The organism is Sediminibacterium sp. FW305-C-269 (assembly GCF_058231045.1).
The window spans coordinates 115343-173013 of record NZ_JBIQXQ010000005.1 but is presented as its reverse complement, the minus strand read 5'-3'; the positions used below and the strand labels follow the sequence as shown (position 1 = coordinate 173013).

Below are 57671 nucleotides of genomic sequence, written 5' to 3'. Positions count from 1 at the left end.
TACCCGTTTCACCGGCTGTAAAACCGGATACACCTGTTTCCCCCGCCGGTATGCTGGTAAGATATCTCCGATTTCACAGATTGGGGTATAATGACGCAGATATTTACAGCTATCAGTGAGATCATACCACACTCTGTGAAATCAGAGATACGAGCCTGCGTTTGCCCCCGGGGGCTTACCTTTGCAGGACCAAAGAAAAGTTCTGCAAAATCATCTAAATCTAAGATAATGGACTACCGTATCGAAAAAGACACCATGGGCGAAGTACAGGTACCCGCCGATGTATATTGGGGCGCACAGACCCAGCGCAGTATTGAGAACTTCAAGATCGCACAGGACATCAACAAGATGCCGAAAGAGATCATCAAAGCTTTTGCTTACCTGAAAAAAGCAGCGGCCCTCACCAACCTGGACGCCGGTGTTCTGCCCAAGGAAAAAGCCGACCTGATCGCACAGGTATGTGATGAGATCCTGGCAGGCAAACTGGATGCACAGTTTCCCCTGGTGGTTTGGCAGACCGGTAGCGGCACCCAAAGCAACATGAACGTGAATGAAGTGGTGGCTTACCGCGGTCACGTGATCAAAGGGGGCGCTTTGACCGATAAGGACAAATTCCTGCATCCGAATGACGACGTGAACAAATCACAGTCATCCAACGACACCTTTCCCACCGCCATGCACATTGCCGCCTATAAGATACTGGTGGAGACCACCATTCCGGGCATCAAGAAATTACGAGATACGCTGGCACAGAAAAGCAAAGAGTTCATGCATGTGGTAAAGATCGGGCGTACGCACTTCATGGATGCCACACCGCTTACCCTGGGACAGGAGATCAGCGGTTATGTGTCGCAGCTGGACCATGGTTTGAAAGCCATCAACAACACCCTGGCACACCTGAGCGAACTGGCCTTGGGTGGTACGGCCGTAGGTACCGGTATCAACACACCGAAAGGATATGATGTGAACGTGGCCAAACATATTGCCAACCTCACCGGACTGCCTTTTGTGACTGCTGAAAATAAATTTGAGGCGCTGGCCGCCCACGATGCCATTGTAGAAGCACACGGTGCACTGAAAACTGTTGCTGTAAGCCTGATGAAGATCGCCAACGATATCCGCATGCTGTCTTCCGGACCGCGCAGTGGTATCGGCGAACTGTTCATTCCGGATAACGAACCGGGTTCTTCCATCATGCCGGGTAAAGTGAACCCGACCCAGTGTGAGGCACTGACCATGATCGCTGCACAGGTAATGGGCAACGATGTGGCCATCAATATCGGTGGCGCTACCGGTCATTTTGAACTGAACGTTTTCAAACCGGTGATGATCCACAACTTCCTGCACAGCGCCCGCCTGATCGGTGAGGGCTGTGTAAGCTTCAACGATAAATGCGCCGTAGGCCTGGCCCCTATTGAAGCCAATATCAAAAAACACGTAGACAACAGCCTGATGCTGGTTACCGCACTGAATACCAAGATCGGTTACTATAAAGCAGCAGAGATAGCGCAGACCGCACACAAGGAAGGTACTACGCTGAAAGAAATGGCTGTTAAACTTGGTTACCTGACCGCCGAAGAATTTGACCAGTGGGTGGTGCCGGGCAATATGGTAGGAGAGCTGAAGTAATTAATAATTAGGAATTAGTAATTAATCATTCTCAATTACTAATTGATCCAATACAGGGGCTGCTGTTCTGGTAGAACAGCAGCCCTTATGATTTGCATCAGTTTGACCCGATTAAGGATGATCAGTGAACTTTTTTACCGCCGAGATAGGTTGCCTGCACTTTTACGTTCAGGATCTCTGTTTCCGGCACTTTCATGAGGTCTTTATCCAGCAGGATGAAGTCCGCTTTTTTACCCGCTTCCAGACTTCCCACTTCTTTCTCGAGGAAACTGGCTTTGGCTGCCCAGATGGTCATACCCCGGATCGTTTCTTCGCGGCTCAATGCATTCTCTTTCTGGAAACCCTCAGCTGGGAAACCTTTGGCATCTTTCCTTGCCACCGCTGCCAGGAAGGTCTTGAAAGGAGAAATATCTTCTACCGGGAAATCGGTACCCAGGGGGATCCATCCATTCTGTTGTAACAGTTGCTTGAAAGCATAGCCACCTTTCAGCCGCTCCTTACCCAGGCGTTCTTCTGCCCAGTACATATCGCTGGTAGCATGGGTGGGCTGAACCGAAGGAACAATACTGGCCGCACCAAACAAAGCGAAGTCGGAAGGATGGATGATCTGTGCATGTTCCACGCGCCACCGTTTATCGTTCTTACCCTGCAGGTATTTGTTATAGATCTGCAGGATCGCCCGGTTAGCACTGTCGCCGATGGCATGCGTACACATCTGGAATGGTGTGCCAGACAATACTTTTGCCAATGAGTCGTAATGCGATGGGTTGCGCAACAGGAAACCTGTCCAGCCTACTTTATCCGTATACGGCTGCAACAGGCAGGCGCCCCTGCTACCCAGTGCACCATCCATATACACTTTGAATCCATTCACAAAGAGGCGATCTGTTTTATAAGGACCTGTTTTGACATATTTGCTGATATTCTCATCGTTATCACTCAGCATCACGAACAAGCGCATATCCAGTTTGCCTTCTTTCTGCAATGCATCAATGGCATCCACATCCTGGTAACTGAGGCCGCAATCTGTGATGGTGGTCAAGCCCTGTTCAAAACAATTCTTCTGCGCAGCCTGTAACCATTGCAGGTAGATCTCTTTGGTAGGCTCCGGTATCTGTGCATACACTTTGTTGTCGGCATTATCGATCAGCACACCGGTAAGTTTGCCATCTTTGATCTCAATGGAACCTCCTACGATGGTCTGTCCGGCCTGGATACCTGCCAGTTCCAGTGCTTTCTGGTTGGCAATGGATGCATGTCCATCCACCCGCGTGATGATGACAGGTTTATCGGGGAATAAAGTATTCAGCACTTGATTGGTTGGATAGGTCTTGCCCGGCCAGCGGTTCTGGTCCCAGCCCCGCCCCTGTATCCAGGGCAGATCGGGATGCTGATCGGCAAAAGCCTTGATCCTGGCAACCGTCTCTTCCCAGGTGTTGGTACCAAAGAGGTCGGCCTGGAACAGGGAGCGGCCGTAGCCTACAAAATGTGCATGCGCATCAATAAAACCCGGGTATACAGCTTTACCCTGGGCATCGATATTTTCCGTAGCACTGTACTTTGACAGGATCTCATCATTCTTCCCCACAGCCAGGATCTTACCGTCTTTCACGGCCATGGCTTCTGCAACGGTATAAGAAGAATCCACCGTATAAATGACAGCATGATGAATGATGGTATCCACTTTCCGGTCAGAACAACCGAAGATGAGCGCCAGCAAAGCGATCGAAAGAATTTTCCGCATAATGATCTTTTGAGTAAGATAAAGATATGGGAATATAGAATATTGAATATTGAGCAAGGAATGATGAAGGGAAGGGGAACAGATGAACAGACGAACAGATGAACAAGGAATGATGAATAATGAGTTAATCTTTGACCTTTGCGGAAACTCCGCGATCTCTGCGGCGCTGCGGTGAATGAATGTTGAATATCGAACAAGGAATGATGAATATCGAAGTAAGCCTCCGATCAAGGTTCATCATTCCTTGTTCGATATTCAATATTCACACGGCGGTTTATTTCAGGAGTTCACAGGGTTTCAGGCCCGTGTGTTTTTTGAAGGCTGCAGAGAAATGTGAGATGGAGGAATACCCGAGAAGAGCAGACACGTCTGTCACGCTCAGTCCTTTTTCGTACAGGAGGTATTTGGCGTGCTCCATCCGCTGCTGTTGGTAGAAATCAAATATGGTGGTACCAAAAACTTCCTTGAAACCTTTTTTGAGGTAACATTCGTTCATGGCCACTTTACGGCTCAGTTCCTTGATGGTAATGGGATCACCGATATGTTGCAGCAATATTTCCCTGGCCTGGTAAATACGGTCGCGACCGCTTTCATCTGCCAGGAACTTACAGCTAAATCCTTCTTCTTTTTCATCCACCAGGCACTCCAGGCTGTACAGTAACAGTTCGTGGATCTTGGCGTTGACAAAAATATTTTCCAATGCGCCGGAATAACTATGGTTCAGCAAACCATCCAGCACATTTCTTTTTTTATTGCAGAGCGGGAACACTTTGGTGAATGCATGCGGATGTTTGAATGCCAGCACTTCATCTTTCCGGTTACTCATCTTCACGTTATGCACGAACTGGTGCAGGAAAGTGGAAGTGAAATGGAAAGTGAATACGTCTACGGTCTGGTGTTTGCCGTTGCAGTTCTCGGTTGGCAACTGGTTGCACTGACCACAGCTTCTTTCTTCGCAATAGCGGTTACCCGTGGTGCAATAACGAAGCTCCAGGTAATTTTCGGAAGGCCTTTTGGCATTGTAATGGTATACCAGCATGCCGGTATCATCTGCCACCCAGGAATGCTGGGCGTAGTAGCGACGGATATGGTACTGGATCGAACCCGGGATATTCTGCTCTTTCTCGTACAGCAGATCCATGCTCGGCTCAATACCACCACGCTGCGAAACCTTCAATATGTCCATTACCTGTTGCATGCAGCCGCAAATTTAATGTATAAACATCTATTCTGCAAGAAGGGCCTTTGGCAGCCTGTCACAGAAGCGTCATTTTATCCTCCACAAACGCGTCCAAAATGGGGAAAAATAGGCTTGTTTGGGCCTGAAAAGCCCCTATATTTTCATTAGATTTGCCAACCCTTGAAAAATTGTTAAAACTCAGGATTGACAAGCATTTATGACCCAGGAACAACAGAATAACAATGAGGCCCAGAACAGGAATTACGGGGCCGACAGCATACAGGTATTGGAAGGTTTGGAAGCGGTGCGGAAAAGGCCCGCTATGTATATCGGCGATATCGGTATAAAAGGGCTTCATCACCTGGTATATGAGGTAGTGGACAACTCGATCGACGAAGCCCTGGCCGGTTATTGTAAAAATATCATCGTAACCATTCACGAAGACAATTCCATCAGCGTTCAGGATGACGGGCGGGGTATCCCCACCGGTATCAACACCAAGGAGAAAAAAAGCGCGCTGGAAATTGTCATGACCGTACTGCATGCCGGCGGTAAATTTGACAAGGACACTTACAAGGTATCCGGTGGTCTGCACGGTGTGGGTGTCAGCTGTGTGAACGCACTCAGCACCCGACTGCATGTTACCGTTAACCGTGAAGGCAAAATATTTGAACAGGAATACAAGATAGGCGTACCTCAGTACGATGTACGCGAAATAGGCACCAGCAACACTACCGGTACCCTGGTACATTTCTGGCCCGACAGCAGCATTTTTCAGGAGACCGTTTACCGGAAAGAGATCCTGGAAGGCCGTTTGCGCGAACTCTCTTACCTGAACAAACGCATCAGCATCACACTCACCGACCTGCGTGAGAAAGATGCGGACGGCAACGTGTATAACCGGAATTTCTACAGCGAAGGCGGTATTGTTGAGTTTGTGGAAATGCTTGACCAGAATGGCAACCGCAACCCGTTGATCCCTTCACCGCTGTATGTGGATGGTCACGATGAGGCTTCCAATATTGCAGTGGAAGTGGCACTTACCTATAACGACGATTTCAAAGAGCATATCTTCTCATACGTCAACAACATCAATACCATTGAGGGCGGTACCCATGTTACCGGTTTCCGCCAGGCTTTGACCCGTGTATTCAAGACCTACGGCGACAGGGAAGGCCTTTTTGAAAAAGCCAAAGTGACCATTGAAGGGGATGATTTCAGGGAAGGGTTAAGCGCCATCATCTCTGTAAAAGTTCCCGAGCCCCAGTTTGAGGGACAGACCAAGACCAAACTGGGTAACAGCGAGGTAAGCGGTATTGTACAGACCACCGTGGCCCGTGCGCTGGAAGCCTACCTGGAAGAGAACCCCAAAGAAGCCAAGAATGTGATCTCCAAGATCATCCTGGCGGCACAGGCCAGGGTGGCAGCCAAAAAAGCCCGCGACATGGTGCAGCGCAAAACCGTATTAAGCGGTGGTGGCCTGCCCGGAAAACTGGCCGATTGCAGTGAGAGGGACCCGCAGAAATGTGAGCTCTACCTGGTGGAGGGAGACTCGGCCGGCGGTACTGCCAAACAGGGCCGCGACAGAAGTTACCAAGCCATCCTGCCCTTACGTGGTAAGATCCTGAACGTAGAGAAAGCCATGGAGCACAAGATCTACGAGAACGAGGAGATCCGTAACATGTACACCGCACTGGGTGTGACCGTAGGAACCCCGGAAGACCCCAAAGCATTGAATACGACCAAATTGCGTTACCACAAACTCATCATCATGACCGATGCCGACGTGGATGGTTCGCATATCGCCACCCTGATCCTGACTTTTGTGTTCCGTTATATGAAGGAAATGGTGGAGCAGGGCTATGTGTACATTGCCCAACCGCCATTGTACCTGGTGAAGAAGGGAAAAGAACAGGAATATGCCTACAATGAAGAGCAACGCAAAATGTGGGTGGAAAAACTGGGCGGCGGAAAAGACGACAGTGTGACCATTCAGCGATACAAGGGCTTGGGTGAGATGAACGCCGACCAGCTCTGGGAGACCACCATGGACCCAGCCCGCCGTACCCTGAAACAGGTGACCATTGAAAGTGCCGCCGAAGCCGACAGGATCTTCAGCATGCTAATGGGCGATGATGTGGCCCCACGCCGCGAATTCATTGAAAGTCATGCGAAATATGCTAAAATCGACGTATAAACGGGTTCCTGACCCCTTATACCCTGATCATAGAAAAAGCCGGTGTCAGACACCGGCTTTTTTACGTCCATACCACCCTAAGTTCCTACTAGACAGCCCTTCCCGCCAGAAATTTCACTTTCCTGAAAAAATTTGGTAGATTGTGGCCTATAACCCATTGTTTATCTACTAACTTTTAAATTCTAACAACATGGACACATCAAAAATGATCAAAGCATATTGCCTGAAAACCAAAGAAAAAAACGTTCCTATGCAGGATGCGGTGATCACCAGAACGGCTAAAGGCGGTTACATGGCCGGTGGTCACGACGGAAAAGGAAATAAAATGGCCGCTATCCTGAGCGAAGCCAAAGCTTTACAGGCCATCGCCGACGGCGTTGCCAAAAAAGGTTTCTAAGCCATATCAACAAGAGATTCGGATCCGGTTCCTCACAGGACCGGATTTTTTATGCCTTCTCCGTCTTACCCACCACTTCGCTGTGCATATGGGTAAGGAACCGGTGCATGGACTCCATATCCTTCATGCCATCCACGATCAGCATGAACATGCGGCCGGTCTGTTTCAGGCGGGCTTTGTTGGTTCCGGTTTGCAGGTAGGCCAGTATCTTACGGAACAGGTCCGATTCGAAATACGGTGAGTCGGGGCGGTTGATGAAATAACAACGCAGTGTCTCGTCTTTCAAAGCCATTTTCTCAAATCCCAGCTGTACGGCCATCCAGCGGCAGCGGACCGTGGTGAACAGGTCTTCCACCTGTGGCGGCACCGGACCAAAACGATCCAGCATCTCCTGGTGAAAAGCCAGCAGTTCCGCTTCTTTCTCACAGCTATCCAAACGGGTGTAGAGCGACAGGCGTTCTGTGATACTCTCCACATAGTCATCCGGTATCAGGATCTCCAGGTCGGTGTCGATGGTGCAATCACTCACAAAATCATCCTGTTTACTGATCTCTTCCTTGAACAGGTCTTTGAACGAGGTCCGTTTCAATTCACGGATGGCTTCTTCCAGTATCTTCTGGTACATTTCAAAACCGATCTCGGCCATAAAACCGGTCTGCTCTCCCCCCAACAGGTTGCCGGCACCACGGATATCCAGATCGCGCATGGCTATCTGGAAGCCGCTGCCCAGGTCACTGAACTGCTCCAGCGTTTGCAAACGTTTTCTCGAATCGGTGGGCATCATACTCATGGGCGGGCCCAGCAGGTAACAGAATGCTTTTTTATTGCTTCTTCCCACCCTTCCGCGCAACTGGTGCAGATCGCTCAGACCGAAGTGATGGGCATTATTGACGATGATGGTATTCACATTCGGGATATCCACGCCACTCTCCACAATATTGGTACATACCAGCACATCGTATTTCTTATCGATGAAGTCAAGTATCCTCTCTTCCAGTTCATGCCCTTCCAGCTGACCATGGGCGAAGCCAATACTGAGGTCAGGACAAAGCCCCTGTATCAATGCACACATTTCCGAAAGTCCCTGTACACGGTTATGGATAAAGAACACCTGTCCACCCCTTTCTGTTTCATAGTAGATGGCATCGCGGATGAAGTCGTCATTGAACACATGCACTTCCGTCTGTATGGGTTGCCGGTTAGGTGGCGGTGTATTAATGATGCTGAGGTCGCGGGCCCCCATCAGGCTGAACTGCAGGGTGCGGGGGATCGGTGTGGCCGTGAGTGTTAAACAGTCCACATTTGTTTTCAGCGTTTTCAGTTTCTCCTTGTGACCTACCCCGAATTTCTGCTCCTCATCAATCACCATCAATCCGAGGTTCTTGAACTTGACATCCTTGCCCAGTAGGCCATGCGTACCAATGATGATATCAATCTTGCCTTCCTCCAGTTTCTTGAGGGTCTCTTTTTTCTCTTTGGATGATTTGAAACGGTTGAGATAATCCACCGTTACCGGGAAATCCTTCAAACGCTCCTGGAAGGTTTTGAAATGCTGGAAAGCCAGGATGGTGGTAGGCACCAGCACGGCAGCCTGTTTACCATCCACACAGGTCTTGAACGCAGCCCGAACGGCCACTTCTGTTTTACCGAAACCCACATCGCCGCAAACCAGTCGGTCCATCGGGCTCTCGCTCTCCATGTCTTTCTTCACATCTGCAGTGGCTTTGCTCTGGTCGGGCGTGTCCTCATAAATGAAAGAAGCTTCCAGCTCGGTCTGCATATAATTATCCGGCGTATGCGCAAATCCCTGCTGGGCCTTTCTTTGTGCGTATAGTTTGATCAGGTCAAAAGCAATCTCTTTGACCTTGGTCTTGGTTTTCTCTTTCAGTTTGTTCCACACATCGGAACCCAGTTTATTGATCTTGGGAACCGTTCCCTCCTTACCTGTATATTTCGAGATCTTGTGCAGCGAGTTGATGTTCACATACAGGATATCACTGTCTTTGTAAATAATCCGGACCGCTTCCTGCACTTTGCCGTTGGCTTCGATTTTCTGCAGTCCGCTGTAGGTGCCCACACCATGGTCGATATGCGTTACGTAATCGCCCGGCTGCAGGTCCCGCAATGTTTTGAGGGTGATGGCTTTGTTCTTGTTATAGGCCTGTTTTACCTTGTACTTATGATAACGCTGAAAGATCTGGTGGTCGGTATAGCAGACCAGTTTCAGCTCCTCATCAATGAATCCTTCGTGTATGCCCGAGGCTACCGGCACGAACTGGATCTCGGTATTCAGATCCGCAAAAATGCTGTGCAGTCTTTCCAACTGACGTGCCTGTTCGGCAAAGATATATACACCGAAACCCGCGGCTTCATGGGCTTTCAGGTCCCTAATCAGCAGGTCGAACTGGCGGTTGAAAGAGGGCTGTACACGGGTGCGGAAACCTATTTCCGTTTGGGCCATGTGGGGCTTGTAACCAAACTCCACAATATGTCTTGACCCCAGCTGCTGTTCAATCACACTGCTGCCCACAAAATCTTCGGCTTTTACTTCCTTCAGTATCTTGGTATCATCCTCTTCCTCAGCGGTCTGCATGCGGTAACCATCGGTAAGCAACTGTACAAAACCCTGCAGGTCTTCTTCCTGTGTATCGATCTTTTCCCTGATCACATCCCAATCTTTCAGCCATACCACCGTGTTCTCCGGCAGGAATTCCAGCAGCGACACTTTCTCCCCGCTCTCGAACTGTGTTTCCACGTTAGGGATGATATTCACCTGCAACAGTTTCCTTTCACTCAACTGCGTTTCGGGATCGAAGATGCGGATACTATCTACCTCGTTTCCGAACAGTTCCACGCGATAGGGCTTTTCATTACCGAACGAATAAATATCCAGGATACCGCCGCGCAGGGCAAACTGGCCGGGTTCGTATACAAAATCGGTACGCTCAAAACCATACATCACGAACAGGTCCATCAGGCTTTCAGGATTGATGGTATCATTGGCTTTGATACTGATGATATTGCTGCTGAGTGTAGAGGGTAACACCACTTTTTCGAACAAGGCTTCGGGGTAGGTGACCATGATCTTGCGGTTACCGCCGGCGGATAATTTGGTCAGCGCCTCTGTGCGCAACATCACATGCGAGCTGTTGAGTATCCTGAAATTCTTCCGGTTCTTGAAGGAAGAAGGGAAATAGAACAGGTCCAGTGCATGGGTCAGGTTTTCCAGCGTATTGTGGAAATAGGCCGCTTCTTCGGCATCATTCAATACCACCAGGTGGTTCAGTTGCTGGCAGGAAGGGTGCATGAACACCGCACTCACCACAAATTCCGAACTGCTGCCTTGTAAGTTCTGCAGGAAGATTTTTTGGGGTTGGGCAAAAGAAAGCTTGTCCGCCAGTTGAAAAAGGTGGGGTGATTGTTGGTACAGATCCAGCAGCACATTCAAATTCATATCCGCTTGCTCAATTCCTTCACGAAAAGAATGCAAAGATAATGGGTAGTTCCGAGAATCGGGTTATCGGCGCTGGTTCCAGGCAATCCAGGCAAAGCAATGGTTACCGGCACTAGAAACTCGCCCGGTTGCTTACCGAGAGATTAGCCTGGGTAAGTTTTCCTTCTTCCACCGTGAAGAGGGCGATATTGTTGTTATTGTCGAAGAGATTGGCATAAAAATGGTTTCCCTGCTTCACAAAAAGGGAATAACTGCCCACGGGCAGGGAAACGGTAAAATGGCCGGTACTGTCGGTTTCCACCGAAGCAACCAACCGGGTAGCAATAGCCGTATATACCGGTTCGGTACCTGTTCTGGTTACCTGGCTGATATGGGTGGGTTCATAGATGAAAACAGTGGTCAGTATGGGTTTGGGAAGATCCGGTTCTGCATCTTTCATGGGCATCCGGTTACCGGTGAGTTCGGTAATCCTGCCGGTAATACCCTGGGTGATCGCCGATGAAGAGACCTTTTTAGCCGACGAGCAACCGAGAATGGCCAAACAACCAGCGAAAACTAAAAAAAGAATGTGTTTCATACCTCACTTTGAATGATGAAAGTATCTAATTTAGTGGATATTACGCCTATTTTTCTGAGTTATCGGCGGATGGAAAACATGAAGGTTATGATGAAAAAAATTATATGGTCTATTTGGGGAATCTGCGGATTGGCATGGGTTGCTTCTGCACAGACCGTTACCAATACCCGCATCCTGAAACAGGCCGCTGTTGGTTATAAGCTGGCTTTTAATGCCAATTATGCCAAAGCCATCACACTGGCCAAAAGAAATGGCTGGGACCTGACCATCACTTCCTCCAACGGAAGAAAAGGTGTACTGGTGGGTGTGGATGATTTTGGTTTTCCCAAGTATTACATAACCAACAACAATACCATTGCTGCAGCAACCACACGCACCAATCAATTGTGGCCAGGCGGTTCAACGGGACTGAATCTTTCGGGCAGTTCCGATTACCTCAAGAACAGGATCGGGGTATGGGATGGAGGATCGGTATTGGGCTCGCATGTAGAACTGACCGGCCGGGTAACACAAAAAGACAACCCCTCTTCTCTCAGTGACCATGCTACCCACGTAACCGGCACCATGATTGCTTCGGGCGTGAATACCAGCGCCAAGGGTATGTCTTATGGTGCCAAGGGCATTGTGGCCTATGATTTTACCAGCGACCTTCCTGAGATGGCGAATGAATCCAGTAATCTGCTGCTGTCCAATCATTCCTATTCCATTATTGCGGGATGGAATTACAACAGCTCACAAAGCCGCTGGGAATTCAACGGACGTCCTGACGAAAACGAAGACTATAAGTTTGGATATTACAGCGACGATTCTCAGGCACTGGATTCCATTGCCTATAACGCGCCTTATTACCTGATCGTAAAATCGGCAGGCAATAACCGCGACGAGAATGGGCCTGCAGTGGGTGAGCCTTATTACCGACGCAATTCCAGCGGAACCATGGTTGCTTCCGGGAACCGTCCTGCGGGTATCAGCAGTAACGATGGTTATGATATCATTTCCTGGGACTGTGGCGCCAAGAATATCCTGACCATTGGTGCGGTGAATGGAATCCCTTCGGGATATAGCCGTCCGGGAGATGCGGTGATGAGTGGTTTCAGTTCCTGGGGCCCCACGGATGATGGCCGTATCAAACCGGATATTGTTGCTGATGGTGTGAACCTGTTATCCTCGACCGCTACTTCCACTACCAGTTATGCCAGTTTCAGCGGAACCTCCATGGCAGCGCCGAATGCAACCGGTTCCCTGTTCCTGCTGCAGGAATATTATTCCAAACTCAAAAACAGTAATGGCGCTTTTCTGCGCTCTGCCACACTGAAAGGATTGGCTATTCACACAGCAGATGAAACGGGTAATGCGCCCGGGCCTGACTACCAGTATGGCTGGGGTTTACTGAATATGCAGAAAGCTGCGGCAGCCATGAATGCCGCCATCAGCTCGAACAATGCTGCCAGCAGCAATCACCTGATCTATGAAAATGTATTGGCGCAGGGAAGCAGTTTTTCCACAACGGTAGTAGCTTCCGGTAACGGGCCACTGCGGGCAACCATCTGCTGGACAGATGTAAAAGGCTCCGTAGATAAAGTAAATGTGCTGAACAATCGCGCCAAGAACCTGGTGAACGATCTTGACATACGCATTACCAAGGGAGCACGCACCTATATGCCGTGGACGCTGGATGTGAACAATCCTGCTTCTGTAGCTGTGCCCGGCGACAATATCACAGACAATGTGGAAAGGATTGATATCGACAGTACGGTGCCGGGCCAGACGTATACCATAACCGTTTCGCACAAAGGCACACTGGCCAGAACATCGCAGGCCTACTCCTTACTGGTGAGCGGTGTGGGAGGAACTGCTTATTGCACATCAACATCGGGTGGCGGCGGAGCGAGGATCGACAGTGTATCTTTGAAAAATATGCAGGTAGCAAACACTGCTGGTTCAAAAACCTATACGGACAATACCAGTTATGTAGCCAATATTGAACCCTCGGAAACCATCCCGGTAAGAGTTCGGGTGAGTACCGCCGATGCAACCACCGCGAATCGTATCGTAAAAATATTCATTGACTACAATAACAACGGCATATTTGAACCTTCGGAAACAGTGGCTACCAGCGGAGTACTGAGTGCTACGGCGCAAACCTTTACGGCCAATATCACCACCCCCAGTACCTTAACCATTGGCAATATCTGCCTCATGCGGGTGATTGTGCAGGAAACCAGCCTGGCCAGTGATGTAACATCCTGCGGACTTTATGGAAAGGGGGAAACACAGGACTACCGGGTACGGGTGATCACACCTTCCAATGATGTATCCATCAGCGAGATTGTTTCACCATCCGGCAATGATTGCGCAAACGGTTCGCAATACCTTACGGTACGGATCCGGAACAATGGTGCCACTAACCCGCAAAGTAATATTCCGGTCACAGCAACCGTATCAACCACATTGGGTACAATTGCCAATCTTTCTTTCACCTATCCCGGACCGATTGCACCTCTGACAACAGAAACCTATACGTTCCAGTCGCCCATTGTTACTGCACCCGCTACCGCCTATACCATTGTGGCAGCCACCAATATGGCCACGGACCAATACCCGGCCAACAATTCACTTACGGCAACCATCACCACTGCCGTGAAGCCGGCTGCAGTATCTGCGTCCGCCGGTATTTGCGGCAATACGGTGAACCTGAAAGTAAATGGGCCTGATAATTCCAATTATTTATGGTACACCACTGCTACCGGGAATGCTCCTTTTGCTTCGGGGCCAACTGCCAGTACCAATACTATTCCCGGTGATAAGACCTTTTATGTAGCCAAAGAAGCCAGAACCACCATCGGACCTGTCAATAAAACAGAGCTATCCGCTACAGGTGGATATAACAGTTTCAGAGGCAATTATGTAAAATTCAATAATTCGGTTCCCTTAACCATTGAATCGGCACGTATGTATATTGGCTACCCGGGTAAGATCAAGTTTATCCTGGCCAACCTTCTCTCGGAAACCAGCACTTCTTTCAGCTATCAGCCACTGGCTAACACTACCCTGGATGTATATGCTACCACCCCTACGCCTGCATCGGGACAAGTTAATCTGAACACCGCTGCGGATACAGGTGCTGTGTTCTTCTTAAACCTGCCCGTAACTTCTACAGGTGACCATATTATCATTATACAGTGCCTCGACAAGAACGGTAATGTAGATACCTTGACCAATCTGGGTGCCACTATTTTCCGTAACAATGGTATCACCAGCAGCAGCACTTACCCAATCTCCATTCCCAATATCATGTCAATCACAGGTAACAGTGCGGGAACCACTCAGAACCAGTACTATTATTTCTTCTATAATATGCGGATCAGTACGGGCTGCGTGAGCGACAGGGTACCTGTGATTGCTGCAGCGTCGCCCACACCTGTTATCAGCCAGCAGGCCGATTCTCTGGTGAGCAGTATCAGCTCGGGCAACCAGTGGTACCTGAATGATACCGCCATCAATGGGGCAAACGGGGCCAGTTACAAGCTTACCAAGCCCGGGAAATACAAAACCGTCGTTTCCGATGCTTTCGGCTGCCAGCAGGCTTCCAATGAGATCACAGTGACGGTTACGGCAAGCATTGATGTCATTGCCCGTGAGATCAAACTGAGCACATCTCCCAATCCGAACAACGGCCTGTTCAATCTCTCTTTCGAAGTAAGCGGTAAAGCCGACCTTTCGATAGAATTGCTGAGTGCTTCCGGACAAAGGGTATACAACAGCATTTATCCCGGCTTCTCCGGTAAGTTTTCGAAACAGATCCGGATAGCCCAGGTGAGTTCAGAATTTTACATTTTACGGATTCAGCACAGCAAGAAAACCTATCTCCAGAAGATACTGGTACAACGATAAAAAAGACACTATTTCAGGCAAAAGGCCACGATAACGTTATCGTGGCCTTTTTGCTTGGGAAGCTGGTTATCATTACCTTTATACAACGGTATTGCTTGCTAGCCAAACAGTTCCGAAGACTGGATCTATTTGATGAACATCTAAAAATTATTACACATGGCAGAACCCTGGCGCACCGGCAAGGTGATTAAAATTGAAAACGCAGTTCCATCTGGTTTAACACGCCGTTTCTGGATACAAGTTCCCGAAGTAGAAAGTTTCGACTACCAGGCTGGACAGTTTGTAACGCTTGACCTCCCCATTCATGAGCAAAAGAATAAAAGATGGAGAAGTTATTCCATTGCTTCCGCACCCGATGGCAGTAATGTATTTGAACTCGTGATCGTTCTTCTCGAAGGCGGTCTGGGTACCACCTATCTCTTCAACGAAGTGAAAGTAGGTACTGAGTTCCCCCTTCGCGGGCCGCAAGGTAAATTCACTTTGCCGCAACCAATCGAAGAGGACATCTATCTGATCTGCACAGGTACCGGCATCGCACCTTTCCGTGCCATGGTACATGCCGTACACCAGCAGAAATTACCTCACCAGAACCTGCACCTGATCTTCGGATGCCGTAAACTCACTGATGGCTTGTATGTGGACGAACTCAAACAACTGGAAAAAGACGAACCCGGATTTTTCTTCCATCCCTGTTATTCGAGGGAAGAAAGCGTTCCGGAAGGTGCACACAAAGGTTATGTGCATCCCGTGTATGAAGAGCTGACCGGCAAAGGCTCCAAACCTGCCAAGTTCTTTTTATGCGGATGGAAAAACATGATCGACGAAGCCAAACAACGCATCGTGGATCTGGGCTATGATAAAAAAGCCATCCACCTGGAATTATACGGATAGTAACTATCCTTTCGATACATCAACCTCCTGCAGCATCAGCTTTCAGGAGGTTTTTTTTTGCGACACAGTGATATAATAATCGAAGATAGGCTCCCGCTTATTCAGAAGACTTTTGAGAATATGCATCTTTCTTTCCGTGAGAAAGCTTTCATATTCCCGGATATCCAGCTGAACGGGATGCAGCATATCTCCGGGAAGCAGTTGAAAGAGCTTTTTTAAGAAACCATAACGGTGTGCATCCGTAGAAATAACCAGATACCCATCCGGCTTCAGCGCTTTTACCAGCTTATCATAACACAGAGGGAGATTCCTGACATGATTGATGGCATTTATGCAAAAGATCACATCATATTTTTCCGTTTCATTCAGATCTTCCATTGGCAGTGCCTGGAACCTGGTCCATGGAACGCTTTGCGGCTGAAAATGAGGTAACTGTTCATATTTATCCAGTAAGCTGTCCATACCATCCACCTGGTTGCCTTCCAGCGCCAGAAAGACACCTGCAGGTCCGCAACCAGCATCCAATATCTGCTGATTGCCCGGCAAAGGCAGCAATGGAGATATTTTCACCAGCAGATCCTGCCAATAACGTTTCTTCCAGTCCAGGTAAGCAACCGTGTCTTTATTCCGCAGATAGCGCTGCCACCAGATTAACTCAAGCTTCTGCGCAAGTTTCCATTTCCAGCCCATAGGTGTTTTTTATAATGAGACCAATGAGGATCACATCATTTGCTCCAATACCAGATCTTTCACTTTACTCATCAACACCCTCTCCTGCACCATGCTGTCGCGATAACGGATCGTTACTGTCTGATCCTCCTTAGTCTGATGGTCGATAGTTACACAAAACGGCGTACCGATGGCATCCTGTCTTCTGTATCGTTTACCGATCGCGTCTTTTTCCTCGTAAAAACATTTGAAATAAGGCTTGCATTCATCCATCAGTTCACGGGCCAGTTCTGGCAGGCCGTCTTTTTTGGTCAGCGGAAGCACTGCCAGTTTCACGGGTGCAATCTTAGCAGGAATATGCATGACCACGCGACTATCCGTTGAACCATCTTCTTTGGCAATGGTTTCTTCTTCATACGCATTGGCCATGATCAGCAGGAACATCCTGTCAAGTCCGATAGACGTTTCCACCACATACGGAACATAGTTCTGGTTGATCTCTGTATCGAAGTACTGCATCTTCTTTTTGCTGTACAACTGGTGTTGTGTGAGGTCAAAATCACTTCTTGAGTGAATGCCTTCCACCTCTTTGAACCCGAATGGAAATTCAAACTCGATATCACAGGCTTCTTTGGCATAATGTGCCAGTTTCACGTGGTCGTGATAACGGTATTTGTCTTTTGAGATACCCAGGCTCAAATGCCACTGTAACCTCGCTTCCTTCCAGTACTGGTACCATTCGCCTTCCGTACCGGGGCGTACAAAGAACTGCATCTCCATCTGCTCAAACTCGCGCATGCGGAAAATGAACTGGCGGGCCACGATCTCGTTACGGAAAGCCTTACCGGTTTGTGCAATACCGAATGGGATTTTCATCCGGGCAGTTTTCTGCACATTCAGGAAGTTCACAAAAATACCCTGTGCTGTTTCGGGACGCAGGTAAATGGTATCGGCATCTTCTGCCACGGAACCCAACTGGGTAGAGAACATGAGGTTGAACTGGCGGATATCCGTCCAGTTGGCAGTACCGCTTACCGAACAAACAATCTTCTGGTCAATGATCAGTTCTTTCAATCCGGCAAAATCTTCCGCAGCCAGTAATGCATCCATTGATGTCAGCAGCGTGTCTGCGGCCTGGCTTTCCCCTTTCTCTCTTAGCTGGTCCGCTTTGGCTTCCAGCAGATGGTCTACCCGGTATCTTTTTTTGCTGTCTTTGTTGTCGATCATCGGATCGCTGAAATTATCAACGTGTCCGCTGGCTTTCCAGGTGGTGGGATGCATAAAAATGGCAGCATCAATACCTACGATATTCTCATGCATCTGGGTCATGCTTTTCCACCAGTAATCGCGGATATTCTTTTTCAATTCACTGCCGTAAGGACCATAATCATACACGGCACTTAAGCCATCGTAAATCTCACTACTCGGAAACACAAAGCCATATTCTTTGGCATGCGAAATGATCGCCTGGAACTGATTGTCTTGCTGTATACTCATAACCCCGCAAAAATATGCTTTTACGCCTGTCGGCAAAAGCCGCAGGGAACGGTTTTTCGGGTTTGACCGGTAAAAAACAGCTCATTCATCCAAAACATAGTGAGTAAACCAATAAAAAAATTAGTTTTAGCGGTACTTAAACCATTACTATGCTCAGAAAACTATGCTCTTTTCTGTTGATCCTGTTTGCCCTGCCACAACTGGCGGCAGCCCAACAACACACAGAATATCCCGACGATTACCTCAGTCCCGCCTTTCATGCCGGCCGAAGGGCGGCCGTAAGGGAACTGATGCCCCCAAAAACGGTAGCCGTATTTTTTGCAGCACAAACCCGTAACCGCTCCAACGATGTGGATTTCATCTACGCCCAGAACAAGAACTTTTATTATCTCACCGGTTTAACAGAACCTAACGCCATGTTGTTGCTGTTCAAGGAACCAACAACCATCAACGGCGAAACCGGTACTGAATTCATTTTTGTACAGCCCCGCAATGCCGCCCGTGAAATGTGGACAGGTAAGATACTGGGAGTAGATGGCGTAAAAAAGAAACACCAGCTGGAGCATGTATTTACCCATGAGCAGTTCAACTACAACACGATCGATTTTGGCAAGATTGATTCGGTGATGACCAACCTATACAACGAGAAGATCCTTTCCAAATATTATAGTGGCCGTGGCGGTATGGATCCTTTATCAAGGATGGCGCAGCTGGTAGACAGTGCCATTACCACCTACCACAAACCCAATGCAGCACTGACCCTTGGTAACATACTGCGGAATCTGCGTGCCATCAAACAACCGGAAGAGATCACCCTGATCGAAAAAGCGGTGGCGATGAGCACTGAAGGGCACAATGGTGTCATCCGTTCCATCAAACCCGGCATGACGGAATACCAGGCACAAGCCATCATGGAATACTATTTTAAGAAAAACGGATCAGAGTACCCTGGTTATCCAAGCATCAATGGCTCGGCCGAGAACAGTTGCGTACTGCATTACGAAACCAACCAGCGCCTGATGAAAGACGGCGACCTGCTGCTGAGCGACTGTGCCGCAGAATACCATGGATACAGTGCCGATGTGACCCGGACCATCCCAGTGAACGGAAAATTCTCACCCGAGCAGAAGATCATTTATGAACTGGTACTGAAAGCACAGGATTCCGCCTTTGTACAGTGCAAGGCAGGCAATAACTCCCGGGAGCCGCACAATGCAGCCCTGCGGGTGATCACGCGTGGTTTGCTGGAACTGGGCATCATCAAAACGGAAGCGGAAGCAAGTACCTATTTCCCGCATGGTACTTCACACGGACTGGGGCTGGATGTACATGACCCCAATCCCGGCATCTTACAGGCCGGAGCCGTATTTACGGTGGAACCAGGCATCTACATTGCCCCCGGAAGCAAATGCGACCAGCAATGGTGGAATATCGGTGTACGTATCGAGGATGATATCCTGATCACGGAAGATGGCGGTTACAAGAACCTTTCTGCCGGAAGCCCCAGAACGGTAGCAGAGATCGAAAAAATGGCCAAACAGAAAAGTATTTTCAAATAATTACATCAACACCTTAGCAGAACAGCCGCATACCATGTATGCGGCTGTTCTGTTTTATCCTGCTATCATTTACTTCTATGTTTTTTATCAGCAGGCACCGGGTGATCCTGTACCTGGAGTGATGCTTTATTTTCCAGTTCGATCTCCTGTATCCATACGGCATAGTCAGTGGGATAGATATTCCTTCCCTTCCGCATGGCATATACCCTTGTAAAAGAAGCACCCAGATACAGGATGATAGCAGAATAATATACCCATAACAATATGATCACTACTGCACCCGCGGCTCCATAGGTGGTACTGATATGCGTTTTGGTAAGATAAAAACCGATAGCAGATCTGCCGATCATAAACAAAAATGCAGTAGCAAAAGAGCCCACCACCACATCGTGCCATTCGATACGCGCATCGGGCAACACTTTAAAAATGGTAGCGAACAGGATACTTACCGTTAAAAAAGTAACTACCAGGTTGGCAGTATGCACCAGGAAAAGGGCCGTATCGGGAAATGCCTGCAGCAACTGCTCACCCAGCAGGTCTATCACCGAGTTCACCACCAATGATACCAGCAGGATAAAACCCAGCACCACGATCATGGAAAAACTCAACACCCGGTTCAGGATCAGTTTCAACCACCCCTTCTTGGGTTTGGCCTTTAAGCGCCAGATGAAATTGATGGAATCCTGGATCTCGGTGAACACACCGGTTGCAGCCAGTATCAGGGCACAGACCCCGACAACAGAGGCCCAGCTCACATCTCTCGAAACGGTGATGTTCCGGATGATCTGTTGGATCTGATGGGCCGCATCTGCTCCCACTAACCCCTGGATATTTTCGAACAATTTTCCTTCAATGGCCGCTCTGCCATAAAAGATATCGCACAAACTTATGACCAGGATCAATACCGGGGCGATGGCAAATACCGTATAATATGCCAGGGCAGCACTCATCTGCAGCGCCTTATGGTGCGAGAAATCGTTTATTGATTCTTTGCAGACGGAATAGATGCTTACCATATGCCGTTTCATAAGTTCCCTATTTAACAGATACCTGTAACCTATTGTAATTTGTCATTCTGTTTATGCCTTTCGGCATCACGTATATTCTTCTTCTCAAAATTCTTCTGCAGTGCCTCGGTAAGGTTCACGCCCGTTTGATTGGCCAGGCAGATCAGTACCCATAACACATCAGCCATCTCATCGGCAATTTCTTTTCCCTTATCTGATTCTTTGAACGACTGCTCCCCATAGGTACGCACCATGAGCCTGCTCAGTTCACCCACTTCCTCCATCAGTATCCCGAGGTTGGTGAGTTCGTTGAAATAACGTACACCGACCGTCTTGATCCAGTTATCTACCTGTTGCTGTGCCTGATCGATTGTCATATATGCTGTGTTATAAGATTTAAAATTCGCTGCCCTAAGGTTTACCGATGCCACCATGAACGGTTTTCAGCCGCATGACCATGGCTATGGATTCTGCCCGTTGTTTCAGTTTTTCACTGGTATCTCCCGCAAACAGTTCATCTACCGTTTGTTTAAAGAGCGTTACCCACCGCTGAAAATGTTCATCTCGGAAAGCCGACAACTGGTGCAGGTGCTGGTGTGTCTGCATGACATTCCCCTGGTAACCGCCTTTGTCAAACAGTACCGACTCCCAGAAATTCACGATCACGGGAATATGTTTTTCCAGGTTCACTTTCACCACTTCGGTAAAATAGTGACCGATCAGGTCATCTGCAAAAGCTGTACGGTAGAATTGTTCCATCAACTTTTCAAGATCCGGGCGGGTAGTGATATCAGGCATGGTTCCATTTAATGAGTGAATGAGTGGATGAGTGATTGAGTGAATGGTGAAAAGATCTCTCATCCGAATTGGTTCATAATTCTTTTATTCTTTATTCTTCGAGTCGATCAGGATGGTTACCGGGCCGTCGTTGAGCAGGCGCACTTTCATGTCCGCACCAAAAACACCTGTCTGGATCTTTTTACCGAGATCGGTCTCCAACTGCCGGATCATCTTCTCGTACATCGGTATGGCAATATCCGGTTTTGATGCCTTGATATAAGAAGGCCGGTTCCCTTTTTTGGTGTTGGCATGCAGGGTGAACTGGCTTACCAGCAGGATCTCTCCATCCACGTCTTTGATACCGAGGTTCATCACCCCTTCCGCATCATCAAAAATGCGGAGGTTCACGATCTTGTTACTGAGCCAGACAATGTCTTCGTCTGTATCCGCGTCCTCAATGCCGATCAACACCAATAGACCTTTCTGTATGGCACCTGTTACCGAACCTTCTACGGTAACCGAAGCCTCACTGACCCTTTGTATTACAATTCTCATGATCCTTTAACAGTTTTTATCCGAACTTTAGTACAATGAAGGTAGACATTACGCCGGAGATATGGTTCCAAACCGCCCGCAGCGGTGGCAAAGGAGGACAAAACGTGAACAAGGTGGAGACCATGGTGGAGGGTCGTTGGCATATCGCATCATCCCGGCTGGTGACCGAGGAGCAGAAACAACGGATACGCGAAAAACTGGCCAATAAGATCACTGACGAAGACCAGCTACTGGTAAAGTCACAAACAGAAAGATCGCAACTCGGTAATAAAGGGGAAGTGACCAGGAAAATGAACCAGCTGGTCAATTCAGCACTGGTCAAACAGAAAGTTCGCAGGCCTACCAAACCCACCCGGGCCGCCCAGGAAAAAAGGATCGAGACCAAGAAAAAGAACCGGACCATCAAAGAACTGCGCAGGAAGATCAACAAACACGATTATTTATGAAGTACCCGTTTTATATGATTGTTTTGCTGGCACTCTGTCTCACCGGTTTACACTTAAGGGGGCCAGAACCCGCTACTGCACCTGCCGGGAAATTACGACTGGTCATTCACCACCAGGTTGGCAAAAATCCACTGGAGCTGGGTGCTCTTTGCCAGAACAGCCTGGGCGATAGTATTACGGTCGAAAGGTTCAAGTACTATGTCTCCCATTTCACCCTTACTGACAGCAAAGGCAAACAATGGAAACCGGATCCGCAATATTTTCTCATAGACGAAGAAATACCGGATTCTAAAATCATCACTATCCAGATACCTGATATCGACATCCGCCAGATCGGGTTTTTACTGGGTGTGGATAGTGCCAGAAATGTTTCGGGCATACAGACTGGCGCCCTCGACCCATTGAAAGGTATGTTCTGGACATGGAACAGCGGTTATATCATGGCCAAACTGGAAGGCACCGCAGAACGTTCCCCTTCACCAGGGCACCGTTTTACGTACCATATCGGAGGTTTTCGTTTTGGGATGAATACGACAAGAGCGATCACACTGCCAATTCCGCCAGCCAACCAGCCGCTCCGGGAGATTCATATCACTGCCGATATCAACAAGTGGTTTACCGGCTCCTCGCAGATAAACATAGCAGAGACACCCGTATGTCATTCACCGGGCAGTTTAGCGATGAGATTTGCCGATAATTATCAAAACATGTTTTCCATTCACTCCGTGCGCTGATATGAGGATTGTCAAAAATACCTGGGTTTTGCTGCTGATCCTGCTGACCGGTGCAGGATGGGTTGCGACAGACAACGCGTATTTCAGACCCAGACCCATTGCCTTCAAAGTACCCAAAGGCTGGCCCCAGCCGGTCTATGATTTTTCTAAGAACCCGCTAACCGAAGAAGGTTTTGCCCTGGGTAAAAAACTTTTTTACGACGGCAGGCTCAGTAAAGATGGTAATTTCTCCTGCGGCACCTGTCACCAGCAGTTTGGCGCATTCAACACATACGACCATAGTCTCAGTCATGGCTACAACAACGCATTAACCACCCGTAATGCACCTGGACTGTTCAACCTGGCCTGGCAAAAAGATTTTATGTGGGATGGTGGCATCAACCATCTTGACCTGCAACCGCTGGCACCGATTACTGCTGAGAATGAAATGGCCGAAACACTGGAGAATGTCATTGCCAAACTGAAAGCGGACAAGGAATACCGGAAAATGTTCAAAGCCGCATTTGGCGACGAGACCATCAGCACCCAGCGGCTGGGAAAAGCCCTGAGCCAGTTCCTGCTGCAGTTGGTGAGCAGTAACAGCAAATACGATAAGGTGAAACGCGGTGAAGCCAGTTTCATACTGCCGGAGCAGCTGGGATACCAGATCTTCTTGCAGAAATGTGCCAGTTGCCATACAGAGCCCCTGTTCACGGATTATTCTTACCGCAACATTGGCCTGAAGATGGATGATGTATTGAAAGACCCGGGCAGGATGCGCATTACCACAAAACCTGAAGACTCGCTCAAATTCAAAGTGCCCAGTCTGCGGAATGTAGCTATGACCTTTCCCTATGGACACGATGGCCGTTTTTTCTCGCTGATGAACGTGTTTGAACATTACCGGAAAAATATGGTAGTGAGTGCGACCACCGACTCCCTGTTCCGTAACAAACTGGCCCTGTCGAATTACGAGATCGGTCAACTGACTGCATTTTTATATACACTGACCGATTCCAGCTTTCTGAAAGACCCACGTTTTGCAGCACCTGGAGCCGATAATAATACAAAACCGCCTGCAGATATTCACCGGTAAGCGCACATTTGTTACTTTAGCAATGAGTGGATGAGTGAATGGGTGGATGGTTACAATCAATAAACCAATAGAATTTGAGCGGGATAAAGAAACTGGCAGGACAAACGATGTGGTATGGACTCAGCTCTATAGCAGCCAGGTTCATGGGATACCTGTTAACGCCCTTACTTACCTATTCGCCCCATGTGAGAACGGCCGATTTCGGGAGACAAAGTTTATTGTATTCTGCCATACCGGTATTAAGTGTGCTATTCACGTATGGTTTTGAAACGGCCTATTTCCGTTTTTCGGCAAAAAAGGAGTACCAACAAACGATCTACAGCACCAGTTTCTTATCTATCCTGTTTTCTACCATCATCTTTTCTGGCTTACTCTGGCTCAACCGTGGCCTGCTGGGAAATATCAGCGGTTTTACCGACATACCGGAAATAGCCACACTCACTATCGCAATCATTGCACTTGATACACTGAGCGTGATCCCCTTTGCCAAATTGCGGCAGGAAGAAAGACCTGTCAAATATGCATTTGTAAGGGTGATCGGGATCTTTGTAAACCTGCTGCTGGTCTGGTTTCTGGTTAATTATTGCCCAGCAGAATTACAGGCAAACCCGGATAGCTGGGTCGGTACATTTTTCGATTTCAACCAGAACCCTATTGTATACGTAGTTATCGCCAATGTGGTGCAAAGCCTGTTGACCTTGTTATTACTCAGCAGAGAGTTATCCTTTGTCCGATTCAGTTTCGATACACGTCTATGGAAAGAAATGATGGTTTATTCCCTTCCCCTGGTGATCGTTGGCCTGGGAGGTATTATCAACGAAACTTTTGACAGACTGATGCTGAAAGCCTGGTTACCCGGCACTGTGGAATTCAGGAATGAACAGGTAGGTATTTATAATGCCTGTTATAAATTATCCTTACTGATTACGCTGTTTGTCCAGGCATTCCGGATGGGTGCAGAGCCTTTCTTTTTCAAACAGGCAGAAGGACAAAATCCGCAGAAGACTTATGCCAGGGTAATGAAATTCTTTGTAATTGTGGTCACCACCATGTTCCTGGCCGTAAGCCTGTTCCTGCCGGTCTGGTCAAGACTGATTGGCCCTGAATACCGTGTGGGCCTGGCGGTGGTTCCGATATTGTTGCTGGCCAATATCTTTCTGGGTATTTATTACAACCTCAGTATCTGGTTCAAATTAAGCAACCGCACCATTGCAGGCACTTACATCACATTGATCGGAACGGCCATTACCATTGGCGTCAACTACACACTCATTCCCCATATCGGTTATATGGCAGGCGCCTGGGCCACTTTTTTGTGTTATGGAACCATGATGGTGATCAGTTACCGATGGGGGCAGAAAGCCTACCCGGTTCCCTATGCAACCAAAAAACTGATCGCATACGGAACCATTGTTGTATTGTTATTCCTGGCCCATAAAGCTGTAACGCATTGGTTCCCGCATGTCTATTTCAGTCTGGGACTGGGATTTGTATTATTATCCACCTGGTGCTGGTTCATCCTGCTGATCGAGAAAAAGGAATTCCAAAAATTTCCGGTGATCGGAAAATATATCAGGTAAGATGTTCCAGGAACTCAGGAAATATATAGAACGGTTCACTCCCATCTCGCCAGCTGACTGGGAAATGCTGGAACCGCATCTCTTACAACGCATGATCCCCAAAAACGAGCTGTTTACCAAAGAAGGCAAGGTTTGCGGGGAAATCGGTTTTGTGACTGATGGCAGCATGCGCCATTACTATACAAAAGACGGAGAAGAAAAGACTACTTATTTTTATTTTGAGAACAGTTTCGTTACCGATTATATCAGCTGTATAACCGGTAAACCGGGGGCGTTAAGTATTGAAGCATTATCAGATACTACGCTGATTGTTTTTCCCTATTCTGTACTGAAGGAATGTTATCAACAAAGCCATTCCTGGGAAAGATTCGGAAGATTGATAGCTGAATACCTGGCTGCCGGTCTGGAGGAAAGAATGACCGGTTTACTAATGTTTGGTGCAGAAGAACGTTACCGGCAATTGCTGAACAGCAACAAACGAAAGATCCTCGAACGCATTCCTCAACACCTGATAGCCAATTACCTGGGCATAACACCTGTGAGTCTGAGCCGCATCCGTAATCGGGTCGCAAAAAAACAATAGCGTTGTTTTCTTATCATTTGTTAACGACATCTTCTATAGGTCTGGCGATTTTTGCAATCAGAACCAGACACTATGAAAAAGACATTACAATCAGAAGAACTTGCCCAGATGCTGATAGCCCTGGTCGCTTTATCACAACAGCCCATCTCCTTCAGTTGGTGGATCTGGCCTTTGCTGTTTCTGTCTCCTGATATCAGCATGTTGGGGTATCTCATCTCTCCCCGAACAGGAGCTATCTGTTACAACCTGTTTCATCACAAGGCCATAGCGTTGGCAGTACTGTTATCAGGTTATCTGATGCATACCGATATACTCCTTTTAATAGGCATCCTTCTTTATGCCCATAGCAGTTTTGACCGCGCCATGGGGTATGGATTGAAATATCCGGATAATTTTCATAATACCCATCTTGGCAAAATCGGCAAAGCTACCTAAGATCTCCTAATTTTGTACCTACACATTATTTATGGCAGAAGACCTTACCATCATACAAGGAAGCAAGGAAGAGCAATACCAGGCACTGATACCACAGATCAAAGCACTGATTGAAAGTGAAACTGACATGGTAGCCAACCTGGCCAATATCGCCGGCGCACTGAAAGAACAGTTTGGCTGGTTCTGGGTAGGTTTTTACCTGGTAAAAGGAGAACAACTGGTACTTGGGCCATTTCAGGGACCTGTGGCCTGTACCCGGATCAACAAAGGACGCGGCGTATGCGGCACCAGCTGGGCCAAAGCAGAGACACTGATCGTTCCGGATGTAGAAAAATTTCCGGGGCATATCGCCTGCAGCAGCCTGTCAAGATCAGAGATCGTAGTTCCCCTGATCAATAACGGAACCGTTTGGGGTGTACTGGATGTAGACAGCGAACGGCTGGACCGGTTTGACGAAACCGACAAAACCCACCTGGAAACGATCGTTTCATTCATCAGCAATTGAACAAGGGAACAGAGGAACAGACGAACAAGGAATCATGAATGATGAAGTAATGATGAATATCAAAGAACTCCTCCGATCATACATAATTCATCATTCCTTGTTAATCTGTTCATTATTCATCATTCCTTGTTAATCTGTTCATTATTCATCATTCCCAAGCTTAACAACCCATTAATTATTTTTCCCTTATCTTTGCCTCATTCATATACTCTCTCTACAGACTGATCACTCTTCCGTGACAAAGTTTCATCAAGTCAATTACGGGCAGGTTATATAGCATCTGAGCTATTTCAGGTGTTCATTTATGTAAAATATCTATTGTGTTATTCGAACAATTGAATCTTATCGAGCCCATATTACGTGCGCTCAAGACTGAAGGTTACACTTCCCCCACACCCATCCAGGAGCAATCTATTCCCATGATCTTACAGGGAAGGGATCTTTTGGGTTGTGCCCAGACCGGAACCGGTAAAACAGCCGCTTTCGCCATTCCCATGCTGCAGATCCTGCACGAGCGGAAAATGGCCGGCAGCAACAACAAAGGCATCAAAGCCCTGATTTTAACGCCCACACGCGAACTGGCCATCCAGATCGATGAAAGTTTTGCCGCCTATGGCAAACACCTCAACCTGAAACACCTGGTGATCTTCGGTGGCGTGTCACAACAACCCCAGACCAATGCTTTACGCAATGGCGTTGACATCCTGATCGCTACGCCCGGCCGTTTGCTGGACCTGGTGGAACAACGTTTCATCAACCTGGCGCAACTGGAACTGTTTGTGCTGGACGAGGCAGACCGCATGCTGGACATGGGTTTCATCCACGATGTAAAAAAGATCATCACCAAGATACCAGCCAAACGACAAACGCTTTTCTTCTCGGCTACCATGCCAACAGAGATCGCAAAGCTGTCGAGCACCATCCTGAACAATCCGGCCAAAGTAGAAGTAACGCCTGTTTCTTCCACCGCCGAAACCATTCAGCAGTCGGTCTATTTTGTACAGAAAGAAAATAAGAAACACCTGCTGGTGCACCTGCTGAAAGATGCGGCCATCAGGAGCGTGCTGGTATTCACCCGCACCAAACACGGTGCCGATAAAGTGGTCAAAGACCTTAGCCGCAACGGCATCAGCGCCGAAGCCATCCATGGTAACAAATCGCAGAATGCCAGGCAACGGGCACTGGGTAATTTTAAATCGGGACAAACCCGTGTACTGGTAGCTACCGATATTGCCGCAAGGGGTATTGATGTAGACAACCTCTCTCACGTGATCAATTTCGAATTACCGAATGTACCCGAAACCTATGTACACCGTATCGGCCGTACCGGCCGTGCAGGTGCCAGTGGCATCGCTTTTTCTTTCTGCGATATGGAAGAGAAAGAGTTCCTGCGTGATATCCAGAAACTGATCGCCAATACGGTTCCTGTGGTAACCGAACACCCGTATGCCATGAGCGATACCTCCCTGGCTTCCTACCCTTCACAGCCAAAACATCCTGCACAAAACCAGCGCCAGCAGCACAACAGGCGTTCGTTCCGTGGCGGTGATCCGAGAAGGTATCAGGGGCAGCAGACCGCCAACCGCGGTAAATAATAGAAGTTTATCAAATAGTCCTGCCAGATTGCGATCGTGATCTGCGCAGGACCATTTTCATTTCGGTTATCCCTCATTTTATGGGAGAAATACTATTGTTGTACGTTGCTATCTGCTCAAAAAAAACTAATTTCAACTGTAAATTCGGGACATGAAAAAAGTGCTTATCAGCGGCCTTGTAGCGGGTATTGTTCTTTCTATCCTATCTTATGGCGGGTTGTTTGTAGCCGTCACCATACCATTCATGAGCCGCTTTTTTGTTGAGTACCTTAGTAATGTTTTTATCTCCGACAGGTCAAGGGATTTTTTCTTTTATTCCCATGCTTTACTCATCAGTTTTGCCCTTTCCTGGTTCTGGGAACGTTCCAAAAAAGTATTTCACGGTCATTTTGTGCTTCGTGGACTTGAATTTGGCCTGGCTTATACCATCGCCGGACTGTTACCCATTTTGTGGATGACCTACAGCCAGATAGATGTATCTGAGACCATGGTATTGTCCTGGCTTGGTTTTGGTTGTTTCCAGTCTTGTGTGGCGGGAATTATTTTCGCGAAGATGAATCCTTAACCCAGGGGCTTCAGTTTCAGTTTAAACTCTACACTCAGCTCATCTTTGGCTTTGATGATGCCCCCCAGTTTGCTGGGCGGAACCAGGTTAAAGTCCGAGAAGTTCACCACCCTGTCACCTTTCAGGTGCAATAGCTGCGTATTGTCCTGCGAGAACAGGTAAGAGATCTCAAATCTTTTGGTAACCCCCGCCAGGCTGATATCTACGATCCCCGTGATCTTGGAAGGATTCTTGAAATCGGGAAAACTATTGATGGAAATGAAACGGATGGATAAATGCGGGTAGGCCTTGTATTTAAGTGTTTTACGAAGGTCATTCGTCATCATTTTATTATGACAATCGAATGAAAGGATATCCAGCATCAGCCGGCCCTGCATGGGTAATAACTGCCCCTTGGGGGCTTTGGGTGCACAGGTAATGGTATCAGGCAGGGAATAATTGGTTATCTCGCACTGGAAAGTATTGATATTGGTACTGCCATTTACCGACAAGCTGCTGCCCGGCATTACCACCCAGGTAGCATTGCTGTTCTCCGGGTTGTTAAATCCGGGTAATACGATCAACAGTATCAGGTAGAACCAGTTCTTTCTCATTATGCCCGTGCCGCTTTAAAAAGCTGAAAAACAATAGCCGAATGAAATTAATTCATCCGGCTATTATACACTATAAAAAAACCCAATAATTTAGAATCCTACGATCGCTTCGATCACATATCCGTTGAATTTACCACTTGAGCGATAATCACTGGTTGGGAAATCAACATATTTCTGGTTAACGATCTCAGCTTTCATCAGCACATTTTTGGTCAGGAACCAACCGGCAGCAAAAGAAGTTCTGTTCACTTTCACATCTGCAGTTTGACCGGCCAGTCTGGCTGTTACGGTGTTGTATTTGGCACCTACAAACAGGTTCTCATCTTTACCAAAGCGGTATACACCTTCGATCACGAACTGATTGGCTTTTCTGTCTTCAACTTCTGTTTTGGTACGGCCTTTTGCAGTTTCCAAAGTACCGAACAGTTCCAGTCCATAGGCTTTAAAGAATACGTTGAACATAGTTGCAGCGATCTTTTTGCTGAAGCCTGGGTTAAATCTTCCAGAGAAAGCAACGGCAGTGTATGCTGGTAAAGAACCTGGCACACCTTTTTCCATCACCTGCTGGTAGTTAGAACCGGTACGGTCGCCACCATACAGTGTCAGACCACTACCTGCCTGGCTGGAGTTGGTGTAATGGCTCAAAGAGAAACGGAGTCTTACATTTTTATCCAGTTTGGTATCATAGCTACCTTTGAAGTACAGTGAAGGATTCCTGTTAACATTAGCATCCTGAGTAGTAGCTGCCACTGAATCGATATGTCCTTTGATCATACCATTGGTGATACCCACCATACCAGTGAAACCGCCTTTCTGAACATATACCTCACCACCGATCTCAGTTGCAAACTGGTCCATGATATGGTTATCCATGAATGGGTTATACAGTGTCTGACCACCATCTGATCTGCGGAAGTGCTGATCACCGTAGTTCACTTCAAAGTGACCAACTTTCAGGGTTACCACTTTCATGATATCATCCCATGTTTTGCCTTTGAAAGGAAGCTTATCGAACTGGATATAACCACCTTTTACCCAGTACTCGTTGTGGTGACGAGAAGACAGGTAACTGGTCACATTCAGTTTGATACCATCAGCCAGCTGTGCATCCATGAATAAGTTGGCCTGAGCGGTCATAAAACCTGGAGCAATGGGATACAGGCGGTTAGCACCAGTACCGGTATTGTTCAGGGCAGATGGGTTTTCGTGTTTCAGGTTCTGATACTGTTGTGTAAAACCTGCACCCCATCTGATCGTTAATCCGGTAAAAGGAACGGTGTCGCTTTTTAAGGTTTCAAACTGGTTGATACCGGTTTTATCATAAGGGCGGAAGTTAGAAATTTTAGGTTGTTGCGCGTACAGGGCTACAGGCAGAACCCCGATCAAGACGAAACCAAGCATTGATTTAAACCTGTTGATTTGCATTTTCATAAAAAATAGTTTGGGTTTACAAACAATAGTGTTACTGTTTTAGTTATTGAGTTATTGGTTATTTACTGAGTGTGAAATCAAATTTCAAAGTCACATCATTTCCGGTTTTGATGGTACCCATCATAAAGCTGGGCGGAACCATTCCAAAATCCTTCATGCTGATCTTTTTAGATCCGGTTACGGTAACAGTTTTGTCGGGATGTACCTTGCAGGTAGCAATCACTTCTGCATCCAGGGTAGCGCCGGCAATCGTGAGCTTACCGTTTGTTTTTACCACGTAATCTGTACCACTACCAGAAACGGTAGAAGTAGCAGCTGTGTAAGTGATATTGGGGCTCTTATCGGTTTTCAGAGCTTTGTAGGCATTTTTATCCATGGCACCTTTACCACTTTTCAGTTCAAGTGCATTGGTAGAGAAAGACAGTCCGTTCAGGGCGGTTAAAGCACCTGCTGCATTTAAGGTAATGGTGGCTTCGCAGTTACCCTGGGCAGATTTCATATCCCAATCATGTAAAGTAGAAGTTCCGCTTACTACCAGGCTGGCAGCATTTTTATTACTGTATTTAACCTGTGCAAAAGCGCCTATAAACAACAGAAGAGATACGCCGAGGGCAAGGACTTTTTTTGGTGTGGTTGGTAGTACGAGATTCATAAAAATAGATTTAAGGTTCATTAAGTGTGGTTGCTATTATTCTTTTTGATTTGACGGTACAAACTTAGTCCGGCATTTATCCGCTGAATATGACATACATCAAACGGTAATATGATTTATATCATACTTTAACATGACATCCCTCTTTTTTTGTTAATAATTTCTTCATAATACATTGATAAACATTTTATTACACCGTATTTATTTTGCACAAATACTTCAAATAGCATTGTAATCCCATTGTCATTTCTTTAAGATCACTTATTATAACGACAAAGATTTTAATTAAGTATATAAAAATTAAATATACTTCCGTTAATTTTCGGGGCTCCGGACAAAAGAATATGATTCAGCTCATAACTATTGAATCAGTTTCTGTCCGTTTTACCCGGGTGGGAAGCCTTCTGGTCCTTATTTCTCTTAATTTAGTAGGTATGACAGTTCCCAAAATCATCCTTGCCGGCTGCCTTTGTATCAGCAGCATCGTTTTTAGCCAGAAAAAAAATATTCCGGCAGCAGTCAGCAAGCCCTATTTCCCTTCTGCACAGCATTGGGAAAACAAATCACCCGCCGAACTTGGCGTAAACAGTGAAAAGATCCAGGAAGCTATTACGATTGCCAAGGCTGCCGAAAGCCGGAATCCGAGAAACATGGAACGCAGCCATTACCAGAGTTTCGGCAAAGAACCTTTTGGAGAAGCCATTGGCCCTTTTGCAGAACGAGGTGAGCCTACGGGCCTGATCATCTACAAAGGTTACCTGATGGCCAGTTGGGGCGAACCCCAGCGATGCGATATGACGCATAGTGTCACCAAAAGTTTCTTATCGACCGTTGTAGGACTTGCTGTTGACCAGGGATTGATCAGAAGCGTACACGATACTGTTGCAGCCTATGTGCCACCGATAGAATTGTTCACGCCCGGTCAGGTAAACCGGCCTGCTGAATCGTATGGTCAGCCGCAGTTACTGCGTACCTTCGATACGGAACACAACAGGACCATCACCTGGGACCACCTGCTGCGGCAGACCAGTGATTGGGAAGGCACCCTTTGGGGCAAACCCGATTGGGCCGACAGGCCTGATCCCGATCCCGCCAAATGGTACAACCGGAAAAGGAATGTACCCGGTACCGTTTATGAATACAATGATGTACGGGTGAATGCAATGGCCCTGGCAGCCACCAGTGTATGGCGCAAACCATTGCCACAAGTGTTACAGCAATATATCATGGACCCCATCGGCGCTTCCCATACCTGGCGCTGGACGGGTTACCGCAATGCCTGGATCGTACTTAACGGACAACCCGTGCAATCGGTAAGTGGTGGCGGCCATTGGGGGGGTGGCATGTTCATCAACGCATATGATATGGCACGCTTTGGTCTGCTCACCTTACACAAAGGCAACTGGAACGGCAAACAGCTCCTGAGCGAGCAATGGGTAAAACAGGCACTCACTCCTACCCCGGCCAGAACTGATTACGGGTATATGAACTGGTTCCTGAATACCGACAAGAAACTATTACCTGATGCACCAACAAGCGCATTCATGCATATCGGTAACGGCAATAACCTCGTATACGTAGACCCCGAACATGAGCTGGTAGTGGTGGTACGCTGGATAGCCGATAACAAAGCCATGAACAGTACCATCCAAAAGATCCTGGAAGCATTGGCAACGAATTAAATAAGCTTTTGAGCCGGCAGAAAAACAAATGGACAGTGTATAGCTGTCCATTTGTTTTAAGCGAAGGGTCTAAAAAAGCCGGAGTTTTCATAAATCCACCTATTTTTGCGCCCCTGACGGGTAAGTTACCCGGTTGTTGCGGATGTGGCGAAACTGGCAGACGCACTAGACTTAGGATCTAGCGGGGTGACCCATGTAGGTTCGATTCCTATCATCCGCACACATTGTTCCATCTGCAAAAAGCTCACTATGTGAGCTTTTTGTTTTTCCTGATCTGGAACACACGCGAGAGGTTAAATCCGAAACGGACTTCCCCTTTGGACCAGCTGTTGGTGGTTTCTGTAATAAAAGCGCGTTCATTCATTCCGGCAGCATTCGATACATGCAACTGAAATACATGCCCGCCGGTTTCAATATCCACGCCCACAGAAAGGGGATGATAATTCACACCTGTCTCTATTCCATTCGCTACATAAAAATAATCCCAGGTCAAAGCCATGCGGTTCGAGACTTTAGCACGTCCTCCAATACCTACGGCATATACGTCATTGGGCTGTGTTTGAAGCGGAACCAGGTTATGGTGCACCAGCGTAGGCGAAATCTGCAGGGTAAGTCCTTCAGTTATTTTCCTGCCGATGATGGTTTGGAAATAATAAGCCAGTCTCGACGAAAAATAGTTCTTGATCGTGGGATCGGCCCAGGGCATGGTGTTCAGGGTCATACCGGCAACCAGCGCTACGGTGAATGGAAAACTTCCTTCACCGGTACTTTGCATCAGGGGGGCATATTTGATATACCCGTCCAGTTCTTTTTTAAAATTGCTCCTTCCAACGCCGAACATGAGGTTCCTGCGCAGACCGAAATCAAAACTCAGGCGCATACTGGCCTGGTCAAGGCCAAAGAAATTATCAGCTCCCTGGTTCAGCAGACCAAACCGGTGTAGGATCCGGAAATCCATCGTTCCGGGCGCCAGGAACTCCATGGAGTGCCCGTTGATGACTCTTGGAGATTTGAAAGCATATTTTACATATTCCTTCCGGGGTTTATCCTCTCCCACCAGTTTCAACAGATCCGTTTCCTGGGCATTCATGTTTTGCCCGTACATGCTGAAAAGGCAAAACACAACCATTCTTGTTATTATTTTTTTCATGCTATTCATTGATTAAAGTGGGAGATTATTTCAGTGGCTCCAGTGAACAATCAACCGTGATCTTTACATTTTTAGCTACTTTATCTGCCACCAATGTGGGGATGGCGACCGCATAGTCGGATAGCAGTTCCGTAAAAACAGACTGCACCTGTATCTTGCCGGCTTTAACGGCAATTTTACCTTCCGCTGTTACGTCTTTGGCCTGTCCGTGCATGGTCAGTTTCCCTTTTACCTGCACAGGATATACGCCATCCTTGGCATAGTTCACTGCAGTTCCGGGCAGGATCGCTCCCCGGAATTCCGTCTTCGGGAATTTATGACTCTCCACATAGTTCTCGTTGAAATGTTCCTGCATCAGGGCCCTTTCAAACTCAAAGGCTTTCATCAGTACCGCCATCTGCAGGTTACCGGTTTTGGTATCGAGTACACAGGTTACTGTTTTATTGATGCCGACAATATCTTCCGGCGATTTAGGTGCGGTAGCATCGAAACTGATCTTACCGGTTTTAGTAAAATATTTATCCTGTGCCTGTATGGATTGCAGGGCAATAACAGACAGCATAACCATGATCATTTTTTTCATAAAGGGTTCATTTAAGGTTTTACAGAATTTTGTAAGCTGCAACGGTTCAGGATTACATCGGCTCCCAGGCCCATATCATCGGCATTGTACCCGGCACAGATGCCTTTGATGGTGAGAGTTTTCCCTTCGGCATACGAGGCAACCTCAGAGCTTTTTTCCATGATGCAGCGAACAGATGACATAGATCCGGCATCACCCAATACCAGGGTCTGGGTTCCGGAGCTGTCGCTCTCCACAGATTTTTTCGTACCGCTCACAGCAAGTACTTTACCCAGATACAGGGTATTGGCATTGGCTTCCCCAATTTGGAAAGCCTGTACCAGTTGCATGCCGGTAAGCTCATATGCCGCTGTAAGCTCACTGGTATCAGGTGCTTTCCGGTTGTATTCTCGGTATACATAAATACCCGCAGCCATTAGCACCAAAACAATGGCCAGCAGATATTTTGAGAGTTTGTGTTGTAACATGTGGTTTCTGGTTTTGGATTAATTATTCAAGGCTCCCCCATCGATCCATTTTTTAATAATGGATAACTGGCAGCTGGTCATTTTTGCGGCACCCTGCGGCATGGGAACAAAACCAGCCGAATGATTGATAGAGCCATACAGCTTACCATTCAGGGCAAGCGCCTTGTCATTGGCATAAGAAGACATATTGATCCCTCCGGATCCTCCGGTAGCGGTATGGCAGCCATAACACTGGTTTCTGAGCAGTGGCACCACTTTCTGTGAATAAGACATAACGGTACTGGTATCGCAGGAGGCGGCAGAGCCCGTTGGATACAACAGGTCGGCTTTATCATAATAACACGAATAAAAAGACAGCACCAGAAAACCGATATATACGATACTGATTGTTTTTTTCATAACTAACCTGTTTAATTGTTGGGGGTTCCGGAATCGATCCATTTTTTAATCTGCCTGATCTCGCAATCAGGCATTTTTACACTGCCTTTGGGCATGGCAGAGATACCTGCAGTCCAGTTAACCGAACCATACAGTTTCCCGCTCAGGGCAGAAGTTTTTACACCCGCATAGGTGGAAAGATCAACTCCTCCGCCCAGCGATGCACTGTTATGGCAACCCACACATTTGGTCTGTAGCATGGGCTTGATGGCAGTACTGAATTTGAAATCAGTGGTATCGCATTTATCACATACATTATTCACCGCACCCTGGTTGATCCATTGCTGGATCTTCGCCACTTGGTCAGCAGGCATAGCGGGCATGGGAGGTGGTGGCATCCGGTCTTTATCCGTTCGGATCACTTCCAGATACAACTTACTGTCAGAAGCCTTACGCGGTGACACAATTTTCAGGATACCTGTATAGGTGGTAAGATTCAATCCCTCGGCATGGGTAACCGCATCATGACAACCGCTCATGGCGCAACTGGCATTTACCAGGGGTTGTATCTCATTGGCAAAATAGACAGAATCCGGACTGCAGCTGCGGCCTGAACTACCCGGGTTAGGCGTTTCAGTTATCACAATGGTACCTGCCGGAAAAGGGATCTCATGTTTGCAGGCCAGAAAAACCAATATGGCCACTACAACCAGCAAACTGGCGTTTACGCTCATTAATTTCATAAGATTGATTTAAACAGATCAAGACATTACCTGCACAGGACAGCCATAACCGGCGCCATGCAATAGCAGTTGTCTTTCAATAAATTCTGTTGAACCGGGGTTCAATGCAAGATTGGTAGAGATCAGATCATACGGCAGGGAGGACGCAGGAGGGTATTTGTATAGGGAGACGGTACCGGTTCGGGAATAGGTGTCGGGAACACAGATCCCTCCAGCAGACAATATTCTGTTGTAACGAAATAAATGAACGGCGGCGTAGTGGCCGTAAGCAAACCCGGATGAAAGACCTTCTTAAAAGGGAGTTCACGGTCCTGTGTATCATCGCCTTCTGTTCCATCGTATCCCCCGTAATGTTCGCAGATATAACTCGCGAAACTTTCCTTAGGGTCCATGACCTGGTGAAGGTGGTAATGCTCGAGGATCTTGGGCAGACTCAATAACTGCCGCAATTCTGTATTACCCAGAATATGTATCAGCAACAATGCTATCAGCAGCGTATTCCTCATGCAGGGGGGTTAAAGTCAAAATTGATGCCACTGACCAGTCGATTACCCTTTTTAAGATAATCTTATACAGTTTAAAATATATTGCTATACGTTAACCTGATCTTGCACCAGTTTCGACCCTAAAGAAACTATTTTCTCCAATCCCGCTGCCCGGTGGTAACTAAATTTAACATTAGCCTGCTTTTTTCATGAAAAACCGGCAAGCTTAGCAGGGTTTGCCACAATCCCTTACCTTTGCACCCCAAATTTTAAGAATTCAAAAAATTCCATCATGGCATCTGTTACCAGAGAGAACATTGGTTTATTGAACGACAAACTGACCGTTCAGCTGAACAAAGAAGATTATTATACCGGCTTTGAACAAAGCCTGAAGAAATATGCCAAAACCGCCAATATCCCCGGTTTCCGTAAGGGTATGGTGCCTGCCGGACTGGTTAAGAAAATGTACGGACAGGGAGTTTTCAGCGATGAAGTATTGCGTAAAGTAGAAGCTGAACTGAATGCTTACCTGAACAAAGAACAACTGGAGATCTTTGCCCAGCCCCTGCCCCTGGATAATGATGCCACCAAGCTGGACATGAACAACCCGGGCGAATACAGTTTTTCTTTTGAAGTAGGTCTGAAACCCGACGTACAGGTAGATCCTTCTAAAATAAATGTGACCCGTTACAAGATCACTGTTACCGACGATATGGTACAGGAAGAAGTAGAACGCCTCCAGATCCGCAACGGTAAAATGACCGATCCTGAAGCCGTAACCGGTGATGAGAATGTGCTGAACGTAAAATTCATTGAATCAGATAAGGATGGCAACGAAGTAGAAGGCGGTATCAGCAAGGACAATTCACTGCTGGTGAAATATTTTGAAGCAGGATTCCGCAAAAACCTGATCGGTAAAAAGAACAATGACACCGTTGTATTACAGCTGAACAAGGCTTTTGAAGACAAAGAAAAAGAAGCCATCCTGGCCGACCTGGGCCTGACTAAGGAAGATGGCGACAAATATTTCAAATTACTGATCACCAAAGTGGGCCTGATCGAAAAAGCGGAACTGAACGAAGAATTCTTCCTGGCGGTATACCCCAACAAGGAGATCAAGTCTGAAGACGATTTCCGTGCAGCCGTTAAAGCTGAGATCGAATCACATTTCGACGCACAATCCCGCAACCAGGTATTCGACCAGATCTATCACCACCTGGTAGATCATACCGAAATGGAATTCCCCGAAAGCTTCCTGAAACGTTGGTTACAGACTGGTGGCGAACAGCCCAAGACTGCCGAAGAGGCAGAAGCTGATTACCCAACTTTCGTTAACCAGCTGAAATGGACCCTGGTGAGCAGCAAACTGATACAGGACAACAAGATTGAAGTAGTACCCGACGATATCCGTGATTTTGCCAAACAACAGCTGTTCAGCTATATGGGCGGTCAGTTAGGCGCCTTGGGCGATAACCAGCAATGGGTGGACGACTATGCCAACCGTATGATGCAGGACCGCAAATTCGTGGAAGACAGCTACCACCGCATCAGCACAGACAAACTGTTCACCGTACTGGATGGCCAGGTAATAGCCAAAGAAGAAGCCATCAGTGCCGATGATTTTGCTAAAAAACTGCACCACCATCACCACTAATACCAACAGGGCAAAGAAACTGATGCCGGACCTGGGGTCCGGCATTTTTTATAGCAGGAAGCCTGTTACAGGTCAGGAATGCCTGACTTGTTGTCGCAAAAAACGAATTGCACAGTATTTGCCAGTAGAATGCAGGCTTGAAATAGCAAATCACTTATCTTCAAAGCGAAAATCGTAACACATGAATTTTGGACAAGAATTTGAGAAATACGCGGTAAAACACAAGGGCATCAGCAGCGCCACTTTACACAATTACCGGCAGAACGGGTTTACCAACCTTACCCCCTATATCATTGAAGAAAGACCCCTGAATGTAGCCAGCATGGACGTGTTCAGTCGTTTGATGATGGACCGCATCATCTTTCTCGGGGAAGGTATCAATGATTATGTGGCCAATATCGTAACCGCACAATTGCTGTTTTTGGAGAGCACCGACCGTACAAGAGATATCCAGATGTATATCAATAGCCCCGGGGGCAGTGTATACGCTGGCCTGGGTATTTACGACACCATGCAGTTCATCAGCCCTGATGTGGCCACGATCTGTACCGGTATTGCGGCCAGTATGGGACAGATCCTGCTTTGTGCGGGTATCCAGGGAAAACGTACGGCACTGAAACACAGCCGTATCATGATGCACCAGCCCAGCGGCGCCATTGGCGGTCAGGCCACCGATATCGAGATCACTGCACGTGAGATCAAGAAACTGAAGCAGGAACTGTACGCAATATCGGCACATCATACCGGAAAAGATATCGAGACCATCGCCAAAGACAGCGACCGTGATTTCTGGATGACCGCTACCGAAGCCAAAGAATACGGACTGATCGATGAAGTATTATTCATGAACCCGAGAAAAGAGAAGAAAAGCTAAGAATCTTGAGACGTCAGTCGTGAGTCGTACATAGTCAATAACTTCCCACTGACGACTCACGACTGACGAGTCACAATTGCCCATTCACCATTCACAAAAAAACACAACAATGATCGACCCTAAATACATCAACCCATACTTACAGGAAGAAGGCGAGGAAAATGAGCCCAAAGAAGAAAAGCAGGAACCCATGACCGGTTTTATGATGAAGAAGATCGAAAAACTCTTCTTCGAAAAAAGAGCCGTATACCTGTGGGGCGTGGTGGATGACAAATCTGCCAGAGAGGTGGTTAGCAAATTACTCCTGCTGGATGCCGACAAACCCGGCCAGGAGATTAAGTTTTACATTAACAGTCCCGGAGGTGTGGTTACCAGCGGTATGGTGATCTATGATACCATGAAGCTGATCCAGAGCCCTGTAAGTACCATCTGCATGGGACTGGCCGCCAGTATGGGATCCATTTTACTGAGCGCCGGAACCAAGGGTAAACGTTTTGTATACCCGCACGGAGAGATCATGATACACCAGCCTAGCCTGGGAGGGTATTTCCAGGCCACCAGTGCCGATATCGAGATCCAGGCCAACCAGATCCGTAAAACCAAAGAACTGGGAGCCAAGATCCTGGCAGAGAACTGCGGCAAATCCATTGATCAGGTAATGAAAGATTTTGACCGGGATTACTGGATGAATGCCGATGAAGCTGTGGCTTATGGCATTGTAGATGCGGTTTTGGCCAAGATCTAAGCCCATTTTAACCGTTTTTACACGGTTTTTGTCCAAAAACTACACGAAGACCCCCTGAACTATGGTAGCTTTGCAACACCAGGCTGCCTTAAGGTGTCTGTATTATTATTAAGCGAAGGAAAAGATTATGGCGAAAGCATCACAATTACACTGTTCTTTCTGTGGCCGCAACCGGGATGAGGTCAAGATACTGATTGCCGGTCAGGATGGTCATATCTGTGAGAACTGTGTGGAACATGCACAGGAGATCATTGCGCAGGAATTATCGACTAAACAGGATACTAACAGCAATTCCAACTTTAAACTCAATGTCCGTCGTCCCGCGGAGATTAAGAAATTCCTGGATGAATACGTGATCGGTCAGGATGAAGCTAAAAAAGTGTTATCGGTAGCCGTTTACAACCATTATAAGCGTGTGAACAGCAAAGCCCAGCAGGATGAAGTGGAGATCGAGAAGAGCAATATCATTATGGTGGGCGAAACCGGCACGGGAAAGACCCTGCTGGCCAAGACCATTGCGCGTTTGCTGAACGTACCTTTCGCCATCGTGGATGCTACCGTATTCACGGAAGCGGGTTATGTGGGCGAAGACGTGGAAAGCATGCTTACCCGTTTGTTACAGAACTGCAATTACGATGTGGCTGCCGCCGAACGCGGTATTGTGTATGTGGACGAGCTGGACAAGATTGCCCGTAAAGGTGATAACCCTTCCATCACCCGTGACGTGAGCGGCGAAGGCGTACAACAGGGTTTATTGAAAATGCTCGAAGGAACCGAAGTACTGGTTCCCCCACAGGGCGGACGTAAGCACCCTGAGCAGAAAATGATCAAGGTTGACACCAAGAATATCCTCTTTATCTGTGGCGGTGCGTTCGATGGCATTGATAAAGTAATTGCCCGCAGGGTGAACACCAACGCGATTGGCTTCAGTGTGAACAAGGAGGAACAGGAGCACCAGCGGAAGAACCTGCTGCAGTTCATCAACGCACAGGACCTGAAAAGTTTTGGACTGATACCCGAACTGCTGGGCCGCTTACCCGTGATCACCCACCTGAACCCGCTGGATGCGGAAACGCTGAGGAACATCCTCACCGAACCGCGCAATTCCCTGATCAAACAATTCACCCGTTTGTTCGAACTGGAAGGCATTGAACTGAAGCTGGATGATGAAGTGCTCGATTTCATGGTTAAAAAAGCCCTTGAATACAAACTGGGCGCAAGGGGTTTACGTAGTATCTGCGAAAGTATCCTCACCGATGCTATGTTCGAACTGCCAGGCACCGATATCCGCCAGCTGCATATCACCCTTGATTATGCAGAGCAGATGTTCAGCAAAAGCAAATTAAGCATTTTAAAAGTTGCCTGATCAACACAACAGGCTCATCAACGATAACAGAAAGCGATGGGAATAACTTCTTGTCGCTTTTTTATGCGCAGCAAGTAATATTGCAGGGTGAATCGTGAGTAATAACTCAGGATCAATTTGTAAGTTAGCTATAAAACCAATCACATAAACAGACCCCAACATGAACGAACTCATTGAGCGCCTGGTGAAAGAGGCCCAGCTGAACCCTGCACAGGCACAAAAAGCAATTGAAACCATTGCCAGTTTTGTAAAAGAAAAATTCCCGATGCTGGGTGGCGCGGTAGACCAGATCTTTGCGGCAGGCAACAAGAGCGAAGACTAGGAAATAATGAACAAGGAATGATGAATGATGATCGAAAATGCGGTTAATAATCAATATTCCTTCGTCTGTTCCTTGTTCATCTGTTAATCTGTTCTTCTGTTCATTCAAGATTCATCATTCCTTGTTCATCATTCGATATTCATCCGGCATCTTGATGGTGAATGTACTTCCTACGCCGGGTTCACTTTCGATGATGAGGTCTCCCCCGGCTTTATTCAGCAGATCGCGGCATAACATCAGGCCAAAACCGCTGCCTTTTTCGTAAGAAGTGCCGGTTGTATTGTAGTATTGTTTGGCGTTTACTTTGTCGATCGTCTCTTTGCTCATACCGATACCATTGTCTTTCACTGTCAAGTACAGGAAATGGTCGTCGCCAATATGGGATGATACTTCGATGATACCGTTTTCGTTAGAGAACTTGATCGCATTACTGATCAGGTTACGGCAAACGATTCGTATCATTTCTTTTTCTGTTACAATGGCCAGTTCCTTATCTATCAGGTTACGTAGTTCTATTTTCTTTTTCAGCAAGGGCATACGGTGCTCTTCTTCCAGTACTTTTACCAGTTGGTACAGGCCCACTTTCACTTTATCATCGGGCTTACCATCCATTTGTCCTTTGATCCAGAATAGCAGGTTATCCAGCAAAGAAGTTGTGCCCAGGTACTGGGTTTCCAGCAACTGTAACAGCCTGTCAGCCTCTTCAGCCGGAACCATTCCCTGGTTTACCAGGTTCAGCACTCCTTTGGTATTGACCAGGGGCGTACGCAGGTCGTGAGAGATGATGGATAATAACTTGTTTTTTGTTTTGTTATCCGCTTCCAGCAGAAGGTTCTGGTGCGAAATCTCTTTGTTGAGCTGATCGAGTGAAGCCGAGTTCTTTTCAATGATCTCATTCTTCTGTTTCAATTCCTTACCAAAAAAGCGTTGCCGCTGATAATTCACCAATGCAAGCACCGCCAATACCGCCACTATGATAAGGATAAAAGTTCCTACGGTGATGATCAGCAGTTGTTCTTTCTGAACCTGTTTTTGTTTCTCCAGATCCTTTTCCGCATTGGTATTCTTGGCATTCTGGCTCTTGATCACTTCGATGTAGTTGAGCGCATATTCTTTCTCATTCTCAATCTGTTTCTTCAGAATATTCACCAGCGAATCCTGCCATACAGAAGCCTGCATAATCTCGCCTTTCTGGCGGTATCCATCAATTACTTTTACCGAGGCTTCGCGCATCAGGTTATAGGCAGAGATATGGTAAGCACTGTTATAGGCTTCTTTTGCCAGAGTTATCGACTCGTCTCTTTTTTGTTGTTGTTTACTGATGGAAGAAAGTTGCAACTCGTTCAAAGCAGCACCAAATTTATCGTTCACTTCCTTGTCGATAGCAAGCGATTTCCGGTAATAGGTTTCCGCCATGGCAAAATTCCTGCGGCGTTCTTCTAATAGCCCAAGATTATAATAGGCTTTCTTTTCTCCATACTGGTGACCTATTTGGGTACTAATGTTCAAAGCCGTTGTAAAATCCTGTGCCGCCTCCGCAAACTTTTTCTGGTCCAGGTGAACCAGGCCGATATTGTTCTTCACATTGGCAATCTGCCGTAAATCCTTCATCTGTGTAAACACCGAGAGGGATTCATCGTACAGGAGTATGGCTTCATCGGATTTACTATCTGCATACAGGGCCGTGGCAATTTCCTTATTGACTATCGCGATATTCAGGGTGTCTTTCAGTCCCTGGAATATCTGTTTGGCCTTGTAATAGGTAGAAAGCGCCTTTTTATCGTACCCATTCTGGTGATAGATACCCGCTTCATAAAAATAAGTTGTGGCGAGTCCTTTGGGGTAATTGGCAGCCAGTGCCAGGTTTTCAGCATTGAAAAGATTGTTCAGCGCTTTGGCTACATCAAACCGTTTCTGATCGAATGCCAGTGCATTCAGGGAATCCACTTTTTTCCTGTCGGCAGCCAGCAGTTTGTTATTGTTACTCTCATTTTCAGCAGCACGCAGGTCACCCGTATTAATGCCCACACATGAAACCAACAAAAAAAGGTATAAGAAAAAATTTCTGGTCACAAGTCTCACGAAATAGATAAAAAAGGAAGATAGCATAAAATACGCAATTACAGTATCAAAGAAGCCCTCCTGGGAGGGCTTCTTTATAAGCAAGCAATCGAAAAGAGACTAATCATGCAGGACTTCGCGAGAGATCACCAGTTTCTGTATCTCTGAAGTTCCTTCTCCAATAGTACACAATTTTGCGTCACGATAGTATTTCTCCACCGGAAAATCTTTGGTATATCCGTATCCCCCGAATATCTGAACGGCTTCATTGGCTGTTTTTACGGCTATTTCGCTGGCGTAATATTTGGCCATAGCCCCTTGTTTGGTCACTTTCTGTCCCTGGTTTTTCAGGTCACAGCTTTGCCAGATCAGCAGATCTGCAGCGGCTATTTCAGTGGCCATATCGGCCAGTTTAAAGCTGATACCCTGGAAACTGGCAATGGGTTTATCGAACTGATATCTTTCCTGGGCATATTGCAGAGCTGCTTCATAAGCGCCTTTGGCAATGCCTGCTGCAAGAGCTGCAATGGATATTCTTCCTCCATCCAGTATTTTCATGGCCTGGCGGAACCCATCCCCTACTTCTCCCAGCCGGTTGGTATCGGGAATACGGCAGTTGTCAAAGATCATTTCTGCCGTTTCACTGGCCCGCATGCCCAGTTTGTTCTCTTTTTTACCGGCGCTGAAACCCGCTGTTCCGCGCTGAACCACAAAAGCAGTGGAATTACCGCTGGTTCTGGGTTCACCGGTTCGGCAGATCACCACGGCCAGATCTCCGCTTTTTCCATGTGTGATCCAACTCTTGGTTCCATTCAGGATCCAGGAATCGCCCTCTTTCACAGCGGTGGTCTTCATATTGCCCGCGTCGCTGCCGGTATTGGGCTCGGTAAGTCCCCAGGCACCGATCCATTCGGCAGTGGCCAGTTTGGGCAACCATTGCTGTTTCTGCTGCTCGCTGCCAAAAGTCAGGATATGGTTGGTGCAAAGCGAATTATGTGCAGCCACACTCAACCCAATGGATCCACAAACCCTGGCAATTTCCTGGATAATGGCATTGTATTCAAAATAACCCAGTCCAGCCCCGCCATACTGTTCGGGAACCAATACACCCATCATACCCAGTTTACCCAATTCTTTAAATACATCTATCGGAAATACCTGCGCCTCATCCCACTCCATAACATGTGGTTTGATGTACTGCTGGGCAAATTCACGGGCAGTCTGTGCTACCTGGCTGGTAATTTCATCAGGTTGAAAATTCATATGTACCGGGTTTATATAGACGGAGGCTGCCAGAGAAACAAGCAATCGTTATCCGGCAACCTCCTGAAAACAAACGACCGTTTGTTAGTTTTCGATGCAAATGTAGTAGTATTTCTCTCTCAGCCAAATAGAATTTCTGTTACTCTTTACTTAATGTACACATGGGGCTCGATGAGCCGGAAAAGAGAGTCCGAGATAAGCACAATCTTTTTCAGATCAGTCACTGCCTGAAAAGGTCCGTATTGTTGCCTGTATACCACAATGGACCTGGCAATCGCTTCCGGGATGCCTGTTTGTCTGCTCAGTTGCTGGGCAGAAGCGGTATTCAAATCCAGCCCCGCAACTACCGCAGGTAATGCTGCATCCAGTCGAAGCAGCGGCAGAATATGGTTAAAAACCGAATCACTGATCCCATATGTCTTACGCACCTGATCCACCGACGTAAATCCTCCCAGTCGATCCCGGTATCTCACAATCCGATTAGCCAGCACTACACCAATGCCCGGCAACGCCTGCCAGTCTTCTACCGTAGCCGCATTGACAGATATATGGTCCGGTACCGGCCGGTCTCTGCCCAGACGCTCTGTTTTTCCATTGCCTGTTCCGGAATATTCTCCTTCCGGTATCCTTACATAGGGTATCAGCCTGTCTGCATCAGCAGTGGTCAAACCCCATATTTTACGAAGGTCCTCCGCCCGGCGAAATCTGCCGCCCTTACTGCGGAAACGAAGAATAGTAAGGCTCGTCCGCTCACGGATTCCCAGTTGCTGCCAACCTGCTGCAGAAAGGGTATTGGGATCGAACACAAAAAGCCGGGAAGGCACTCGATTTTCTTCACTAAGCGCTCCTTTCTTGTGGCGCATCATTTCGGCAGATGGTGTCTGCCCGCCCAGGTATTGCTCCAGCTCCCGGGTATCGACCGGTGGAAGCTGTTCGGGTGAATACAAATAGGGCGCCGCGATAAACAGGCCCATCAGTACCAGCAATAGTACTATCGCCGTTCTCTCTTTACGGGTAAAACTCAGGTATTCTTTTACAATCCTTTTCATAACGAAACAGTTAGGTTCCGTTTTCGAAGGAGGTTACAGTTGCAGGGTCAGGCCATCATGTGCCAGGCGGATATGCCGGGGTAATTCGCGGTTCACTTCTTCATGTTTACCCAACTGGTGACTGATATGCGTCAAATACACTTCCGGCACTTCCAGTTCCATGGCCAACGCCACCGCTTCCGACAGGGTGAAATGCGAGATATGCGCCTCACGCCGCAGTGCGTTCAGCACCAACACACGGGATCCGCGGATCTTATCCTTTTCCGCCTCTTCAATTTTGTTGGCGTCGGTAATATAGGTAAAGTCACCAAAGCGATACCCGAACACCGGCATTTTATGGTGTATCACCTGTATGGGTTGTACCGGTATATCGCCAACAAGGAAAGGGTGTTCATCAATAGTGATCAGGTTCAGCTCGGGTACACCGGGATATTTGGTATCGGTAAAAGCATAATAGAAATCGCGACGAACGGCCTCTTCTGTCAATGAGTTGGCATAAATATTCATCGCTTTTTTACTGGTGAAATTGTAGGCTCGGATATCGTCCAGTCCGGCCATATGGTCTTTATGCGGATGCGTATATACAACCGCATCAAGGTGATGGGTATGCGTGCGCAGCATCTGGTAACGGAAATCAGGTGTGGTATCCACCACCAGCGTAGTGTTGGCGGATTGCACCAGTATACTGCTGCGGAGACGGTTATCATTGGGATCAGGCGAACTGCATACGTCACAGTAACAACCGATCATGGGCACACCCGAACTGGTGCCGGTGCCAAGAAATGTTATGGTAAGGCCTGGATAACTCACTTGTCAAATCTAAGCCAAATAGCAGAAGCAGAAATAAGTATTAACCGCAAAATCAGGCTTCGGTAGCCGATTTTTTGACCACTTCTTCGTATAATTTTTGCGATTCGTGTGTGAGTTTATCAAAGTCAACAGGCACTTGCGGGATAAGTTCCATGAGGGTATTGATACGACCTTCCACACTCAGGAACTTATTCAGTACCACGATCTTTCTTGCTTCCAGCAAACACCAGCCGCTCTGGAAAGTACCCCGTTCATACCGAACCACATAACCACTTTCCTCGAGGATATTGCCTAGTTTGTCTAAGGTTGTTTGTGTGTACTTCATAATCAATCCCCAACCCCCTAAAGGAGGGGCCAGAATGCCTCAAATTTAGGATAGTAGGAAGTTTCAGGCATGTCCAGTTATCCACATGCCCGGAAGGCTTTGTGTCAGCCCTATCAGAGGGTCTTACTCGCCATCTTCACAATCGGTACAATCATCTCTTCCAGGCTCACTCCACCGTGCTGGAAAGTGTTCCGGTAATAGTTTACGTAATGGTTGTAATTGTTGGGGTAACACAGGAAACCGTCCTCACGGGCAAAAATAAAGGAGGAATTCACGTTGGGAACAGGTAGGCCTGCCTCCTTAGGATCTTTGAAAGCCAGTACATCCCGCGCCTCATAATTCAGGTTGCGGCCATGTTTATAGCGCAGGTTGGCGGTGGTCTGTTTATCGCCGATCACTTTATGCGGCGTATTCACCCGTACACTGCCATGATCGGTTGCCAGGATCAGTTTCACTTTCTTATCGGCTATCTTTTTCAGCGCCTGGTGCAGTGGGCTGTGCTCGAACCAGCTGCGGGTGATGCTGCGGTAACTGGCTTCATCGCTGGCGAGTTCCTTCAGTACTTCCATTTCGGTACGGGCATGACTGAGCATGTCCACAAAATTGTACACAATAATATTCAGGTCGTTCTGCAGCAGATTATGGATATTACTCACCAGTTGCTGCCCGTCGTTATGGTTCACGATCTTGTTATAACTGAAGCGTACATCTTCTTTCTTCAGCCGCTTCAGCTGCGCTTTAAAGAACTCTTCTTCAAACAGGTTCCTTCCCCCTTCCTCGTCATCGTTCTTCCATTGCTGGGGGAATTGTTTTTCAATATCAACAGGTAAAAGCCCGGCAAATATGGCATTACGGCAATACTGCGTGGCCGTTGGCAGAATGGAATAAAATGTCTCTTCCTCCAGTATGCGGAAACTTTCCGCAAAAATGGGCTGTATGGCTTTCCACTGGTCGTAACGGAGATTATCGATCAGTACAAAAAAAACAGGAATGCCTTTTTCCAGGTGCGGTAGCACTTTGAACTGGAAAAGATGGTTGCTCATAATCGGTGCCGAAAAGCTTTTTGGATCGAGCCAGGAAGTATAGTTTCTGCTAACGAATTTGCAGAACTCGGTATTGGCTTCCTGCTTCTGCGTATAAAAAACCTCGCGCATTTCAGGACTGTCACTTTTCTCCATTTCCAGCTCCCAGTATACCAGTTTTTTATACAGTTCCATCCACTCGTTATAGTCCGGGTTATTGTTCAATGCCATAAATAGCTCACGGAACTGCTGCTGGTAAGCAGTAGTGGTTTTCTCGGCCACCAGCCGTTTGTTGTCGATGATCTTTTTCAGCGATAACAACACCTGGTTAGGGTTCACCGGCTTGATGAGATAGTCCGTGATCTGGCTGCCGATGGCATCATCCATCAGGTTCTCTGTTTCATTCTTGGTGATCAGGACAACGGGTATCTGCGAATTGGCTTCTTTGATGCGTGCCAGGGTCTCCAGCCCGGTGATGCCGGGCATGGTTTCGTCCATCAATACCACATCCACCGGTTCGGTCTTCAGGTATTCGATGGCATCAAAACCATTGGAAAAAGTCACGACTTCATATCCCTTGTGCTCCAGGAAAAGCTTCTGCGATTGCAGGCTTTCCATCTCATCATCCACCCATACGATTTTTGCTACAGCCATGTTGTTGGTTTGGGGTTGGCGTCGGGATCATCCCCGAACGGCAACCTTTTATTAAAAGTAAGGAACCTGGGTAGAAATGGCGGCGATAACGAATGGGTTTAGGGGTTACAGGCTGTTAAAATAATGCGGTAAATCTATTTCATTCCGGCTATCGGATTTCTTATTTGTACTTTTGCCGACCTGCCCCGGCGGCGATTTAACAATTCAACAACAGGCATGCAGCCCATCAAACGAAAAATCATCAACGATCCGGTGTATGGTTTCATTACCGTGAACCATCCCCTGATCTTTTCCATTATTGCACATCCCTATTACCAGCGGCTCCGTCGCATACAGCAGATGGCCATGGCGCAGATGGTATATCCCGGCGCCGTACATACCCGTTTGCACCATTCGCTGGGCGCCTATCACCTGATGTGCAATGCGGTGGTGGAACTGAGGGGCAAAGGTGTTGAGATTACAATAGAGGAAGAGATTGCCGTAAAAGCCGCTATCCTGCTGCATGATATCGGCCATGGGCCTTTCTCGCATGCGCTGGAACATGTACTGGTAAAAGGTGTGCACCACGAACAGCTTTCCCTGCAGATCATGCACCGGATGAATAAGGAACTGGGTGGACAGTTGACCCTGGCCATACAGATCTTCACCGATCAATACCACAAACCTTTCCTGCACCAGCTCATCAGTGGTCAGCTGGATGTGGACCGGATGGACTACCTGAGCCGCGATAGTTTCTATTCCGGCGTGAGCGAAGGGGTAATCGGTTATGACCGCATCCTGAAAATGCTGGTGGTGCACCAGGGGCAACTGTTGGTAGAGGAAAAAGGCATCTACAGTGTTGAAAAATTCCTCGTGGCCAGGCGCCAGATGTACTGGCAGGTATACCTGCACAAGACCGTACTGGCAGCCGAAAAAATGCTGGTGAAAATACTGGAACGTGTCAGAGATATTTATTCTCCTTCTGATCAGCAACTGATCACTTTGTCTGAGCTCGATTTTTTCCTCGGAAGTTTTGATGGCAATATGGATACTGCCGCACTGGAAAAATTCTGCGCTATCGACGACCATGATGTGATGCATGCCATCAAACGCTGGTCCAAACACAAAGACCCCGTATTATCGCTGCTTTGCCGCCGTTTGCTGAACCGGGAACTTTATAAGGTACGGATACAGTCAGAGCCCTTTGACCCGGTATATATGGCAGACAAAAAGCGATCCGTAGAAAACCAGTTCGGTATAAATACGATAGAAGCCGAATATCTCTGCTTTAACGGGGAAGCATCCAATACACTCTACCAGACCAAAGACGAGCGGATCAATATACTGTTCAAAGATGGTTCTGTGAAGGACATCTCACAGATCGATAATGCATTAATTCATCAAAACCTTTCCGCCCCGGTCAAAAAATTTTACATTTGTTTATTGACGTAACCCTGATGGGTTATGAACCAAGCTGAACCTAAACCCCTTTTTATGCAATTTACTGCCGCACAAATCGCCATGTTGGTCAATGGCAAACTGGAAGGCAACGCAGCCGCTGCAGTGGCTTCTTTTGGTAAGATCGAAGAAGCAAAAGAGGGGCAACTATCTTTTCTCGCCAATCCCAAATACGAAGAATACCTGTACCAGACCCGGGCATCAATCGTGATCATCAATGATTCACTCGAGCTGAAACAACCCGTAGGCGCAGTTTTGATACGCGTACCGGATGCCTATACGGCTTTTGCCACGCTGCTGGCTAAGTACCAGGAACTGAAGACCCAACAGTTGACAGGTATACAGCAGCCCAGTTATATAGCTCCCAGTGCCAAACTCGGCGATAATGTATTTGTAGGTGCTTTTGCCCATATTGGTGAACATGTGACCATTGGAAACCACGTGAAGATTTTTCCCGGGGTAGTCCTGGGCGATCATGTGACCGTTGGTGATCACAGCATACTGCATGCCGGGGTAAAAATATACGTAGACTGCGTAGTGGGTAAAAACGTGACCATCCATGCCGGAACCGTTGTGGGCAGTGATGGTTTTGGTTATGCACCCCAACCCGACGGCAGTTACCAGAAAGTACCCCAGATCGGCAATGTGGTAATAGAAGATTTTGTAGAAATCGGCGCCAATACCACCATTGACCGGGCCACGATGGGCTCTACCATTATCCGGAAAGGGGTGAAACTTGATAATCTGATCCAGATCGCCCATAACGTAGAAATCGGGGAAAATACCGTGATCGCCGCCCAAAGTGGGGTTAGTGGCAGTACCAAAGTGGGTAAAAATGTGGTCATGGGAGGCCAGGTAGGTACCGTAGGTCATATTACCATTGCCGACGGCTCCAAATTCAACGGGCAAACAGGGGTAAATAAATCCCTAAAAGAGCCTAACAAAGCCTATACCGGCAGTCCCGCCATCGAATTTGCGCAATCCATGCGCCTCCAGATCATGACCCGTAACCTTCCCGAACTGGAAAAAAGGGTTAAAGAACTGGAAAAAATGATGGACCAGCTCCTTACCGAAAGGGTAAATGCCTGATAAAAGCAGATAAACCATCCTGAAATCTTATTTTTGTCCGCTATTAATCATTCCATAATCTGGCAGAACCTGCCGGCTCATGGTTTATTTAAACGAGTACCTAAGAATGGATAACAATTTCAATCCCGACAAACAGCATACGCTCAATAGTTCTATCAGCATCAGTGGCACCGGTTTACATACCGGGGTTTTGGTTGATATGACGCTCCGTCCGGCCAACCCGGGTTTTGGTATCCAGTTTCAGCGGGTAGACCTTCCCCAGCAGCCCATCATCAAGGCTGATTGTGACCTGGTAACCGATACCAGCCGCGGAACCACTTTACAGGTGGGCGATGCCAAAGTCAGCACTGTGGAACATGTGCTGGCTGCCCTGGTGGGTATGGGTGTTGACAATGTGCTGATAGAACTGAATGGTCCGGAAATACCCATCATGGATGGCAGTTCCGCACCTTTTATTGCCCTGATACAACAAACCGGCGTACTGGAACAGGAAGCTACCAAAGCCTGGTATAGCCTGGATGAGAATATTTACCATTATGACGAGGCCAAACGTGTAGAAATGGTGGCCCTGCCATCGATGGACTACCAGATCACCACCCTGATCGACTTTAACAGCCCGGTACTGGGTACACAACATGCCGGACTGAAGACCATCAAGGATTTCCAGACCGAGATAGCGCCCTGCCGAACCTTCTGTTTCCTGCATGAGCTGGAAGCCCTGCTTGACAATGACCTGATCAAGGGAGGCGACATCAACAATGCCATCGTGGTGGTTGATAAACCGGTGACCGACGAGGAAATGTCCCGTCTGGCCAAAGTGTTCAAGAGAGACAAGATCGAAGTGAAAAGTGAAGGTTACCTGAACAACCTGGAACTACGTTTCCCGAACGAACCGGCCAGGCATAAACTGCTGGATGTGGTGGGCGACCTTGCTTTGATCGGTTACCCGATCAAAGCGCGCATCATTGCCAACCGCCCGGGACACAGCACCAACGTGGAGTTTGCCAAAAAGATCAAACAATACATCAAAAAGAACCGGCATGTAAAAGATGTACCTGTCTATGATCCGGCCATGCCACCGGTATTCACTCTGGAGAAGATAGAGAAGACCCTGCCGCACAGGCATCCGTTTTTGCTGGTAGACAAGATCATTGAATTAACGGACACCTATATCGTAGGTATCAAGAATGTCACTTTCAATGAATGGTTCTTCCCGGGCCATTTTCCGGGCAATCCGGTAATGCCGGGTGTTTTGCAGATAGAAGCCCTGGCACAGACAGGCGGCATCCTCTGCATCAATTCCATGCCGGAAGGAACCTATGACACTTATTTCTTAAAGATCGATAACTGTAAGTTCAAACAAATGGTAAGACCAGGCGATACCATGGTATTGAAAATGGAATTCACCGGGCCTATCCGCAGGGGTATCTGTGAAATGAGGGGCACCGTATATGTAGGCGGCAAAGTAGCAACAGAAGCCGACCTGGTGGCACAGGTAGTAAAAAGGCCTGCCTGACCTTAATTGACCATTTATCATTGACAACAATCACAAACCCATAAACAGCGATGACGCATCCCTACACCTATATCGACCCCAATGCGAGGGTGGCACCCAATGTAAAGATCGATCCTTTCACCGTGATACATGGCGATGTGCAGATAGGTGAAGGCACCTGGATCGGCAGTAACGTGACCATCATGGACGGAACCCGCATCGGCAAGAACTGCCGTGTATTTCCCGGTGCTGTATTGGGCGCGATTCCGCAGGACCTCAAATTCAGTGGGGAAAGAACAACCGTAGAGATCGGGGACAATACCACCATCCGTGAATTTGTTACCGTTAACCGCGGCACAGAGGACAGGGGAAGGACCAAAGTAGGCAACAACTGCCTGATCATGGCATACAGCCATATTGCACACGACTGTATCATTGGCAACAACTGTATCCTGAGCAACAGCGTACAGGTTGCAGGGCATGTGACCATGGGCGATTGGTCCGTGGTGGGCGGTGTGAGTGCCGTACACCAGTTCGTGAATATTGGCCAGCACAGTTTTATTGCAGGTGGCAGCCTGGTCAGTAAAGATGTACCTCCTTATATCAAGGCGGTGCGCAACCCATTGAGCTATGGTGGTGTGAACAGTGTGGGATTAAAGAGAAGAGGATTCCCTTTACAACAGATCAACGGCATACTCGATGTATACCGTACCATCTACAATAAAGGTTTCAATACTTCACAAGCGCTCGAGTTCATTGAAGAGGAATTACCTGCCACCGATGAGCGTGATGAGATCGTAACCTTCATCCGTGAAAGCGGAAGAGGGATCATCAAACGTTTCGTGAAAGGAGCTACCGACGAGGATTAACAACGCACTTCTTCAGCAAGCATGGCGTTGGCCGCCACCATATTTAACCCATGAACAGCACCACCCAAGTCCCTACTTCGCAAACAGGCTCTTCTGCCAGGAGAGGGGAAGCCCTGTTAGGTGCCATTCAATTGACCGATACCGGTAAACGTTTCAACCGCGACTGGATCTTCCGCCACGTGAATTACCGTTTTGAAACCGGCCGCTCCTATGCCATCACAGGCCCCAACGGAAGTGGTAAAAGTACTTTGTTGCAGGCCATTGCAGGCAGCCTGCACCTGAGCGAGGGGCAACTCACTTATCATAGCGTTACAGAAAACAATCCCCCCGTAGAGCAGGACCAGGTATACCAGTACATTTCTCTTGCTGCTCCTTATCTGGAACTTATTGAAGAAATGACCGCCCGTGAATTCCTGACTTTTCATGGAAATTTTAAACCATTGAATCCTTCTGTCAGTATAGAAGGTATATTGGATACCATTGGACTCTTTAAAGCAATGGACAAACAGATCCGCTATTTCAGCAGCGGAATGAAACAGCGCATCAAACTGGCACAGGCCATTTTTTCGGATGTGCCCGTACTGCTACTGGATGAACCCTGTACCAATTTAGATAAAGCCGGTTACGACCTCTATCATTCCCTTATTCATACATACGGAACTCGCAAACTGATTATCGTGAGCAGCAATGATGCCAACGAAATGGATTTCTGTACAGAGAAGATCAGTATACTGGATTACAAGTAATCTTATCCTCCACTATACAGTTGACTGCTTAATTATTTTTTCACGGTTCTTTTTAGGGAGGTTATCTTCTGCTGGCGATCAGCAGGTTCAGGTCTGTATATTTCAGGTCGAAACGCTGGCTGATATAAAAATCGGTGAGGGCACCTTTGAACATATAAATGCCTTCGCGCAGGTTAAACTTGTGCCAGACCATTTCTTCCAGTCCACCCTCATCACTGATCTCCAGTATCAGCGGCATCAGTACATTACTGATGGCCTGGCTGGCGGTACGTGCAAAACCGCTGGGAATATTCGGTACGCAGTAATGGATCACATCATGTTTTAAGAAAGTGGGATCCTCATAACTGGTCAATTCGCTGGTTTCGAAACAGCCACCCCTGTCTATCGCCACATCAATGATGATGCTTCCGGGCCGCATGGCTGCCACCATTTCTTCGGTAACCACAACCGGTGCCCGGCCATATTCGTTGCTCAGGGCTCCCACTGCCACTTCGCAGGTCTTGAGCTGTTTGGCCAGTATACGGGGCTCCAGCACGCTGGTCCAGATGCGTTGCCCCAGGTTATTCTGTAATTGTTTTAACCGGTAAACATTACTATCGAACACTTTCACCGATGCGCCCAATGCCAACGCATTACGGGTGGCAAATTCACCCACAATACCCGCACCGATGATCACCACTTTGGTAGGCGGGATACCGCTGATACCGCCCAACAGAACACCTTTCCCTTTATTGAAACTGCTCAGGTACTGCCCGGCAATCAGCATCACGGCACTACCCGCAATCTCACTCATGCTCCTGACAATGGGATAGGTACCACTGTCATCTTTGAAATTCTCAAAACTCAAAGCGGTAATCCGCTTCTCCATCATTTTTTCGATATACTCTTTTTTCAGCGCCGAAAGATGTATGGGAGAAATGATGGTCTGGTTCATCTGCAGCAACGGCATATCTTCTTCCACCGGGGGGGCACTTTTCACCAGTATGGGACATTTGAATATCTCAGCACGGTCGTACACAATCAGGGCACCGGCTTCGGCATAATCCTTATCTGAAAAATGGCTGGCTTCCCCGGCCTTGTGCTCCACCACCACCTGGTTACCATTGGTCACCAGCACACCTACCGCATCAGGCGTAAGCGCTATGCGGTTCTCCTGAAAAGCGATCTCCTTGGGGATACCAATATGCAGTTTCGCCCCCTGTGGTTTTACATCCAACACTTCTTCCAGTGTTTCGTAAGTAAAAGAGGTACTGATGGATGGTTTGGTGGCCATAGCAGGTTTAGGTTGATGATGATAAAATTAACTGATTTCTGCGAGTCTGGGCCACCCCCATCACTCACCCAGATCATTCCTCCGGTAACGGGCCGGTAAACAGCCTTCGTGTCTGGCTGTCCAGTATTTCCATATGTATGTGAAACACCTTGTCATCCAGCAATCCAGCCGCATTCTCTGGCCATTCCACCAGGCAAAATGCCCCGCTGTTCAAACTGTCCTCTACCCCGGCATTCATGGCTTCTTCTTCAGATTTCAGGCGGTACCAATCCATATGGTAGATCGTACCCGCCACCGGGCTGCTGTATTCATTGATAATGGCAAAAGTGGGGCTGCTGACAGATGCACTTACCCCAAGTTCTTCGCACAAAGCATGAATGAATGTGGTTTTTCCCGTTCCCATGGCCGCATGAAAAGCCCATACCTTTTTGGTCCTCCCTTCCTTCCACAAAGCGGCAGCCACCTGCCTGATCTGCGCCAACGTAAAGATTGCATCCATGTGGCAAAGATAAAGCGGCGGAGGATAAGGATTTGAAACGATGCTGTATTTATAATCCCGATTTCGAAATATTGCCAATTAACCGGACAGTATCTTTGCAGTAACAAATCGTAAACTTTTTGTTGTGGAAAAAGTAAACTGGAAAGTAGAAGGCATGAGCTGCACCAACTGCGCGCTCACCATTGACAAATATCTTCAGGAGCAGGGGGTACAGCAGGTAAAAGTGAATTTCATTGGTGGTGATGTAAGTTTTGAGATCGAGACCGGCAAGACCAAACAAGAGATCGCAAAGGGGATTGAGGGGTTGGGTTACCATGTGGTCACCGGGGAGCCCAACGGTGAACCCAGGAAAAAACGTTTTTTCACCAATCATTTCCAGCGTTTCCTGTTCTGTTTTGTGTTCACC

General features: G+C 47.6%; 53 protein-coding genes, 1 tRNA gene and 1 pseudogene (1 of these 55 cut by a window edge). 28 read left to right on the top strand and 27 right to left on the bottom strand.

The window, feature by feature from the left end:
- The first annotated feature begins 228 nt into the window (after nucleotides 1-228).
- Nucleotides 229-1629 (top strand): class II fumarate hydratase, encoded by a 1401-nt coding sequence (gene fumC / locus ACH3Y6_RS15465; protein ID WP_490836531.1) that lies wholly within the window; start codon nucleotides 229-231, stop codon nucleotides 1627-1629.
- A 121-nt stretch (nucleotides 1630-1750) separates the two neighbouring features.
- Here the strand turns inward: fumC and ACH3Y6_RS15460 are convergent, their stop codons facing one another.
- On the bottom strand, nucleotides 1751-3373 hold the full coding sequence (locus ACH3Y6_RS15460) for an amidohydrolase (protein WP_490836530.1): 1623 nt from the start codon (nucleotides 3371-3373) through the stop codon (nucleotides 1751-1753).
- Between the two features lie 274 nt (nucleotides 3374-3647).
- On the bottom strand, nucleotides 3648-4571 hold the full coding sequence (locus ACH3Y6_RS15455) for a helix-turn-helix domain-containing protein (protein ID WP_490836529.1): 924 nt from the start codon (nucleotides 4569-4571) through the stop codon (nucleotides 3648-3650).
- Nucleotides 4572-4770: 199 nt separating this feature from the next.
- Here ACH3Y6_RS15455 and gyrB point away from each other — a divergent pair, with 199 nt between their 5' ends.
- Together gyrB and ACH3Y6_RS15445 are read left to right on the top strand one after the other, a co-directional pair.
- Entirely contained in the window at nucleotides 4771-6750 is a 1980-nt protein-coding gene (gene gyrB, locus ACH3Y6_RS15450; protein ID WP_490836528.1) for a DNA topoisomerase (ATP-hydrolyzing) subunit B, read from the top strand.
- Nucleotides 6751-6940: 190 nt separating this feature from the next.
- Nucleotides 6941-7147 (top strand): hypothetical protein, encoded by a 207-nt coding sequence (locus ACH3Y6_RS15445; RefSeq protein WP_490836527.1) that lies wholly within the window; start codon nucleotides 6941-6943, stop codon nucleotides 7145-7147.
- Between the two features lie 49 nt (nucleotides 7148-7196).
- Here ACH3Y6_RS15445 and mfd read toward each other — a convergent pair whose 3' ends face one another.
- Nucleotides 7197-10601: a transcription-repair coupling factor gene (mfd, locus tag ACH3Y6_RS15440; RefSeq protein WP_490836526.1), complete on the bottom strand. Its 3405-nt coding sequence runs from the start codon at nucleotides 10599-10601 to the stop codon at nucleotides 7197-7199.
- 112 nt (nucleotides 10602-10713) lie between these two features.
- Nucleotides 10714-11178 (bottom strand): hypothetical protein, encoded by a 465-nt coding sequence (locus ACH3Y6_RS15435; RefSeq protein ID WP_490836525.1) that lies wholly within the window; start codon nucleotides 11176-11178, stop codon nucleotides 10714-10716.
- Nucleotides 11179-11265: 87 nt separating this feature from the next.
- Between ACH3Y6_RS15435 and ACH3Y6_RS15430 the strand changes: the two genes are divergently transcribed.
- Nucleotides 11266-15072 (top strand): S8 family serine peptidase, encoded by a 3807-nt coding sequence (locus tag ACH3Y6_RS15430; RefSeq protein ID WP_490836524.1) that lies wholly within the window; start codon nucleotides 11266-11268, stop codon nucleotides 15070-15072.
- Between the two features lie 156 nt (nucleotides 15073-15228).
- Nucleotides 15229-15963, top strand: coding sequence for a ferredoxin--NADP reductase (locus tag ACH3Y6_RS15425; protein ID WP_490836523.1), 735 nt, complete (start codon nucleotides 15229-15231; stop codon nucleotides 15961-15963).
- A 42-nt stretch (nucleotides 15964-16005) separates the two neighbouring features.
- On the opposite strand, the gene ACH3Y6_RS15420 is transcribed toward ACH3Y6_RS15425, so the two are convergent.
- Complete coding sequence (locus ACH3Y6_RS15420) at nucleotides 16006-16653, bottom strand: class I SAM-dependent methyltransferase (RefSeq protein ID WP_490836522.1); 648 nt, start codon at nucleotides 16651-16653, stop codon at nucleotides 16006-16008.
- Between the two features lie 30 nt (nucleotides 16654-16683).
- Nucleotides 16684-18129, bottom strand: coding sequence for a glycine--tRNA ligase (locus tag ACH3Y6_RS15415; protein ID WP_490836521.1), 1446 nt, complete (start codon nucleotides 18127-18129; stop codon nucleotides 16684-16686).
- A gap of 149 nt (nucleotides 18130-18278) precedes the next feature.
- Here ACH3Y6_RS15415 and ACH3Y6_RS15410 point away from each other — a divergent pair, with 149 nt between their 5' ends.
- A complete protein-coding gene (locus ACH3Y6_RS15410; protein ID WP_490836520.1) occupies nucleotides 18279-19688 on the top strand; it encodes an aminopeptidase P N-terminal domain-containing protein in 1410 nt (469 codons plus the stop codon).
- 65 nt (nucleotides 19689-19753) lie between these two features.
- Here ACH3Y6_RS15410 and ACH3Y6_RS15405 read toward each other — a convergent pair whose 3' ends face one another.
- Genes ACH3Y6_RS15405 through dtd form a run of 4 tightly spaced genes read right to left on the bottom strand, consistent with a single transcriptional unit; the run spans nucleotide 19754 to nucleotide 22030 of the window.
- Nucleotides 19754-20716 (bottom strand): YihY/virulence factor BrkB family protein, encoded by a 963-nt coding sequence (locus ACH3Y6_RS15405; protein WP_490836519.1) that lies wholly within the window; start codon nucleotides 20714-20716, stop codon nucleotides 19754-19756.
- Between the two features lie 29 nt (nucleotides 20717-20745).
- Complete coding sequence (locus ACH3Y6_RS15400) at nucleotides 20746-21072, bottom strand: nucleotide pyrophosphohydrolase (protein WP_490836518.1); 327 nt, start codon at nucleotides 21070-21072, stop codon at nucleotides 20746-20748.
- A 34-nt stretch (nucleotides 21073-21106) separates the two neighbouring features.
- A complete protein-coding gene (locus tag ACH3Y6_RS15395) occupies nucleotides 21107-21556 on the bottom strand; it encodes a group III truncated hemoglobin (protein ID WP_490836517.1) in 450 nt (149 codons plus the stop codon).
- A gap of 21 nt (nucleotides 21557-21577) precedes the next feature.
- The gene (gene dtd / locus ACH3Y6_RS15390; RefSeq protein WP_490836516.1) at nucleotides 21578-22030 is read right to left on the bottom strand and encodes a D-aminoacyl-tRNA deacylase; all 453 of its coding nucleotides are present in this window, start codon (nucleotides 22028-22030) and stop codon (nucleotides 21578-21580) included.
- 47 nt (nucleotides 22031-22077) lie between these two features.
- On the opposite strand from dtd, the pseudogene arfB reads away from it, so the two are divergent.
- The 9 genes and pseudogenes from arfB to ACH3Y6_RS15345 all read left to right on the top strand — a co-directional run.
- Nucleotides 22078-22476 (top strand): annotated as a pseudogene (gene arfB / locus ACH3Y6_RS15385) (alternative ribosome rescue aminoacyl-tRNA hydrolase ArfB); the annotation flags it as partial.
- On the top strand, nucleotides 22473-23210 hold the full coding sequence (locus ACH3Y6_RS15380; protein WP_490836515.1) for an MbnP family protein: 738 nt from the start codon (nucleotides 22473-22475) through the stop codon (nucleotides 23208-23210). The pseudogene arfB and the gene ACH3Y6_RS15380, both read left to right, overlap by 4 nt.
- Nucleotide 23211: 1 nt before the next feature.
- The gene (locus ACH3Y6_RS15375; RefSeq protein WP_490836514.1) at nucleotides 23212-24285 is read left to right on the top strand and encodes a cytochrome-c peroxidase; all 1074 of its coding nucleotides are present in this window, start codon (nucleotides 23212-23214) and stop codon (nucleotides 24283-24285) included.
- Nucleotides 24286-24359: 74 nt separating this feature from the next.
- Nucleotides 24360-25865 (top strand): lipopolysaccharide biosynthesis protein, encoded by a 1506-nt coding sequence (locus ACH3Y6_RS15370; protein WP_490836513.1) that lies wholly within the window; start codon nucleotides 24360-24362, stop codon nucleotides 25863-25865.
- Nucleotide 25866: 1 nt separating this feature from the next.
- Nucleotides 25867-26448, top strand: a complete 582-nt coding sequence (locus ACH3Y6_RS15365; RefSeq protein WP_490836512.1) for a Crp/Fnr family transcriptional regulator — start codon at nucleotides 25867-25869, stop codon at nucleotides 26446-26448.
- Between the two features lie 72 nt (nucleotides 26449-26520).
- Nucleotides 26521-26883: a DUF4260 domain-containing protein gene (locus ACH3Y6_RS15360; protein ID WP_490836511.1), complete on the top strand. Its 363-nt coding sequence runs from the start codon at nucleotides 26521-26523 to the stop codon at nucleotides 26881-26883.
- 31 nt (nucleotides 26884-26914) lie between these two features.
- Nucleotides 26915-27388: a GAF domain-containing protein gene (locus tag ACH3Y6_RS15355; protein ID WP_490836510.1), complete on the top strand. Its 474-nt coding sequence runs from the start codon at nucleotides 26915-26917 to the stop codon at nucleotides 27386-27388.
- A gap of 320 nt (nucleotides 27389-27708) precedes the next feature.
- Complete coding sequence (locus ACH3Y6_RS15350; protein ID WP_490836509.1) at nucleotides 27709-28983, top strand: DEAD/DEAH box helicase; 1275 nt, start codon at nucleotides 27709-27711, stop codon at nucleotides 28981-28983.
- Between the two features lie 151 nt (nucleotides 28984-29134).
- Nucleotides 29135-29548 (top strand): hypothetical protein, encoded by a 414-nt coding sequence (locus tag ACH3Y6_RS15345; protein WP_490836508.1) that lies wholly within the window; start codon nucleotides 29135-29137, stop codon nucleotides 29546-29548.
- On the opposite strand, the gene ACH3Y6_RS15340 is transcribed toward ACH3Y6_RS15345, so the two are convergent.
- From ACH3Y6_RS15340 to ACH3Y6_RS15330, 3 genes are all read right to left on the bottom strand, one after another.
- On the bottom strand, nucleotides 29545-30141 hold the full coding sequence (locus ACH3Y6_RS15340; protein ID WP_490836507.1) for a YceI family protein: 597 nt from the start codon (nucleotides 30139-30141) through the stop codon (nucleotides 29545-29547). The genes ACH3Y6_RS15345 and ACH3Y6_RS15340 overlap by 4 nt on opposite strands.
- A 90-nt stretch (nucleotides 30142-30231) precedes the next feature.
- Nucleotides 30232-31572, bottom strand: a complete 1341-nt coding sequence (locus ACH3Y6_RS15335) for a hypothetical protein (RefSeq protein ID WP_490836506.1) — start codon at nucleotides 31570-31572, stop codon at nucleotides 30232-30234.
- Between the two features lie 58 nt (nucleotides 31573-31630).
- Complete coding sequence (locus ACH3Y6_RS15330; RefSeq protein ID WP_490836505.1) at nucleotides 31631-32224, bottom strand: hypothetical protein; 594 nt, start codon at nucleotides 32222-32224, stop codon at nucleotides 31631-31633.
- 434 nt (nucleotides 32225-32658) lie between these two features.
- On the opposite strand from ACH3Y6_RS15330, the gene ACH3Y6_RS15325 reads away from it, so the two are divergent.
- A complete protein-coding gene (locus tag ACH3Y6_RS15325) occupies nucleotides 32659-33906 on the top strand; it encodes a serine hydrolase domain-containing protein (RefSeq protein WP_490836504.1) in 1248 nt (415 codons plus the stop codon).
- 138 nt (nucleotides 33907-34044) lie between these two features.
- Nucleotides 34045-34126: transfer RNA gene (locus ACH3Y6_RS15320), tRNA-Leu, on the top strand.
- Nucleotides 34127-34153: 27 nt separating this feature from the next.
- On the opposite strand, the gene ACH3Y6_RS15315 is transcribed toward ACH3Y6_RS15320, so the two are convergent.
- The 6 genes from ACH3Y6_RS15315 to ACH3Y6_RS15290 all read right to left on the bottom strand — a co-directional run bounded on the left by ACH3Y6_RS15315 (nucleotide 34154) and on the right by ACH3Y6_RS15290 (nucleotide 37733).
- Nucleotides 34154-35056 carry a DUF5777 family beta-barrel protein gene (locus tag ACH3Y6_RS15315; protein ID WP_490836503.1) on the bottom strand — a complete coding sequence of 301 codons (903 nt, stop codon included), beginning with the start codon at nucleotides 35054-35056 and terminating at the stop codon, nucleotides 34154-34156.
- A gap of 25 nt (nucleotides 35057-35081) precedes the next feature.
- Nucleotides 35082-35639, bottom strand: coding sequence for a YceI family protein (locus tag ACH3Y6_RS15310; protein ID WP_490836502.1), 558 nt, complete (start codon nucleotides 35637-35639; stop codon nucleotides 35082-35084).
- A gap of 11 nt (nucleotides 35640-35650) precedes the next feature.
- Complete coding sequence (locus ACH3Y6_RS15305; RefSeq protein WP_490836501.1) at nucleotides 35651-36106, bottom strand: OB-fold protein; 456 nt, start codon at nucleotides 36104-36106, stop codon at nucleotides 35651-35653.
- Between the two features lie 18 nt (nucleotides 36107-36124).
- Nucleotides 36125-36505, bottom strand: a complete 381-nt coding sequence (locus ACH3Y6_RS15300) for a hypothetical protein (RefSeq protein ID WP_490836500.1) — start codon at nucleotides 36503-36505, stop codon at nucleotides 36125-36127.
- Between the two features lie 11 nt (nucleotides 36506-36516).
- Nucleotides 36517-37227: a c-type cytochrome domain-containing protein gene (locus ACH3Y6_RS15295; RefSeq protein WP_490836499.1), complete on the bottom strand. Its 711-nt coding sequence runs from the start codon at nucleotides 37225-37227 to the stop codon at nucleotides 36517-36519.
- A 122-nt stretch (nucleotides 37228-37349) separates the two neighbouring features.
- A complete protein-coding gene (locus ACH3Y6_RS15290; RefSeq protein WP_490836498.1) occupies nucleotides 37350-37733 on the bottom strand; it encodes a hypothetical protein in 384 nt (127 codons plus the stop codon).
- Between the two features lie 271 nt (nucleotides 37734-38004).
- On the opposite strand from ACH3Y6_RS15290, the gene tig reads away from it, so the two are divergent.
- The 5 genes from tig (at nucleotide 38005) to ACH3Y6_RS15265 (ending at nucleotide 42673) form a co-directional block, all read left to right on the top strand.
- The gene (gene tig, locus ACH3Y6_RS15285) at nucleotides 38005-39366 is read left to right on the top strand and encodes a trigger factor (protein WP_490836497.1); all 1362 of its coding nucleotides are present in this window, start codon (nucleotides 38005-38007) and stop codon (nucleotides 39364-39366) included.
- A 181-nt stretch (nucleotides 39367-39547) separates the two neighbouring features.
- Nucleotides 39548-40240, top strand: a complete 693-nt coding sequence (locus ACH3Y6_RS15280; RefSeq protein ID WP_490836496.1) for a ClpP family protease — start codon at nucleotides 39548-39550, stop codon at nucleotides 40238-40240.
- 109 nt (nucleotides 40241-40349) lie between these two features.
- The gene (locus ACH3Y6_RS15275) at nucleotides 40350-40985 is read left to right on the top strand and encodes a ClpP family protease (protein WP_490836495.1); all 636 of its coding nucleotides are present in this window, start codon (nucleotides 40350-40352) and stop codon (nucleotides 40983-40985) included.
- A gap of 127 nt (nucleotides 40986-41112) precedes the next feature.
- The gene (clpX, locus tag ACH3Y6_RS15270; RefSeq protein WP_490836494.1) at nucleotides 41113-42351 is read left to right on the top strand and encodes an ATP-dependent Clp protease ATP-binding subunit ClpX; all 1239 of its coding nucleotides are present in this window, start codon (nucleotides 41113-41115) and stop codon (nucleotides 42349-42351) included.
- A 160-nt stretch (nucleotides 42352-42511) separates the two neighbouring features.
- A complete protein-coding gene (locus tag ACH3Y6_RS15265; RefSeq protein WP_490836493.1) occupies nucleotides 42512-42673 on the top strand; it encodes a hypothetical protein in 162 nt (53 codons plus the stop codon).
- A gap of 114 nt (nucleotides 42674-42787) precedes the next feature.
- Here ACH3Y6_RS15265 and ACH3Y6_RS15260 read toward each other — a convergent pair whose 3' ends face one another.
- From ACH3Y6_RS15260 to porX, 6 genes are all read right to left on the bottom strand, one after another.
- A complete protein-coding gene (locus tag ACH3Y6_RS15260; RefSeq protein WP_490836492.1) occupies nucleotides 42788-44716 on the bottom strand; it encodes a tetratricopeptide repeat-containing sensor histidine kinase in 1929 nt (642 codons plus the stop codon).
- Between the two features lie 138 nt (nucleotides 44717-44854).
- On the bottom strand, nucleotides 44855-45997 hold the full coding sequence (locus tag ACH3Y6_RS15255) for an acyl-CoA dehydrogenase family protein (protein WP_490836491.1): 1143 nt from the start codon (nucleotides 45995-45997) through the stop codon (nucleotides 44855-44857).
- Nucleotides 45998-46143: 146 nt separating this feature from the next.
- Entirely contained in the window at nucleotides 46144-47046 is a 903-nt protein-coding gene (locus ACH3Y6_RS15250) for a ComEA family DNA-binding protein (protein ID WP_490836490.1), read from the bottom strand.
- Nucleotides 47047-47079: 33 nt separating this feature from the next.
- Entirely contained in the window at nucleotides 47080-47856 is a 777-nt protein-coding gene (locus ACH3Y6_RS15245; protein ID WP_490836489.1) for an MBL fold metallo-hydrolase, read from the bottom strand.
- 52 nt (nucleotides 47857-47908) lie between these two features.
- Nucleotides 47909-48181 carry a hypothetical protein gene (locus ACH3Y6_RS15240; protein WP_490836488.1) on the bottom strand — a complete coding sequence of 91 codons (273 nt, stop codon included), beginning with the start codon at nucleotides 48179-48181 and terminating at the stop codon, nucleotides 47909-47911.
- 113 nt (nucleotides 48182-48294) lie between these two features.
- Complete coding sequence (gene porX, locus ACH3Y6_RS15235) at nucleotides 48295-49857, bottom strand: T9SS response regulator signal transducer PorX (protein ID WP_490836487.1); 1563 nt, start codon at nucleotides 49855-49857, stop codon at nucleotides 48295-48297.
- A 216-nt stretch (nucleotides 49858-50073) separates the two neighbouring features.
- Between porX and ACH3Y6_RS15230 the strand changes: the two genes are divergently transcribed.
- The 5 genes from ACH3Y6_RS15230 (at nucleotide 50074) to ACH3Y6_RS15210 (ending at nucleotide 55493) form a co-directional block, all read left to right on the top strand.
- Nucleotides 50074-51288 (top strand): HD domain-containing protein, encoded by a 1215-nt coding sequence (locus tag ACH3Y6_RS15230; RefSeq protein WP_490836486.1) that lies wholly within the window; start codon nucleotides 50074-50076, stop codon nucleotides 51286-51288.
- A gap of 42 nt (nucleotides 51289-51330) precedes the next feature.
- Complete coding sequence (gene lpxD, locus ACH3Y6_RS15225; protein ID WP_490836485.1) at nucleotides 51331-52383, top strand: UDP-3-O-(3-hydroxymyristoyl)glucosamine N-acyltransferase; 1053 nt, start codon at nucleotides 51331-51333, stop codon at nucleotides 52381-52383.
- A 106-nt stretch (nucleotides 52384-52489) separates the two neighbouring features.
- Nucleotides 52490-53899, top strand: a complete 1410-nt coding sequence (locus tag ACH3Y6_RS15220) for a bifunctional UDP-3-O-[3-hydroxymyristoyl] N-acetylglucosamine deacetylase/3-hydroxyacyl-ACP dehydratase (RefSeq protein WP_490836484.1) — start codon at nucleotides 52490-52492, stop codon at nucleotides 53897-53899.
- A 50-nt stretch (nucleotides 53900-53949) separates the two neighbouring features.
- Entirely contained in the window at nucleotides 53950-54747 is a 798-nt protein-coding gene (gene lpxA / locus ACH3Y6_RS15215; RefSeq protein ID WP_490836483.1) for an acyl-ACP--UDP-N-acetylglucosamine O-acyltransferase, read from the top strand.
- Between the two features lie 50 nt (nucleotides 54748-54797).
- On the top strand, nucleotides 54798-55493 hold the full coding sequence (locus ACH3Y6_RS15210) for an ABC transporter ATP-binding protein (protein ID WP_490836482.1): 696 nt from the start codon (nucleotides 54798-54800) through the stop codon (nucleotides 55491-55493).
- A 61-nt stretch (nucleotides 55494-55554) separates the two neighbouring features.
- On the opposite strand, the gene ACH3Y6_RS15205 is transcribed toward ACH3Y6_RS15210, so the two are convergent.
- Together ACH3Y6_RS15205 and tsaE are read right to left on the bottom strand one after the other, a co-directional pair.
- Nucleotides 55555-56766 (bottom strand): alanine dehydrogenase, encoded by a 1212-nt coding sequence (locus ACH3Y6_RS15205; protein WP_490836481.1) that lies wholly within the window; start codon nucleotides 56764-56766, stop codon nucleotides 55555-55557.
- A gap of 73 nt (nucleotides 56767-56839) precedes the next feature.
- Nucleotides 56840-57265: a tRNA (adenosine(37)-N6)-threonylcarbamoyltransferase complex ATPase subunit type 1 TsaE gene (gene tsaE / locus ACH3Y6_RS15200; protein ID WP_490836480.1), complete on the bottom strand. Its 426-nt coding sequence runs from the start codon at nucleotides 57263-57265 to the stop codon at nucleotides 56840-56842.
- Nucleotides 57266-57389: 124 nt separating this feature from the next.
- Here tsaE and ACH3Y6_RS15195 point away from each other — a divergent pair, with 124 nt between their 5' ends.
- On the top strand, nucleotides 57390-57671 hold the 5' portion of the coding sequence (locus ACH3Y6_RS15195; protein ID WP_490836479.1) for a heavy metal translocating P-type ATPase. It continues 1881 nt past the right edge of the window; the window shows 282 of its 2163 coding nt (coding positions 1-282); the start codon lies at nucleotides 57390-57392; its stop codon lies off the right edge, out of view.

Bases quoted from the DNA above. Each gene is read 5' to 3' on its own strand.
- ACH3Y6_RS15395 (WP_490836517.1), bottom strand. From the start codon at position 21,556: ATGAGAGATCTTTTCACCATTCACTCAATCACTCATCCACTCATTCAC.
- ACH3Y6_RS15345 (WP_490836508.1), top strand. From the start codon at position 29,135: ATGAAAAAAGTGCTTATCAGCGGCCTTGTAGCGGGTATTGTTCTTTCT.
- ACH3Y6_RS15250 (WP_490836490.1), bottom strand. From the start codon at position 47,046: ATGAAAAGGATTGTAAAAGAATACCTGAGTTTTACCCGTAAAGAGAGA.
- ACH3Y6_RS15295 (WP_490836499.1), bottom strand. From the start codon at position 37,227: ATGAAATTAATGAGCGTAAACGCCAGTTTGCTGGTTGTAGTGGCCATA.
- ACH3Y6_RS15280 (WP_490836496.1), top strand. From the start codon at position 39,548: ATGAATTTTGGACAAGAATTTGAGAAATACGCGGTAAAACACAAGGGC.
- lpxD (WP_490836485.1), top strand. From the start codon at position 51,331: ATGCAATTTACTGCCGCACAAATCGCCATGTTGGTCAATGGCAAACTG.
- ACH3Y6_RS15305 (WP_490836501.1), bottom strand. From the start codon at position 36,106: ATGTTACAACACAAACTCTCAAAATATCTGCTGGCCATTGTTTTGGTG.
- ACH3Y6_RS15275 (WP_490836495.1), top strand. From the start codon at position 40,350: ATGATCGACCCTAAATACATCAACCCATACTTACAGGAAGAAGGCGAG.
- tig (WP_490836497.1), top strand. From the start codon at position 38,005: ATGGCATCTGTTACCAGAGAGAACATTGGTTTATTGAACGACAAACTG.
- ACH3Y6_RS15380 (WP_490836515.1), top strand. From the start codon at position 22,473: ATGAAGTACCCGTTTTATATGATTGTTTTGCTGGCACTCTGTCTCACC.
- ACH3Y6_RS15315 (WP_490836503.1), bottom strand. From the start codon at position 35,056: ATGAAAAAAATAATAACAAGAATGGTTGTGTTTTGCCTTTTCAGCATG.
- ACH3Y6_RS15340 (WP_490836507.1), bottom strand. From the start codon at position 30,141: ATGAGAAAGAACTGGTTCTACCTGATACTGTTGATCGTATTACCCGGA.
- ACH3Y6_RS15230 (WP_490836486.1), top strand. From the start codon at position 50,074: ATGCAGCCCATCAAACGAAAAATCATCAACGATCCGGTGTATGGTTTC.
- ACH3Y6_RS15240 (WP_490836488.1), bottom strand. From the start codon at position 48,181: ATGAAGTACACACAAACAACCTTAGACAAACTAGGCAATATCCTCGAG.
- ACH3Y6_RS15255 (WP_490836491.1), bottom strand. From the start codon at position 45,997: ATGAATTTTCAACCTGATGAAATTACCAGCCAGGTAGCACAGACTGCC.
- dtd (WP_490836516.1), bottom strand. From the start codon at position 22,030: ATGAGAATTGTAATACAAAGGGTCAGTGAGGCTTCGGTTACCGTAGAA.
- ACH3Y6_RS15335 (WP_490836506.1), bottom strand. From the start codon at position 31,572: ATGAAAATGCAAATCAACAGGTTTAAATCAATGCTTGGTTTCGTCTTG.
- ACH3Y6_RS15460 (WP_490836530.1), bottom strand. From the start codon at position 3,373: ATGCGGAAAATTCTTTCGATCGCTTTGCTGGCGCTCATCTTCGGTTGT.
- ACH3Y6_RS15310 (WP_490836502.1), bottom strand. From the start codon at position 35,639: ATGAAAAAAATGATCATGGTTATGCTGTCTGTTATTGCCCTGCAATCC.
- ACH3Y6_RS15205 (WP_490836481.1), bottom strand. From the start codon at position 56,766: ATGGCCACCAAACCATCCATCAGTACCTCTTTTACTTACGAAACACTG.
- ACH3Y6_RS15375 (WP_490836514.1), top strand. From the start codon at position 23,212: ATGAGGATTGTCAAAAATACCTGGGTTTTGCTGCTGATCCTGCTGACC.
- ACH3Y6_RS15220 (WP_490836484.1), top strand. From the start codon at position 52,490: ATGGATAACAATTTCAATCCCGACAAACAGCATACGCTCAATAGTTCT.
- mfd (WP_490836526.1), bottom strand. From the start codon at position 10,601: ATGAATTTGAATGTGCTGCTGGATCTGTACCAACAATCACCCCACCTT.
- ACH3Y6_RS15420 (WP_490836522.1), bottom strand. From the start codon at position 16,653: ATGGGCTGGAAATGGAAACTTGCGCAGAAGCTTGAGTTAATCTGGTGG.
- ACH3Y6_RS15265 (WP_490836493.1), top strand. From the start codon at position 42,512: ATGAACGAACTCATTGAGCGCCTGGTGAAAGAGGCCCAGCTGAACCCT.
- ACH3Y6_RS15445 (WP_490836527.1), top strand. From the start codon at position 6,941: ATGGACACATCAAAAATGATCAAAGCATATTGCCTGAAAACCAAAGAA.
- ACH3Y6_RS15325 (WP_490836504.1), top strand. From the start codon at position 32,659: ATGACAGTTCCCAAAATCATCCTTGCCGGCTGCCTTTGTATCAGCAGC.
- tsaE (WP_490836480.1), bottom strand. From the start codon at position 57,265: ATGGATGCAATCTTTACGTTGGCGCAGATCAGGCAGGTGGCTGCCGCT.
- fumC (WP_490836531.1), top strand. From the start codon at position 229: ATGGACTACCGTATCGAAAAAGACACCATGGGCGAAGTACAGGTACCC.
- ACH3Y6_RS15430 (WP_490836524.1), top strand. From the start codon at position 11,266: ATGATGAAAAAAATTATATGGTCTATTTGGGGAATCTGCGGATTGGCA.
- ACH3Y6_RS15300 (WP_490836500.1), bottom strand. From the start codon at position 36,505: ATGAAAAAAACAATCAGTATCGTATATATCGGTTTTCTGGTGCTGTCT.
- ACH3Y6_RS15330 (WP_490836505.1), bottom strand. From the start codon at position 32,224: ATGAATCTCGTACTACCAACCACACCAAAAAAAGTCCTTGCCCTCGGC.
- ACH3Y6_RS15425 (WP_490836523.1), top strand. From the start codon at position 15,229: ATGGCAGAACCCTGGCGCACCGGCAAGGTGATTAAAATTGAAAACGCA.
- clpX (WP_490836494.1), top strand. From the start codon at position 41,113: ATGGCGAAAGCATCACAATTACACTGTTCTTTCTGTGGCCGCAACCGG.
- ACH3Y6_RS15435 (WP_490836525.1), bottom strand. From the start codon at position 11,178: ATGAAACACATTCTTTTTTTAGTTTTCGCTGGTTGTTTGGCCATTCTC.
- ACH3Y6_RS15355 (WP_490836510.1), top strand. From the start codon at position 26,915: ATGGCAGAAGACCTTACCATCATACAAGGAAGCAAGGAAGAGCAATAC.
- ACH3Y6_RS15290 (WP_490836498.1), bottom strand. From the start codon at position 37,733: ATGAGGAATACGCTGCTGATAGCATTGTTGCTGATACATATTCTGGGT.
- porX (WP_490836487.1), bottom strand. From the start codon at position 49,857: ATGGCTGTAGCAAAAATCGTATGGGTGGATGATGAGATGGAAAGCCTG.
- ACH3Y6_RS15360 (WP_490836511.1), top strand. From the start codon at position 26,521: ATGAAAAAGACATTACAATCAGAAGAACTTGCCCAGATGCTGATAGCC.
- ACH3Y6_RS15415 (WP_490836521.1), bottom strand. From the start codon at position 18,129: ATGAGTATACAGCAAGACAATCAGTTCCAGGCGATCATTTCGCATGCC.
- ACH3Y6_RS15365 (WP_490836512.1), top strand. From the start codon at position 25,867: ATGTTCCAGGAACTCAGGAAATATATAGAACGGTTCACTCCCATCTCG.
- ACH3Y6_RS15400 (WP_490836518.1), bottom strand. From the start codon at position 21,072: ATGACAATCGATCAGGCACAGCAACAGGTAGATAACTGGATCAAGACG.
- gyrB (WP_490836528.1), top strand. From the start codon at position 4,771: ATGACCCAGGAACAACAGAATAACAATGAGGCCCAGAACAGGAATTAC.
- lpxA (WP_490836483.1), top strand. From the start codon at position 53,950: ATGACGCATCCCTACACCTATATCGACCCCAATGCGAGGGTGGCACCC.
- ACH3Y6_RS15405 (WP_490836519.1), bottom strand. From the start codon at position 20,716: ATGAAACGGCATATGGTAAGCATCTATTCCGTCTGCAAAGAATCAATA.
- ACH3Y6_RS15455 (WP_490836529.1), bottom strand. From the start codon at position 4,571: ATGCAACAGGTAATGGACATATTGAAGGTTTCGCAGCGTGGTGGTATT.
- ACH3Y6_RS15210 (WP_490836482.1), top strand. From the start codon at position 54,798: ATGAACAGCACCACCCAAGTCCCTACTTCGCAAACAGGCTCTTCTGCC.
- ACH3Y6_RS15410 (WP_490836520.1), top strand. From the start codon at position 18,279: ATGCTCAGAAAACTATGCTCTTTTCTGTTGATCCTGTTTGCCCTGCCA.